Below are 55733 nucleotides of genomic sequence, written 5' to 3'. Positions count from 1 at the left end.
CCTCCCCGCGGCATGACCGCGGCCATCCTCCTCGCGGGCGGGCGGGCGTCCCGGCTCGGCGGCGTCGACAAGCCCCTGCTCGAGGTCGATGGGCGCTCCCTCCTCGCCCGCGCGCTCGACGCCGCTGCGAGCTGCGCGCCGGTCGTCGTCGTGGGCCCTCCGCGCCCGGGAGTCGAGGGCGTCCTCTGGGTGCGCGAGGAGCCGGAGTACGGCGGCCCCGTCGCCGCGGTGGCCGCCGCGCTGCCGCATGTCGACGCCGAGAGCGTGCTCGTGCTCGCCACCGACCTCCCTCGCGTCGAGGAGGCGGTCCGAGTGCTCGACGACGCGGCGGCGCTCCTGCCCCCGGGCGACGGCGTGTGCCTCGCCGACGAGAGCGGGCGTCCGCAGTGGCTCGTGGGCCGCTACCGCACGCGCGCGCTGCGCGAGCGCGCCGAGCGCATCCCCGTCGCCGGTGCGTCGTTCCGCGAGCTCATCGCCGAGCTCTCGATCTCGGTCGTCCGCGCGCATGAGGGAGTGGTCGCCGACGTCGACACCTGGCAGGATCTGGAGCGGGCACGCGGCGAAGGGCGGCACCATGACCGAGACCACTGACCGGACCCTCCCTCCGGAGGCACTCGACACCTGGGTCGACGCCGTGTGCGAGCGGCTCGACCTGCCGCGCGAGGAGGTCTCGATCGCGCTCGTCCTCGACCTCGCGCGCGATGTGGCCCACGACGTCGCGCGGCCGGCCGCGCCCGTGAGCGCCTTCCTCGCGGGCCTCGCGGCAGGACGGCGCGGCGGATCCGCCGACGAGGCGGAGGCTGCCGTGCGCCTCGTCGCGGCTCTCGCCGCGCAGTGGCGCGACGGCGCGGCTCGGTAGGGCCGCCTCGCGGCGCTACTCGCCCGCGCGGAGCTCGTCCGGCAGGAGGTCGGGGCGGACGCGGCGCGTCCGCTCGATGCTCTGCTCCCTGCGCCAGGCGTCGACCGCACCGTGGTTCCCGCTCAGCAGCACGGGCGGCACCTCGAGGCCGCGCCAGACGGCGGGCTTCGTGTAGATCGGGTACTCGAGCAGCCCGATCTCGTGCGACTCCTCCACGAGGCTCTCCGGGTTGCCGACGACCCCCGGCACGAGCCGCGCGACGGCCTCGATCATCGCCATCGCGGCGACCTCGCCCCCGTTGAGGACGTAGTCGCCGAGGCTCACGAGCCGCACGCGACCGCGCTCGGCGTAGTGGTCGATGACCCGCTGGTCGATCCCCTCGTAGCGCCCGCACGCGAAGACGAGCTGGCGCTCGTCGGCGAGCTCGCGCGCGACGGCCTGCGTGAACCGCTCCCCCGCGGGCGACGGGACGATGAGCACCGCGTCGTCGCCGAGCACGTCGTCGAGCATCTCGCCCCACGGCTCGGGCTTCATGACCATGCCGGCCCCGCCGCCGTACGGCGTGTCGTCGACCGTGCGGTGCCGGTCGTGCGTCGCATCGCGCAGATCGTGGACGCGCAGGTCGAGCAGCCCGCGATCGCGCGCCTTGCCGATGAGGGAGACGTCGAGCACATCGAAGAACGCCGGGAAGATCGTGACGATGTCGATGCGCATCCCCCCAGTCTAGGAGCGCCGGAGCCGTGTTTCCGGCATGTCACACGACGGTCATCGCGGCCGGGCGCGGCGCGTGACGGGACGGTGATGCGTCCGTCACCGCCTCCCCCGCACGCGGAAACATGCGCCCCCTAGCGTCGGAGGCGCATCCCTTTCCGCTGTCGGACCTCTCATCAGGAGACGCCATGGCCACGCCAACGAGCACCACCCCCGAGAGCACCACCCTCCCCTCATCCGCCTCGTCTCTCGTCGTCCGCCCCGGCCGCTGGGTCGACGGCTGGGACGCCGAGGATCCGGCGTTCTGGCAGAGCACCGGCCGGCGCATCGCGCGGCGCAACCTCGGATGGTCGATCTTCGCCGAGTTCCTCGGCTTCATCGTCTGGCAGCTCTGGAGCATCGTCGTCGTGATGCTGCCGAGCGCCGGGTTCGCGCTCGCGAGCGGCGAGCAGTTCTGGCTCATCTCCCTGCCGAGCCTCGTCGGCGCGACGCTGCGCTTCCCGTACACCTTCGCGGTCGCGCGCTTCGGCGGCCGCAACTGGACGATCGTGTCGGCGGGGCTCCTGCTCGTCCCGACGATCCTGCTCGGGATCGTCGTCCAGAACCCGGACACCCCGTTCGGCGTGCTGCTCCTCGTCGCCGCGCTCGCGGGCGTCGGCGGCGGCAACTTCGCGAGCTCGATGGCGAACATCACCTACTTCTTCCCCCAGCGGGAGAAGGGCTGGGCGCTCGGCCTGAACGCCGCGGGCGGAAACATCGGCACGTCGGTCGCGCAGCTGCTCGTCCCGATCGTCGTGACGCTCGGCGCGGCCGGCACGCTGAACATCCAGCTCGCCGGATGGATGTGGGTTCCGCTCATCCTTGTCGCGATGTGGGGCGCATGGCGCTTCATGGACAACCTCTCGACGGCGAAGGCCGACGTCGCGGGCGCGGCCGCCGCGCTCCGCGAGCCGCACCTGTGGCTCATGGCACTCCTCTACATCGGCACGTTCGGCTCGTTCATCGGCTTCGCGAGCGTGTTCCCCAAGCTCATCGCCGATCAGTTCCCCGCGTTCTCGACCTTCCAGGTCGGCTCGGCGTCGCTCACGCTCGCCTTCCTCGGAGCGCTCGTCGGATCGGTCGCCCGCCCGTACGGCGGCCGGCTCGCCGACCGCATCGGCGGCGCGCGGATGACCATCGCCGCGTTCGCGCTCATGATCGCCGCCACGCTCGCGCTCATCCTCACCCTCCCCCTCGGGAGCTTCTGGATCTTCCTCGCGTGCTTCCTCGTGCTGTTCCTCGCGACGGGCATCGGCAACGGCGCGACGTACCGGATGATCCCGAGCATCTTCGCCGCGCGCGGCGCGGCCACGGCCGGAGAGGCGCACTCGGTCGGCACCCAGCGCAAGGCCTCGGCGGCGCTCGGGCTCATCTCGGCGATCGGCGCCTACGGCGGCTTCGTCATCCCTCAGGTGCTCAACGCCTCGCAGGCCGCGACGGGCGGCTACACGCTCGCCTTCTGGGGCTTCATCGCCCTCTATGCCGTGTTGCTCGCGATCACGGCGCTCGTGTACGCCGTGCCGCGCGCGTCGCTCGCGCGTCACCGCATCTGAGTTCCGCGCGGATACGACGATGGCCCGGTCTCGAGACCGGGCCATCGTCGTATCCGCGCTCAGTAGACGTCGCGCACGTACCGGCGGTCCGCCGTCAGCTCCTTCTTGAACTGCAGGGCGTCGTCCTCGCCCAGGCCGCCGTGCACCCGCGCGATCTCCAGCAGCGCGTGGTCGACGTCCTTGGCCATCCGCTCGGCGTCGCCGCAGACGAAGACGCTCGCGCCCTCCTGGAGCCAGCGCCACAGCTCGGCGCCGTGCTCGCGCATGCGGTCCTGCACGTAGATCTTCTGACGCTGATCGCGCGAGAACGCGGTGTCGAGCCGGGTGAGGAAGCCGTCCTCGTGCATGCCGACGAGCTCGTCGCGGTAGTAGAAGTCCGTCGCCTCGTGCTGCTCGCCGAAGAACAGCCAGTTGCGCCCCGTGTGCCCGTCGGCGCGTCGATCGTGGAGGAAGCCCCGGAAGGGCGCGATGCCCGTGCCAGGGCCGATCATGATCATGGGAGCGGCGGGGTCGGCCGGGGGTCGGAAGTGGGCCGAGCGCTGCAGGTAGATCGGCACGGCGCCCTCCTGCGCCCGGTCGGCGAGGAAGGTCGAGCACACGCCGCCGCGCGCGCGGTCGTCGTCCGTGCGGAAGCGGACCACCGACACCGTCAGCTCGACGCGGCCGTGCCCCTCCTTCGGGCTCGACGAGATCGAGTACTGCCGCGGCGCGAGCCGCCCGAGCACCTCGACCCACTCCTCGGGAGCGGCCATCACGGGGAACTCCCGCAGCAGGTCGGCCGCGTGCATGCCCCACAGGTGCTGCTCGAGGCGGTGCCGGCTGTCGCGGCGCAGGAGCGCGGCGAGCGTCGTGTCGCGATTGCGCTCGGACACGAAGGCGAGGAGGTCCGGCCCGATCCGGGTGATGTCGAACCGCGTGCGGAGCACGTGCTCGAAGAGCTGGTCCTGCCCGTCGATGTGCACCACGGCCGCCGGGTCGAGCCCGGCGGCGTCGAGCCAGTCGGCGACGACCTCGGGGGCGTTGTCGCACACCACGCCGAGCGCGTCGCCGGCCTCGTACGAGACGCCCGCCTCGGCGAGGTCGAACCCGATGCGCCGGACCTCCTTCTGCGAGCCGTCTCCGCTCAGCAGGACGTTGAGCGCGAGGGGCGCGCCGAGCGGGTTGCGTCGCGTGAACGGCGCCGCGGGAGCGGGTGCGGGCGCAGCGGGTGCCGCCGCCGGCGGCGCCTCGGCTCCCGCGATCGCGGAGAGCGCCCGCTCGAGCCACTGCGCCGCGGGGAGATCGTCGAACGGCTCGCAGTCCACGCGCTCGACGAGCGCGACCGCGCCCAGCTCGCGCAGGCGCTGGTCGATGCTGCGCCCGTGCCCGCAGAAGTCGTCGTAGGTCGAGTCGCCCATCGCGAGCACGGCGTACGGCAGGCCGTCCAGCCGGGGCGCGTCCTCTCCGCGCAGCTCATCCCAGAAGGCGGAGCCGTTGTCCGGCGGCCCCCCGGTGCCGAAGGTCGAGGTCACGACGAGGAGGCGCTCGACATCGGCCAGGTCCGCGGCGCGGAACGCGTCCATCCCGACGAGCCGCCCGCGCATGCCGCGCTCGGCGACGGCCGCGACGCACGCGTGCGCGAACTCCTCGGCGTTGCCCGTCTGCGACGCCCACAGCACGGTCACCTCGGGTCCCGTCGGCTCGGCGCGCGCCGCCGGGACGCGCGAGTAGACGCCCGCGAGCACCCCGTCGAACCATGCGCGCACGTCGTCGGAGAGCGGAGCCGTCGCGGGCAGCACCGGCACGAGCCCGGCCGGCGGCGGGGTCGAGGCCAGCCCCGAGAGGAAGCCGGCGAGGTAGACCTGCTCGGCGGGCGCTGGCTCGGGCGCCGCGACCGCGAAGGCCGGCAGGCCCGGCGCCGCGGTCGCCTCCGGCGCAGCGGGAGCGGCGGACGCGGCCGGCGCGATCCGGCGCACCGACACCGCGGCGATCTTGAACTCGGGCTGGCGGGAGTCGGCGTCGACCGCGTCGCTCGTCACGGCGTTCACGGTGCGGTCTTCACCGTGCTCGTCGTTCCAGTGGAACGGCGCGAACAGGCCGCCGGGGCGCACGCGGTCGGTGACGACCGCGGGCGCGACGAAGCGCCCGCGCCGTGACGCGACCTCGAGCTCGTCGCCGTCGCCGATCCCGAGCTCCTCGGCATCCGCGGGGTGGATCTCCACGAACGGGCCCGGATTCAGCCGGTTCAGCTTCGCGATCCGCCCGGTCTTCGTCATCGTGTGCCACTGGTGCTGGAGGCGTCCGGTGTTGAGCACGAAGGGGAACGCGTCGTCGGGCATCTCGGCGGGCGCGACATGCGGCCGCGGCAGGAACTGCGCGCGCCGCGACGGCGTCGGGAAAGCCAGACGCGGCGTGGTGCCGTCGGACGCCGTGTGCGGGCGCTGGCTCACGCCGTCGTTCAGGTAGCGGATCGGGTGTCGGTCGGCGGCGTCCTCGGGAGGGCACGGCCACTGCACGGGCCCGCCGCGGAGTCGCGCGTAGTCGATGCCGCGCACATCCCACCCCGTCTGCGGGTTCCAGAACCGCCGGATCTCGTCGAAGACCTCTTCCGCCGACGCGAACGCGAACCCCCGCTCGTACCCCATCGCGCGTGCGACGTCGCAGATCGTCTGCCAGTCGGGCCGGGCATCGCCCGGCGCGTCCGCGACCGCCTGGACGAGCGTCAGCGTCCGGTCGGAGTTCACCGTCACGCCCTCCGACTCGACCCACAGCGTCGCAGGCAGGAGGATGTCGGCGTACGCGGCGGTCGCGGTCTGCGCGAACACGTCCTGCACGATCACGAGCTCGGCGGCCCCGAGTGCGCGGATGACCGTGTCGCGGTTCGCGACGGAGGCGACCGGATTCGTGCAGATGATCCACGCGGCCTTGATCCGGCCATCCGCCATGTCGCGGTACATGTCGATCGTGCCCGTGCCCGACTCCGCGCGGATCGCGCCCGCCTCGAGCCCCCAGATCCCCTCCGCGAACGCGCGGTCCTCTGCGCTGAAGACCGCACGCTGTCCGGGGAGACCCGGCCCCATGTAGCCCATCTCGCGCCCGCCCATGGCGTTCGGCTGGCCCGTGAGGGAGAACGGGCCGCTGCCGGGACGGCAGATCGCGCCCGTGGCGAGGTGGAGGTTGCAGATGGCGTTCGTGCTCCACGTGCCGTGCGTCGACTGGTTGAGCCCCATCGTCCAGAGCGTCATCCACTCGCCCGCCTCCGCGATCCAGCGGGCGGCCGTGCGGATGTCCTCCTCGGCGAGGCCCGTGATGCGCGCCACCGCGTCGGGCGGGTAGTCGGCCAGGAGGGGCGCCATCGCGTCCCACCCCTCGGTGTGCTCGGCGATGAACCGCTCGTCGATCGCGCCCTCCGCGACGAGCAGGTGCAGCAGGCCGTTGAGCAGGGCCAGGTCGGTCCCCGGCGCGATCTGGAGGAACAGGTCGGCCCGGTCGGCGGTGGCCGTGCGGCGCGGGTCGACGACGATGAGGCGCGCGCCCGCCTTCAGGCGGTCGGCCATCCGGAGGAAGAGGATCGGATGGCAGTCGGCCGTGTTCGATCCGATCACGAGGAAGAGGTCGGCGCGGTCGATGTCCTCGTACGAGCCGGGAGGCCCGTCCGCGCCGAGGGACTGCTTGTAGCCGGTCCCGGCAGAGGCCATGCACAGCCGCGAGTTCGACTCGATGTGGATCCCGCGGATCCACCCCTTGACGAGCTTGTTGGAGAGGTACTGCGCCTCCATCGACATCTGGCCCGAGACGTAGACCGCGACGGCGTCGGGGCCGTGCTCGTCGATGATCGCGCGCAGGCGTCGTCCCGCCTCCTCGATCGCGGTGTCCCGTGGCACGGGCACCGCGTCGGCGCCGCGCGAGGGCCGCAGCAGGGCCGTCGTCATGCGCCCGGGCGCCGCCATCAGCTCGGCGTGCGTGGCGCCCTTCGTGCAGAGGCGGCCGCGGTTCGTCGGGTGCGCGCGGTCGCCCGACGCGGTCGCGACCGCCGCGCGGCCCGACGCGTCGGGCCGCGTCTCGACGACGATGCCGCAGCCCACGCCGCAGTAGGAGCAGACGGTGCGTGAGGGCATGCACCGATGATGCGCGAGGGAGGTTCCGCTCCCTTTCCCGCGCCGTTTCCCCGTCGTGACGTTCGCCGCACGGGCGGCGCAGGCCGATTGTGAGGCGCCGCGCGCGGCGCGCCTCAGGTCACTCCGACGCGGGCGCGCTCTCCGTCGAGGCGTCGTCGTCGGCGAGGTCCTCGAAGAGCCCCGCGGGCGGCGTGATCGCGATGCGCCCCGCGGCGATGTCGACCTCGGGGACGATGGCCGAGACGAACGGGACCATCACCTCGCGCTCGCCGGACTTCACGATGAGGAGATCCTGTGCGGGGAGGTGGTCGACGCGCGCCACGCGGCCGACCGAGACGCCGTCGCGGACGACGTCGAGGCCCACGAGCTGGTGGTCGTACCACGCGTCCGGCTCGGGCTGCTCGGCGTCGTCGTCCTGGTCGATCCAGAGGATGGCGCGGACGAGGCTCTCCGCCTCGTCGCGGTCGTCGACGCCCTCGAAGAACACGACGGGGGCGGAGTTCATCCAGCGGAACTCGCGGACCGTGACGGAGCGGCCGTGCCACTTCGACTGCTCGGGCACCTGGAGGGCGAACGAGGCTCCCGGGACGAATCGTCCGTCGGGGTCGTCGGTGTACAGCTCGAGCTTGAGGGCGCCCTTGAGGCCGTGGGCCTTGAGGATGCGCCCGACGCGCAGCTGGTTCTTCGCGGAGCCGGACCGGTCGGCCATCAGTCGTCCGCCACGTCGACGCGCACGCGCCGTCCGTCGGCGAGCGCCGAGATCACGGTGCGAAGAGCCTTGGCCGTGCGGCCGCCGCGCCCGATGACGCGCCCCCGGTCATCCGCGTGGACGTGCACTTCGAGCACATCCCCCCGCGACGACGACGAGGCGACGATCCTCACGTCGTCCGGGTGATCCACGATCCCCTTGACGACGTGCTCGAGCGCGGCAGCCAGCACGACGACTACTCTGCCGACTCGGCGTCGGCCTCGGCGGCGGGAGCCTCGGCGGGCTCCTCCGCCTTCTTCGGCGCCTGCGGCTTGACGACCGACTTCTTCGACGAGTCGGGCGCGTACGCGGCCTTCTCCTCGGCGGTCTTCAGCGTGCTCTTGGCGTCCTTGTCGCCCTTGAACGTGCCCCAGTCGCCCGTGATCTTGAGGATGGCGCGGACCTGCTCGGTGGGCTGAGCGCCCACGGAGAGCCAGTACTGCGCACGCTCCGAGTCGACCTCGATGAACGAGGGCTCCTCGGTCGGGTGGTACTTGCCGATCTCCTCGATCACGCGACCATCGCGCTTGGTGCGCGAGTCGGCGACGACGATGCGGTAGTAGGGCGCACGGATCTTGCCCAGGCGCTTGAGACGGATCTTGACAGCCACGATTCTCCTGTGTGGTGAAGAGGGATCGAACGTCGCCCTGCGCGTGGGGTGCACGCCGGCGGAAGCTCTGAGGGTGGTCCGGCTGCTGGATAGAGGGTCGAGCAGCTGGTCCGACCCTCCATTCTGCCAGATGACGCACCGAGGCGCGAACCATCCGCCACGCGAGTCGTCTGTGCGAGGCTGAGCGCATGACGCTGCGCTTCGCCCGCTCCGCCCGCTCGTCCGTGGGCGTCGAGTGGGAGCTCATGCTCGCCGATCGCGACAGCGGCGAGCTCGTCGGGCGCGGGCCCGAGATCGTCGACGCGCTCGCCGCGGCGACCGAGCGCGAGCGCTTCACGGTCACCGGCGAGCTCCTGACCAACACGGTCGAGGTGACCAGCGGCGTGGGCACGACGGTCGCCGAGGCCCTCGACGACATCTCCGCCGCCGTCGACGTCGTCCGCGCCCACGCCGACCCGCTCGGCGTGGCGCTGCTGTCGGCGGGGAGCCATCCGTTCGCGCAGTGGTACGACCAGACCGTCACCGACAAGACGCGATATCACTCCCTCATCGAGCGCACGCAGTGGTGGGGGCGCAACATGATGATCTGGGGCGTGCACGTGCACGTCGGCGTGGAGGACGTCGCCAAGGTCATGCCGATCGTCGGCGCGCTCACGACGTTCCTCCCGCATTTCCAGGCCCTCTCCGCGTCGAGCCCGTTCTGGGCGGGCGAGCGCACGGGGTACGCCTCGAACCGCGCCCTCGTCTTCCAGCAGCTGCCGACCGCGGGGCTCCCCTGGCAGCTGGACGCGTGGTCGGACTTCGAGGGGTACGTCGACGACATGACGCGAGCGGGGGTCATGGCCGACGAGACCGAGGTCCGCTGGGACATCCGCCCGGCGCCGCGCTGGGGCACGGTCGAGGTGAGGGTGTGCGATGGGATGTCGACGGCCGCCGAGCTCGCCGCGGTCGCCGCCTTCACCCAGACGCTCGTGGAGGCCTTCTCGCGCGCACTCGACTCCGGGCGGACCCCTCTCGTCCTGCAGCCCTGGTACGTGCGCGAGAACAAGTGGCGGGCCGCGCGGTACGGACTCGACGCCGATGTCGTCGTGGATCGGTCGGGCGCGCAGCGGCCGGTGCGGGACCATCTCGCGGAGGCGCTCGATGATCTGCTCCCCATCGCGGAGCAGCTCGGATGCGCGGCCGAGCTCGCGGGCATCGGCGACATGCTCGAGGGCGGAGCGAGCTACGCACGGCAGGCCGCGGTCGCCGATGCGACGGGCGGAGACCTGCGCGCCGTCGTCGCGCACCTCATGGCGGAGTTCGCACAGGGGCGCGCGCTCCCTCCCACCCCGCGGGGGTGATGCACGGGCGGCGGGTGCATTAGGGTAGCCTAAGCTCAGTACCCGACGCCGAGGCTCCGGCCTCACGATGAAAGGCACCCCTGTGCGTTCCACACGTGCTGTCGCGCTCGCCGCGACCCTCACCGCCGCCGCCGCCCTGACGGCCTGCGCCTCCTCCTCCGCGACCACCGACCCCGACGCGGACGCGGGTTCGCCGGCCGAGGACTCCTTCCCGGTCGAGATCGAGCACGCGCTCGGCACGACGACGATCGAGAGCGCGCCCGAGCGCGTCGCCGCGATCGGATGGGGCAACCACGACGCGGCCCTCGCCCTCGGTGTGGCCCCTGTGGGCGCCGACGACCAGACCTGGTCGTTCGACCAGAGCGACGGGCTCGGCCTCTACGAGTGGTCGCTCGACGCGTACGAGGAGCTCGGCGCCGACGAGCCGGTGATCTTCGACACGTCCGCCGGCATCGACTTCGAGGCGATCGCCGACACCGCGCCCGACGTGATCCTGGCCGCTCACTCCGGGATCACCGAGGACGACTACGCGACGCTCAGCGAGATCGCGCCGGTCGTCGCGTACCCGGACGTGCCCTGGTACACGCCGTGGCGCGAGACGATCCGCCTCGACGGCGCGGCCCTCGGGCTCGCCGACGAGGCCGAGGCCCTCATCGCCGACATCGACGAGCAGATCGCCGAGGCGACCGCGGACGCGGGCTTCGCGGGCAAGACGGCCGCATTCCTGTCGCTCAGCGCGGCCGACCTCTCCACCGGCTCCGTGTACGCCGCGGGCGACACGCGCGCCGCGTTCCTCGGCGACCTCGGCTTCGACACGCCGACCATCGTCGAGGAGGCCGGAGCCGACGGGTCGTTCTACGCCGACTTCAGCGCCGAGAACGTCGACCGGCTCTCCGACGTCGACGTGATCGTCGCGTACGGCGGCGACGACCTCCTCCCGGCCCTCCAGGCCGACCCGCTGTGGAGCACGATCCCCGCGGTCCAGAACGGCGCGGTCGTCGCCGTCGGCATGGGCGACGCCCTCTCCAGCGCGGTCTCGCCGACCGCCCTGTCCATCCCGTGGATGCTCGACGAGTACGTCGGGCTGCTGAGCGACGCGGCGGCGAAGGCCGAGTGACGCTCGCGGAGCACCGCACCGCCTCCGTCTCGAAGCCGGAGGCGGTGCGGCGCGTCGCCCTCGTCATCGGCGGCGTCCTCGCGATCGCCGTCGCCGCCGTCCTCTCGCTCGCGTTCGGCTCGCGGACGGTCGCCCTTCCGGAGATCCTCGAGGGCCTCGCGGCCTGGACGCGGGGGGAGGTCGCGCAGCAGCTCGGCGCGATCGCCGTGCAGGAGCGCATCCCCCGGACCGTGCTCGCGCTCGCCGCGGGGGCCGCTCTCGCGCTCTCCGGCGCTCTCATGCAGGCGGTCACGCGCAATCCCATCGCGGATCCGGGCATCCTCGGCGTCAACACCGGTGCCTCGCTGTTCGTGGTGTGCGGCATCGCCTTCCTCGGCATCTCGTCGACCTGGGCGTACCTCGGCCTCGCCCTCGCGGGTGCGAGCCTGGCCGCGGCGTTCGTCTACGTGATCGGCTCGATCGGCCCCGGCGGCGCGACGCCAATCAAGCTCGCGCTCGCCGGCGCGGCGACGACCGCCGCGCTGTCCTCGCTCGTGAGCGCCGTGCTGCTGCCGCGCGCGCAGGCGATGAACGAGTTCCGCTTCTGGCAGGTCGGCGGCGTGGGCGGCGCGAGCTGGGACACGATGGCCGTGATCGTGCCGCTGCTGACCGCGGCCGCGCTCGTCGCTCTCCTCGCCTCGCCCGCACTCAACGCGCTCGCCCTCGGCGACGACGTGGCGGTCGGGCTCGGCGTCCGCGTCGGGCGCACCCGGGCCATCGCCGCCGCGGCCGGCGTCGTCCTGTGCGCGGGCGTCACGGCCATCGCAGGGCCCATCGCCTTCGTGGGCCTCATGGTGCCGCACGTCGTGCGTCTCCTGTCGGGCCCCGACCAGCGGTGGCTTCTCCCCCTCTCCGCCGTCGGCGGCGCCGTCCTCCTCACCCTCGCCGACACGATCGGCCGCGTGATCGGCTCGCCGGGCGAGGTCGAGGCCGGCATCGTCACCGCCTTCCTCGGCGCCCCCGTCCTCGTCCTCATCGCGCGGCGCACGCGCATGAAGGCCCTCTGACCGAAAGCCCGCCATGACCGTCCTCGCTCCCGCGCCCACGACGCCCGACGTCGTCGAGCCGCTGCGCGCCGGCCGCCGGCGCCGCTCACGGCGCCGCGCGATCGCCGTCGCCGTGCTCGCGGTGCTGCTCGTCGCCCTGTTCGGCGCGATGCTCATGCTCGGCCGCACGATCTACCCCGTGGGCGACGTCCTCGCCGTGATCCTCGGCGCGGATGTCCCCGGCGCGTCGTTCACGGTCGGCACGCTGCGCGTCCCGCGGGCCATCGCCGGGGCGCTCGCGGGGCTCGCGTTCGGCCTGGCCGGCTCGACCTTCCAGACCATGCTGCGCAATCCGCTCGCGAGCCCCGACGTGATCGGCATCACGTCGGGAGCGAGCGCCGCCGCGGTGGTCGCCCTCGTCGTCCTGCACTGGTCGGCCGGCGCGACGATGCTCCTCTCGCTCGTCGTGGGAGTCGGCACAGCCGCCGTCATCTACGCGACGGCCAGGGGCGGGGAGTCGACCGGCGGCCGGCTGATCCTCATCGGGATCGGCATCGGCGCGATGCTCGACTCGGTCGTGGCGTTCGTCATCTCGCGCGCGGCGGAGTGGGATGTCCCGGTCGCGATGCGCTGGCTCACCGGCAGTCTCAACGGCGTCAAGATGGACGACGTCGTGCCGCTCGCCGTCGCGGTCGCGATCCTCCTGCCCCTCGTGCTGCTCCTCTCGCGGGACCTGCGCGCGCTCGAGCTCGGCGACGCCTCGGCCACCGCGCTCGGCGTGCGCGTCGACCGCGCGCGCATCCTGCTCGTGCTCGCCGCCGTCGCGCTCGCGTGCTTCGCCACCGCCACCACGGGGCCCATCGCGTTCGTCGCGTTCCTGGCCGGGCCGATCGCCGCGCGCATCGTCGGCCCCGGCGCCTCGCTCGCCGTGCCGGCGGCCCTCGTGGGCGGCTGCCTCGTCCTCGGCGCCGACCTCCTCGGCCAGTTCGCGTTCGACACGAAGTTCCCCGTCGGCGTGATCACGGGCATCCTCGGCGCCCCCTATCTGCTCTTCCTCCTCGTCCGCACGAGCCGCCTCGGAGGTTCCTCATGACGGTGCAGCACACCCTCGAAGCACAGTCCCTCGTCGCCGGCTACGGCGGCCGCACGATCGTCGACGGCGTCGACCTCGTCGTCCCCGCCGGGCGCATCAGCGTCATCGTGGGCGCCAACGCGTGCGGCAAGTCGACGCTGCTCAAGACCATCTCCCGGCTGATCCCCGCGCGCAGCGGCGGCGTCGTCCTCGACGGGCGCCGCATCGACGAGGTCCCCACCAAGCAGCTCGCGCGCACGCTGGGGCTCCTGCCCCAGCAGCCGATCGCGCCCGAGGGCATCGCCGTCGCCGACCTCGTCGGACGCGGCCGCCATCCGCACCAGAAGCTCTTCCGCTCGTGGACCGCCGAGGACGAGCGCGCGGTCGCCGAGGCGCTCGAGGCGACCGGCATCGCCGATCTCGCCGACCGGTCGGTCGACGAGCTGTCGGGCGGCCAGCGCCAGCGCGTGTGGATCGCCATGGCCCTCGCACAGGAGACGGGCATCCTCCTCCTCGACGAGCCCACGACCTTCCTCGACGTCACGCACCAGATCGAGGTGCTCGATCTGCTCACCGACCTCAACCGGCGCCGCGGGACGACCATCGTCATGGTGCTCCACGACATCAACCTCGCGGCCCGGTACGCCGACCACCTCTTCGCGCTCCGCGCCGGACGGCTCATCGCCTCGGGCGCACCCGGCGACGTCGTCACGAGCGAGCTCATCTCCGACGTGTTCGACCTCGACGCGCTCGTCATCACCGACCCGGTCTCGGGCACGCCCCTCGTGCTCCCCCGCGGCCGCCACCACGTGCTCCCCGCCGCGCTCACGGCCGAGCACTCCACCCCGACAGGAGTCTGACGTGTCCGACATGGAGTTCTTCCGCGTGTCCGTCGCGCGCATCGCCGACCTCACCCCCAGCTTCCGGCGCTTCACGTTCACGGGCGAGCAGCTGCACCGCTACGGCGACCCCGGCTTCGACCAGCGCATCAAGGTCGTCTTCCCGAGCGCGACGGCGTCGATCGACGACATGCCGACGGGCGAGGACTGGTACACGACCTGGCGAGAGCTCCCGGTCGATCGCCGTCCTCCGTTCCGGACCTACACGACGCGCGCCGTGCGCGGCGACCTCCGCGAGGTCGACGTCGACATGGTCGCGCACGACGTCTCGGGCCCTGCCTCGGCGTGGATCCAGAGCGCGCAGGTGGGCGACGAGCTGCTCATCCTCGCGCCGACGGTCGAGCGCGAGGGCGTGAGCCTCGGCGTCGACTTCGTGCCGCCGGCCGAGGTCGAGCACGTCCTGCTCGCGGGAGACGAGACGGCCGCGCCCGCGATCGCGGTGATCCTCGAGCAGCTCCCCCGCACCGCGCGGGGCACGGTCGTCCTCGAGGTGCCGGACGACCGCGACGCCGCCTACCTGCCCGACCACCCCGGGTTCGCGGTGCACGTGACAGGGCGCGGCTCCCGACAGCGCAACGAGCACCTCGTGCAGACGGTGCGGGATGTCGCGCCCGCGCTGTGCGCGCGGGGCCGCGGCTCCGAGGTGGAGGAGATCGACGTCGACAGCGAGATCCTGTGGGACGTGCCGACGAGGAGGAAGGGCGCGACGGCGCTCCGGAGCGCTCCGCTCTACGCGTGGCTCGCGGGCGAGTCGGCCGGCATCAAGACGCTGCGGCGTCACCTCGTGAGCGAGCACGGCGTCGACCGCCGCGCCGTGGCGTTCATGGGCTACTGGCGTCTCGGCCGATCCGAGATCTGACCGAGGGCGCCCTCAGCTCGCGTCGAGGAGGCGGTTCGCGAGGGCCTCGTCGAGCACGACGTCGGTGGCCAGCCCCGCGCCGAGCGCCGCGCGCAGGCTCGCGAGCTTGTGCGCGCCGGCGACCACGCACACGCGACGCGGCACGCGGCGCAGGCGGTCGAGCGTCGGACCCGTCGCGCGCGCGTTGAGCCGCACGTCGCGCCAGCTGCCGTCCGCCCGGAAGAACACCGTCGCGACGTCGCCGATGACGCGGTCCTCCGAGAGGCTCCGGTAGTCGTCCCGGTCGAGGTAGCCCCCGACGTAGACCCGGCTGGGGACCTCGGCGGACGGCGAGCCCAGGCTGAAGAGCGCGAGATCCATGCGCGCCTGCAGGTCGAGCACCCGCCGGGTGCTCCGCTCGCGCCACATCGCCTCACGCGTGGCCGGGTCGTCGAAGAACGCGGGCACCGGGAACTGCTGCACCTTCGCGCCGAACGCATGCCCGAACCGCTGCAGGATCTCGCTCGAGTACTCGACGCCGGTCGTCTGCGTGTTGCCCGCGCCGTTGAGCTGGACGACGGTCGTGTTGTGGGTCTCCTTCTGGGGGAGGTTGCGGCTCACGGCGCTCAGCGTCGATCCCCATGCGACGCCCACGATCATGTTCGAGTCGACGAACTGCGCCGTCAGACGCGCGGCCGTCATCGCGACGCGCTCGAGGCGATCGACCTCGCTCACGTTCGCGGGCACGGGCACGACGTGCGCGGCCACCCGGAACCGCTCGCTCACCCGCTGCTCGAGCATGCCCCCGCGCTCGAGCGGCGAGTTGATCCGGATGTCCACGAGCCCGATGTCCCGCGCGTGGCTCAGCAGGCGCGAGACCGACGAGCGGGACGTGCCGAGCTCGCGCGCGATCGCCTCCATCGTGCGGTCCTGCATGTAGTAGAGCTGCGCGGCCTTGAGCGCCTGCACGAGCTTCGCATCCCGGGCTCCCGGCCTCTCCGCGTCCATTCCGCCACCTCTCCGCCGCGCCCCCGCTGCACATATGTGCAGTCGAGTTGTGCACTTGTGTCCTCGGGTCCGAGGCTATACCCGAACCGACACAGAAGAGAGGTCGACGATGATCGATTCCCGTCCTTCCGCCGAGCGCCCGTCCGTCGCGGCCGTCCGCGAGACCGGCCGCACGACGGTCCTCATCATCGGCGGCGGCATCAACGGCATCTCGACCTTCCGCGACCTCGCCCTGCAGGGCGTCGATGTCGTGCTCGTCGAGCGGGGCGACTTCGCCTCGGGAGCCTCCTCGGCGTCGAGCCACATGATCCACGGCGGCATCCGCTACCTCGAGAACGGCGAGTTCCGCCTCGTCCAGGAATCGGTCCAGGAGCGCAACGGACTCCTCAAGATCGCCCCGCACTACGTCAAGCCGCTCGAGACGACGATCCCGATCTACTCGACCTTCTCGGGCATCCTCTCGGCGCCCATGCGCTTCCTCACGCACCGATCGGGCAAGCCGCAGGAGCGCGGGGCCGCGCTCATCAAGATCGGCCTGACCATCTACGACACCTTCTCGCGCGACGGCGGCATGGTGCCGCGGCACCGCTTCCTCGGCCGCCGCAGGTCGCTCGAGGAGCTTCCCGCCCTCGACCCCAGGATCACGTACACGGCGACGTACTTCGACGCGTCGATGCACGACCCCGAGCGCCTCGCGCTCGACGTCCTGCTCGACGGCATCGCGGCGCACCCGGGGGCGCAGGCGCTCAACTACGTCGAGGCCGTCGGCCGCACCGACGACGGCGTGATCGTGCGCGACCGGGAGACCGGCGAGACGTTCCCCATCGCGGCGGACGTCGTCGTGAACGCGTCGGGCCCGTGGACCGACCTCACGAACGAGGCGCTCGGCACCGAGACGCGCTTCATGGGCGGCACGAAGGGCTCGCACATCGTCCTCGATCACCCCGAGCTGCTCGCGGCGACCAAGGGGCGCGAGATCTTCTTCGAGCACTCGGACGGGCGCATCGTGCTCATCTACCCGCTCAAGGGCCGCGTGCTCGTGGGGACGACCGACATCGACGCCGACCCGAGCACGCCGGCGGTGTGCACCGAGGAGGAGGTCGACTACTTCTTCGACCTCATCCACCACGTCTTCCCCCAAATCGCCGTCGACCGCGGCCAGATCGTCTACCGCTTCGCGGGCATCCGCCCGCTCCCCCGCCACGAGGACACCGCACCCGGCTTCGTCTCGCGCGACTACCGGGTCGAGATCGACCGCTCGGGGCGCGTCCCGCTCCTCAGCCTCGTGGGCGGCAAGTGGACGACCTTCCGCGCGCTCGGCGAGTCGCTGTCGAACACGGTCCTCGACCTCCTCGGCCGCACCCGCACCGTCAAGACGGCCGGTCGCCCGATCGGCGGCGGCCGCGACTTCCCGCGCACGCCGGCCGACCGCCGGGCGTGGACCTCCGCGCACCTCGCCGGAGCGGGCGAGCGCGCCGACGCCCTTCTCACGCGGTACGGCACACGCGCCGCGGCCGTCTGGGACTTCATCGCCCAGGGCGACGACGCGCCGCTCGCGCGCGGCGACCTCTCCACGCGCGAACTGGCGTGGATGGTGCAGGACGAGCACGTCGTCCACCTCGCCGACGTCGTGCTGCGCCGCACGAGCATCGCCTTCACGGGAGGCGCGGACGCGGACATCCTCGACGAGCTGGCCGACGCGCTCGCGCCGCTGCTCGGCTGGGACGCCGCTCGGCGCGATGATGAGGTCGAGCAGGCCCGCACGATCCTCAACGACTTCCACGGACTCACGATCCCCGACCGCACGCGTCACTGACGCAGGGTCGCAGGGGCCTCCCTCCTCGGGGCCCCGACCGGAGACATCTCCGCTCACTCCCGTGCGACGGCAGAGGGGCCGCCGCACTCACGAAAGGTCGAAGAAGACATGAACGAAGTGAACCTCGGGCTCTACTTCCTGTCCGAGATGGTCGGAACGGGGATGCTGATCCTGCTCGGATGCGGCGTCGTCGCGAACGTCGTGCTCGCGAAGAACAAGGGCTTCGGCGGCGGCTTCCTGATGGTGAACTGGGGATGGGGCCTCGCGGTCTTCGCGGGCGTGCTCGCCTCCGCGTACTCCGGCGCGATCCTCAACCCCGCCGTCGGCATCGGCCTGCTCCTCGCGGGCAAGATCACCTTCACGATGTTCCTCGTGGCCACGGCCGCCGAGCTCGTCGGCGCGATCATCGGCGCTGTCCTGTGCTGGGCGGCCTACCGCCAGCACTTCGACGTCGAGGAGGACCCCGCGAACAAGCTGGGCGTGTTCTCGACGGGCCCGGCCATCCGCTCCTACGGCCACAACCTCATCACCGAGATCATCGGCACGTTCGTGCTCGTGTTCATCATCTTCGCGTTCGCCGACTACGGCGACATCGAGGTGGGCGTGCCCGGCGGCCTCGGCCCGCTCACGGCCCTGCCGGTCGCGCTGCTCGTCGTCAGCATCGGCGCCTCGCTCGGCGGCCCCACGGGCTACGCGATCAACCCGGCCCGCGACCTCGGTCCGCGCATCGCGCACGCCATCCTGCCCATCAAGGGCAAGGGCTCGAGCGACTGGGGCTACTCGTGGGTCCCCGTCGTGGGCCCGCTCATCGGCGGCGCGATCGCCGCCCTCGCCGCACCCGCGCTCCTCGGCCTCGCCGCCTGAGCACCCGCCATCCGCATCCGCGTTCAAAGGAGAATCACCATGGCCGACTACATCATCGCGATCGACCAGGGCACGACGTCGAGCCGCGCGATCATCTTCGACAAGAAGGGCAGCATCGTCGCGACCGGTCAGAAGGAGCACGAGCAGATCCTGCCGAAGGCCGGCTGGGTCGAGCACGACCCGATCGAGATCTGGCGCAACGTGCAGGAGGTCATCGGCCTCGCGCTGAGCCGCGCAGACCTCACCCGCCACGACATCGCGGCGGTCGGCATCACGAACCAGCGCGAGACGGCCGTCGTGTGGGACCGCACGACGGGCAAGCCGGTCTACAACGCGATCGTCTGGCAGGACACGCGCACGCAGGACATCGTCGACCGCCTGGCGGCCGACGGGGGCGGCGACCGGTTCAAGCAGGTCGTCGGCCTCCCGCTCGCCACCTACTTCTCCGGCACGAAGATCACCTGGATCCTCGAGAACGTCGAGGGCGCGCGCGAGAAGGCCGAGGCGGGCGACCTCGCGTTCGGCACGACCGACTCGTGGGTGCTCTGGAACCTCACCGGCGGGACGGATGGCGGCGTCCACGTCACCGACGTGACGAACGCCTCGCGCACGATGTTCATGGACCTCGAGACGCTCGAGTGGCGCGACGACATCCTCGAGGCGTTCGGCGTGCCGCGCTCGATGATGCCCGAGATCCGCTCGTCCTCCGAGGTCTACGGCGCGGCCGAGAGCTCGTCGCTCCTGCGCGAGACCCCCATCGCCGGCATCCTGGGCGACCAGCAGGCCGCGACCTTCGGCCAGGCCGCCTTCCAGAAGGGCGAGAGCAAGAACACCTACGGCACGGGCTGCTTCCTCATCTTCAACACGGGCGAGGACATCGTCCACTCGAAGAACGGGCTCCTCACGACCGTCGGCTACAAGCTCGGCGACGGCCCGACGCACTACGCCCTGGAGGGCTCGATCGCGGTCACGGGCTCGCTCATCCAGTGGCTGCGGGATCAGCTCGGGATCATCCAGACGGCGCCCGAGGTCGAGGAGCTCGCGCGCCAGGTCGAGGACAACGGCGGCGTGTACATCGTCCCCGCGTTCTCGGGCCTGTTCGCTCCGTACTGGCGGCCGGATGCGCGCGGTGCGATCGTGGGCCTGACCCGCTACGCGAACCGGAACCACATCGCGCGCGCCGCCCTCGAGGCCGTGGCGTACCAGACGCGCGACGTGCTCGACGCCGTGAACGCCGACGCGGGCGTGGACCTCACCGAGCTCAAGGTCGACGGCGGCATGGTCGCCAACGACGCGCTCATGCAGTTCCAGGCCGATGTCCTCGGCGTGCCGGTCGTCCGCCCCGTCGTCGCCGAGACGACGGCGCTCGGCGCTGCCTACGCCGCGGGCCTCGCCGTGGGCTTCTGGAACGGCCTCGACGACCTGTCCGCGAACTGGCAGGAGGACAAGCGCTGGGAGCCGACGATGGAGGAGGGCGAGCGCGACCGCCTGCTGCGGCAGTGGCGCAAGGCCGTCACGAAGTCGATGGACTGGGTCGACGACGACGTCGCGTGACCTGTGCGCACGGCGGGCCCGGAGGAGCGATCCTCCGGGCCCGCCGTCGCGTCAGGGCAGCAGGCTCTCGCCCTGGGGCGACGGGTTGACGGCGACCTCCCATCGGAAGCCGTCGGGGTCGGCGAAGTAGCCGGAGTAGCCGCCCCACTCGCGCTGCTGCGCCGCGACGACGGCCGTCGCGCCGGCGGTCCGCGCCTGCGCGAGCACGGCGTCGACCTGCGCGGGCTCGGCGACGTTGTGCGCGAGCGTGACCGGCGGCGTGCCTCCGCGGGTGACCGCGCCGATCTCCTCCTCGGCGTGAGCGCGATCCCAGAGGGAGAGGAGGAGCCGCTCCCCCACGCGGATCATGAGCACCTCGCCGGGCGCCTCGAACTCCGCGCACCATCCGAGCCCGTCGATGTAGAACCGCCGCGCGGCCGCGACGTCGTCGACCACGAGCGTGATGAGGCTGATCCGCTGGTCCATGGCGCCAGTCTCACACGATGAGCGGCAGGAGCGCACGCGCCGCCGCGCGCGGGGCGCGGGCGTCCCACGCGACGTGCTCGGCGCGCACCGGACCGTCGCTCACGGGCACCGCCGCGATCGCCCGGTCGTCCATCGGGACGACCCCCGGCGGCAGGAGCGTGACCGCGAGGCCCGCGGCCGCGAGGCCGCGCAGATGATCGGCCGTGCCCGCCTCGAACGCGACGTCGCGCGCGATGCCGGCCGACGCGAACGCATGATCGGACTGCTCCCGCCCTGAGGTTCCGGAGGGGAAGTCGGCGAAGACCGCGTCCGCGAGGTCGGCGAGCGAGAGGATCTCGCGGGACGCGAGCGGATGGCCCCCCGGCAGCACCGCGACCAGGGCCTCCCGTGCGAGCACCCGCGAGGCGACACCCTCGGGCACGAGGCCGTCCCGCAGGCCGAGGAGGGCGACATCGAGCGCGCCCGCGCGCACGGCGGGCACCATCTCGTCGCTGTTGCCCATCCGCAGCTCGACGCGCACGTGCGGATGCGCCGCGCGGAAGCGCCCGAGCACCGCCGGGACGTCGACGGCCGTGACCGTCGGGATGACGCCCATGCGCAGCGTCCCGCGCACCTCTCCGGCGGCCGACGCGGCCTCCTCCCTGGCGCGGTCGGCTGCCAGGAGCGCCTCGCGCGCGTGCGCCGCGAACGCCTCGCCCGCCTCCGTCACGCGCACCGCCCTGCTCGTCCGCGCGAACAGGCGCGTCCCGATCTCGCGCTCGAGCGCAGCGATCTGGTGACTGAGGGCCGACTGCGTCACGTGGCAGCGCGCCGCGGCGCGCGTGAACCCGCCCTCCTCGATCACGGCGACGACGTAGCGCATCTGCTGGAGCTCCATGCATCCATGATCCCGCTTCATCATTCAGATGAGAAGGATGCGTTGGACTCATCCCCATAGCGGAGCGGAGGCTGGAGCCATGAGCGCTCCCGTCACCGTCCTCCTCACCGCCCTCGCGCCGATCGCGTGGGGCACGACCTACATCGTGACGAGCGAGCTCCTGCCGCCAGGGCATCCCCTCTTCGCGGCGCTCCTGCGCGCGCTGCCCGCGGGGCTCCTCGCGCTCGCGATCGGCCGCGCGCTGCCCCGCGGCGTCTGGTGGGCTCGCGCCGCGCTCCTGGGCGCGCTGAACATCGGCGCGTTCTTCCCGCTGCTCTTCCTCGCGGCCGAGCGCCTTCCCGGCGGCGTCGCCGCGGCCGTCGGCGGCGCGCAGCCGGTCATCGTCGTGCTCCTGTCGGCCGTGGTGCTGCGCACCCCGGTGCGCCCGCGGCCGCTCGCGATCGGCGCGGCCGGCGCGGTCGGCGTGGCGCTCGTCGTCCTCGGGCCGAGCGCCGCTCTCGATCCGATCGGCGTCGCCGCGGCGATCGGCGGGACCGCCTCGATGGCGCTCGGGCTCGTCCTCACGAAGCGCTGGGGGCGCCCCGAGGGGGTGGGCGCGATCTCCTACGCCGGCTGGCAGCTGACGGCGGGCGGTCTCGTCCTGCTGCCGGCCGTGCTCGCCGTCGAGGGCGTCCCCGCGCGCATCGACGACGCTGCGGTCGCCGGGTACGTCTGGCTCGCGACGGCGGGCGGCATCGTCGCGTACACCCTGTGGTTCCGCGGGATCCAGCGGCTGCCGGCATTCGCCGCGGGGCTGCTCGGCCTGCTCTCGCCCGTGGTCGCGACGCTCATCGGCGTCGCCGTGCTCGGCGAGACCTTCACGCCCATGCAGGCGGCGGGGATCGCGCTCGCTCTCGGCGCGCTCATCATCGGCCAGGTGCCCGCGCGGCGCGCCCAGGTCGTGGGCGGGGCCTGACTCAGCCCTTGCCGAAGAGCTTCTGGATCTCGGCGAGATCGGCCTCGCTCGGCGCCGGCGCGCCCGCGCCGAGACCGAAGCCCGAGCCGCTGGGCGCGGGCGCCGCCGGCAGAGCGGCGTTCTCGGCGGCGCGCTTGGCCGGGTTGCCCGAGCGCGACCCCTGACCCTTCTTGCCCTTCTTGCCGCGCTTGGCGGAGGCACCCGGCCGGCCCATGCCGGGCATCGCGCCCATGCCGGGGATGCTCGGGGTGCCGCCGCGGGCGACGGTCTTCATCATCTTCGCCGCCTGCTCGAAGCGGTTCACGAGCTGGTTGACGTCGGTGACCGTCACGCCGGAGCCCTTCGCGATGCGCAGGCGGCGGGAGCCGTTGAGGATCTTCGTGTTCGCGCGCTCCGCGGGCGTCATCGAGCGGATGATCGCCTCGGTGCGGTCGATCTCGCGCTCGTCGAAGTCCTCGAGCTGCTGCTTCATCTGGCCCATGCCCGGGAGCATCCCGAGCATCTTCTTCATCGACCCCATCTTCTTCAGCTGCTGCATCTGCTGCAGGAAGTCGTCGAGGGTGAACTGGTCGGTCGCGAACTTCTCGGCGACCTTCCGCGCCTCCTCCTCGTCGAACGCCTGCTGGGCCTGCTCGATGAGGGTGAGGATGTCGCCGAGGTCGAGGATGCGGCTCGCCATGCGGTCGGGGTGGAAGTCCTCGAGGTCGTCGAGGCCCTCGCCGGTCGACGCGAAGATGATCGGGCGCCCGGTCACGGACGCGACCGAGAGCGCCGCGCCGCCTCGCGCGTCGCCGTCGAGCTTCGACAGCACGACGCCGGTGAAGTCCACGCCGTCCTGGAAGGCCTTCGCCGTGTTGACCGCGTCCTGTCCGATCATCGCGTCGATGACGAAGAGCACCTCGTCGGGCTGCGTCGCGCGGCGGATGTCGGAGGCCTGCTTCATGAGCTCGGCGTCGACGCCGAGACGGCCGGCGGTGTCGATGATCACGACGTCGTGCTGCTGGCGGCGCGCGTGCTCGACGCCGTCGCGCGCGACCCGCACGGGGTCGCCGACGCCGTTGCCGGGCTCGGGCGCGTAGATCGCGGCCCCCGCGCGCTCGGCGACGACCTGGAGCTGGTTCACGGCGTTGGGGCGCTGCAGGTCGGCGGCGATGAGGAGCGGCGTGTGGCCGTCCTTCTCGAGACGCTTGGCGAGCTTGCCGGCGAAGGTCGTCTTGCCCGAGCCCTGAAGGCCCGCGAGCATGATGACCGTCGGCGGGTTCTTCGCGAACGCCAGACGGCGCTGCTCGCCGCCGAGGATGCCCACGAGCTCCTCGTTGACGATCTGCACGACCTGCTGCGCGGGGTTGAGCGCCCGGTTGACGTCGTCGCCCAGCGCGCGCTCGCGCACGCGGCCCGTGAACTCCTTGACCACCTGCAGCGCGACATCCGCATCGAGGAGTGCGCGGCGGATCTCGCGCACGGTCCCGTCGACGTCCGCGGGCGAGAGCTTGCCCTTCGTGCGGAGGTTGCGGAAGGTGTCGGTGAGGCGCTCGGAGAGCGTGCCGAAAGTAGCCATGATGGGTCGATTTTACCCGGCGCCGGACGTCGACGCGCGCGGCGGGTCGACGGGGACGGAGCCGAGCGCCTCGGCGACGACGTCGCCGAGCGAGCGCGCTCCGGGCCCGACGTGCGCCCAGTGACGCAGCGCGCTCATCACGGCGCCCGCGTACGCGGCTCCGAGCACGTCGGCCGGGATGGACGCCCGACCGGCGTGCCGCAGCGCGGCGGCGACGGTCGCGGCGATCCGCGCCATCCGCACCGCCGACTCGCGCTCGAGGTCCGCTGCGATGCCCATGGCGTCGGCGTTCGCGATCGCGAGGGCGAGCGCGTCGGGCCGCAGCCCGTCGGCGAAGGCGCGCAGCGCCTCGACGATCGCGGGCCCGTCGACGCCCGAAGCGTCCAGCGCGCGCTCGAGGGCCGCGGCGCGCTCGTCGAAGCCGGCCCACAGGAGCGCCGACTTCGACGACGCGTAGTTGAAGAAGCTGGAGCGGCTCACGCCCGCGCGGTTCGCGATGTCGGCGATCGACGTCGCATCGAAGCCCTGCTCGAGGAAGAGCTCGCACGCGGCCTCGGCGAGCATCTCGAGCGAGGACGCGCGCGGTCGCCCCGCTCCCCTCGTCCTGGCCATCCGTTCCAGGCTAGCCGCCGTCAGACCGCCTGGGCGAAGCCGAGGTCGGCCGACGCCGCGATGTGCGCGAGGTGCTCGGGGATCTCCCGCCCCTTCGAGATCATCGACTGCGCCCAGAGGCGCCCGGCACGGTACGACGACCGCACGAGCGGACCCGCGAGCACGCCGAGGAACCCGATGCGCTCCGCCTCCTCCTTGAACCCGATGAACTCCTCGGGCTTGACCCAGCGGTGCACGGGGAGGTGACGCGGCGACGGCCGCAGGTACTGCGTGATCGTGATGATGTCGCAGCCCGCGTCGTGGAGGTCCTGCAGCGCCTGGACCACCTCGTGCGGCTCCTCGCCCATGCCGAGGATGAGGTTCGACTTCGTGATGAGCCCGGCGGCGCGCGCCTGCGTGAGGACGTCGAGCGAGCGCTCGTAGCGGAACGCCGGCCGGATCCGCTTGAAGATGCGCGGCACCGTCTCGACGTTGTGCGCGAACACCTCGGGACGCGCGTCGAAGATCTGCCCCAGGAGCGCGGGATCCGCATTGTGCTCGTTCGCGAGGAGCTCGACGCCCGTGTTCGGGTTGAGCTCGTGGATCTTCCGCACGGTCTCGGCGTTGAGCCACGCGCCCGTGTCGGGCAGGTCGTCGCGGGCCACGCTCGTCACCGTCGCGTAGCGCAGGCCCATCCGCTGGACGCTCTCCGCGACGCGGCGCGGCTCGTCGGTGTCGTACTCGGCCGGCTTCCCCGTGTCGATCTGGCAGAAGTCGCATCGGCGGGTGCACTGCGAGCCGCCGATGAGGAAGGTCGCCTCGCGGTCCTCCCAGCACTCGAAGATGTTGGGGCATCCCGCCTCCTGGCACACCGTGTGCAGGTCCTCGCTCTTCACGAGTGAGTGGAGCGCCTGGTACTCGGGGCCCAGCTTGGCTGTCGTCTTGATCCAGGACGGCTTGCGCTCGATCGGCGTCTGCGCGTTGCGCACCTCGAGCCGCAGCAGGCGGCGTCCGTCGGGAGCGGCGCTCACGCGGTCACCTCCGCGTCCTCGGCCGCGAAGGCCGACACGACCGAGTCGACGACGTCGGCGGGCGAGATGATGCGGCCGGCGTGCGAGCTCATCGTCGTCACCCCCGCATCGGTGATGCCGCAGGGGATGATGCCGCCGAACCCCTCGAGCGTGTTGTCGCAGTTGATCGCGAAGCCGTGCATCGACACGCCCTGCGCGACGCGCACGCCGATCGCGGCGACCTTCTCCTCGCGGAGCACGCCCTGCACCCACACGCCGCTGCGGCCGTCGACCTGGAACCCCTCCACACCGTGCTCGGCGAGCACGCCGATGAGGATCCGCTCGAGCCGCCGCACGTGGTCGACGACGGCGAACCGCTCGGGCAGGCGGAGGATCGGGTAGCCGACCAACTGGCCGGGCCCGTGCCAGGTGATCTTGCCTCCGCGGTCGACGTCGACGACGGGGGTGCCATCCTGAGGGCGCTCGTGCGGCTCGGTGCGCTTGCCCGCCGTGTACACGGCCTCGTGCTCGAGCAGGATCAGCGTGTCGGAGCGCTCGCCGGCGACCACGTCGGCGTGGATGCGGCGCTGCAGGGACCAGCCCTCCAGATAGGGAACGTAGTCGGGCGCGAGCCCCGCCAGCAGGACGTCCATCACGGCGCCTCCTCCTCGGTTTTTCTGGATCCCGTCCAACAATACCCGCCGCCGCGCCCCGGGGCTGCCGGCGCCGGTAAAGTTGGACGCTGTCCACCTTTCCCGTCGAAAGCAGCCATGTCCTCACGCGCCCTGTCCGCCGCCGCCCTCGTCCTCCCCGTCGCGCTCCTCGCGGCCTGCGCTCCCGCGGCGCCCGGCGACGGCGCGGCGTCGCCATCCGCCGGCGGAACGCTCGTCTACGCGACCGGCGATGCGGAGCCCACCTGCCTCGACCCGCACGTGGGCGGCAACTACCCGCAGGCCCTGCTCAGCTCGCAGTACCTCGAGCCGCTCTTCGGCCGCGACGCCGACGGCACGATGCGACCCTGGCTCGCGACGGACTGGGAGACGTCGGAGGACGGACTGACCTGGGACCTCACGCTGCGCGACGACGTCTCGTTCACCGACGGAACGCCCTTCGACGCCGAGGCGGTCAAGGCCAACATCGAGCACCTGCAGGACCCGGACACGGCGTCCTCGACGGGCTACCTGGCCGTCGAGCAGATCGAGCAGATCGAGGTCGTCGACGACACGCACGTGCGCTTCCGCCTCTCGACGCCGAAGTCCGCCCTGCTCGAAGCGCTGAGCCAGCCCTGGACGGCCATGGAGTCGCCGGCGGGCCTCGCACGCGGGCAGGAGGAGAACTGCCTCGCCCCGATCGGGACCGGCCCCTTCGTCGTGCAGGAGTGGACCCCTCAGCAGAGCGTCACGCTCACGCGCAACGAGGACTACGTCGCGTCGAACCCGCACGCCGACCACGACGGGCCCGCGCACCTCGACGGCATCGAGTGGCGCTTCATCCCCGACGCCGCCACGCGCCAGGCCGCACTCGCCTCGGGCGAGGTCGACGTCATCGACAACCCGCTGCCCGCCGACATCGTCGCGGCCGAGCAGCAGGGCATCGAGCACATCGACGCGCCCCGCCCCGCCTCGTCCAACCGCATCGAGCTGAACACGGCCCAGCCCCCGTTCGACGACGTGCGCGTGCGCGAGGCCTTCATCCGCGCCGCCGACCCCACCCCCGGCATCGAGTCGCTGTTCCTCGGCACGGCCGAGCGGTCGTACTCGCCGCTGTCGAGCGTCGAGCCGCTCGCCTACTCCGACGAGGAGCTCTTCGCGACCGATCCCGACGCGGCAGCGGCGCTCCTCGACGAGGCGGGCTGGACCGATGCCGACGACGACGGGACGCGGATGAAGGACGGGGCGCGCCTCACCGTGCGGTTCCCCGTCTCGACCGACCAGTCGACCGCGGCAGAGCAGTCGCTCTTCGAGCAGATCCAGGCCAACGCCGCGGCGGTCGGATTCGACGTCGTGCTCGACCCGGTCGACCTCTCCACCTGGTACGGCGCGCTCGGCGCGCACGAGTACGAGGCCGTGAGCGCGCCCTACACGATCGTCGGACCGGACGTGCTGCGCATCCTCTACCACTCGTCCGGAACGGTCCCCGCGCCGTCGGGGTACTTCGCGAACCACGCGATGCTCCAGGTGCCCGAGCTCGATGCGGCTCTCGACGCCGCGGCGTCGACGCTCGACCCCGACGAGCGCGCCGAGCGCTACACCGAGGCGCAGCGCATCGTGCTCGAGAGCTTCGCGATCCTGCCCCTCTACGACCAGCAGAACCACTTCCTCGTGGGCGGCGCGACGGGCGTCACGACCCTCGGCACGGTGGCGACGCCCACGTTCGTGAACGCGCGCCTGGCCGACTGAGCCGGATGGCCGCCCTGCGCTGGATCGCCGCGCGCCTCGCGCGCGCGGCGCTCGTGGTCTGGATCGTCGCGACGGTCGTCTTCTTCGCGCTGCGCGCGACGGGCGACCCGCTCGAGGCGATCCTGGGCGGCCCCGGATCCCAGGCCGGGCCCGAGGCGGTCGCCGCCGCGGAGCGCGCGTACGGGCTCGACCAGCCGCTCGTCGTGCAGTACGCCGTGCAGCTCGCGCGGGTCGCGACGCTGCAGCTCGGCGACTCCTATGCGCGCCGCCAGAGCGTGGCCGAGCTCATCGGGCAGCAGCTGCCCTCGACGCTGCTCCTGGCCGTGCTCGCCCTCGGTCTCGCGTGGGTGCTGGCCGTCGCCGGCGCGATCGTCGCCACGTCGGCCCGCGGCCGTGCGGGCCGCGTCGTCGGCGCCGCGCTCCGCGGCGTCGAGGTGACCGCGACGGTCATGCCGCAGTTCTGGCTGGGCGCGGTGCTCATCCTCGTCTTCGCGTCGACGCTCGGCGCCCTCCCCGCCACGAGCGCCGGCAGCTCGCCCGCCGAGCTCGTGCTCCCGGTCGTGACGCTCGCGATCCCGATCGCCGGCTTCCTCGCCCAGGTCTCCCGCGATGCGCTGCTCGAGGCCGATCGCGCCCCGTTCGCGACCACGGCGCGGGCTCGGGGCGCCGGCGAGCCGCGCGTGCTCCTGCGCCACACCCTGCGGCACGCCGCGCTGCCCGCGATCGCGCTGTCGGGATGGGCCTTCGGCAACCTCCTGAGCGGAGCGGTCGTCGTCGAGGTGCTGTTCGCGCGCCCGGGTCTCGGCCGACTGCTCCAGGAGGCCGCGCTCGCGCGGGACGTGCCCGTCGTGATCGGCGCCGTCTCGATCGTCGCGCTCCTCTACGTCGCGGTCGTCCTCCTCTCCGACGCGGCCGAGCTGCTCGTCGACCCGCGCCTGCGCGGTCCGCGGCCGGGTGCCGTCCGCATGCCCGACGTGGCGGTGGGCTCGTGAGGTCGCGCCTCGGCTGGTCGGGAGCGGCCGCGCTCGCGTGCCTCGCCCTCCTCGGCGTGGCGATCATCGCGCCGTCCGTGCTCGCGCCGCAGGATCCGCTCGCGATCGACCCGGCATCCGCGTTCCGCCCGCCCTCCCCCGGCCATCCGCTCGGCACGGACGAGTCGGGGCGCGATGTGCTCGTCCGCATCGTCCACGGAGCGGCGGCGTCGGCGGGCATCGGCGTCTGGGCGACCGCGCTCGGCATCGGCCTCGGCGTCGCGATCGGGTTCGCCGCCGGCCTCGGTCCGCGCTGGCTCGAGGCGGCCCTCGGGCGCGTTGTCGAGGTGCTGTTCGCCCTGCCCACGCTCGTCATGGCGCTCCTCCTCGTCGCGGTGCTCGGCCCCGGCACCCAGAGCTCGGTCCTCGCGATCGGGCTCGCGACCGCTCCGGGCTATGCGCGGATCCTCCGCTCGCGGGTGCGCGGCGTCGCGCGCAGCGACTACGTCGCCTACGCGCGCCTCGAGGGGACCCCTCCCCTGCGCGCCTTCACGCGCCATATCGCACCCAACACGCTCTGGCCCCTCGTCGCGACGGCGACCCTCGGCATCGGGCAGGCCATCGTGTGGGTGTCGGCCCTCAGCTTCCTCGGGCTGGGCACGCCGCCGCCGTCGCCCGAATGGGGCGCCATGCTCGATGCGGGCCGTGTCTACATCTCGTACGCCCCGTGGCTGACGATCTTCCCCGGCCTCGCGATCGTCGCCACCGCCACGGCGCTCACGGTCGTCGGCCGCCGACTGGGAGGGGCCGGCCGATGAGCGTGCTCGACGTCGCCGATCTGCGCGTGCGCCTGCGCGGGGCGGGCGAGGTGCTGAAGGGGGTCGACCTGGCGCTCGACGCGGGCGAGTGCCTCGCCGTCGTCGGGGAGTCGGGCGCGGGCAAGTCCGTGCTCGCGCGGACGCTCCTCGGCCTCACCCAGACGACGCCCGGCGCCGCGGTCACGGCATCGCGTCTCGCGTTCGCGGGGCGGGACGTGCGGCGGCTCGGCGGGCGCGGATGGCGCCGGCTGCGGGGCGCGGACATCGCACTCGTCCTGCAGGACGCGCTGCAGTCGCTCGACCCCCTGCGCACGATCGAGGACGAGGTCGGCGAGGCGCTCGCGGTGCGCCGTGTGCCGCGGCCCGAGCGCCGGCGCCGCGTGATCGCCGCCCTCGAGAGCGCGGGGCTGCCCGATGCCGCCGGCCGGCTGCGGCAGCGTCCCGGTGAGCTCTCGGGCGGCATGCGCCAGCGCGCGCTCATCGCGTCCGCCATCGTGGGCGGCGCGCGCGTCATCGTCGCCGACGAGCCGACGACGGCGCTCGACGCGACCACCGCGGTCCGCGTGCTGGATCTGCTCGCGCGCCTGCGGGACGAGGGGGCGGCTCTCCTCCTCATCAGCCACGACCTCGGCGCGGTCGCGCGTGTCGCGGACCGCGTCGCGGTCCTCGACGCCGGACGCATCGTGGAGGCCGGCGCGGCCGAGACCGTCCTCGCCGCGCCGACCCACGCGGTCACGCGCGCGCTGCTCGCGGCGCGTCCTCGCGGGCCGCGGCCCGCGCCATCCGCCGCTGCCGGCCCCGTGCTGCTGCGGGGCGAGGGCCTCGTCCGGCGGTATCGCGGGCCATCCGGCGCGCCCACGGCGGTCGTGGACGGCGTGGACGTCGTCGTGCGCCGCGGCGAGACGCTCGGCATCGTCGGCGAGTCGGGCTCGGGCAAGTCGACGCTCGCGCGCCTCCTCATCGGAGCGGAGGCGCCCGATGCGGGTCGGCGGGTGCTCGCCGACCCCGCGCCGCGCGTTCGCCTCGTCCCGCAGGACCCGCTGGCCTCGTTCGACCCGCGCCATAACGTCGCGCGCATCCTGCGACACTCTCATCGGGATGGCGCACCCGCGCCCGCGCAGCTGCTCGCGCGCGTCGGCCTCGACGCGTCGATCCTCGCGCGGCGCCCGGCGGAGCTGTCCGGAGGGCAGCGCCAGCGCGTCGCCATCGCCCGGGCTCTCGCGGGCCGTCCCGACGTGCTCGTCTGCGACGAGCCGGTCTCGGCGCTCGACGTCACGACGCAGGCCGGCATCCTCCGGCTGCTCGACGGCCTCCAGCGCGACGAGGGCCTCGGCATCGTGTTCATCTCGCACGACCTCGCGGTCGTGCGCCTCGTCAGCGACCGCGTCGCCGTGATGCAGGACGGGCGGATCGTCGAGACGGGCGCCACCGAGGACGTCTACGCCTCGCCGGCGCACCCCTTCACGCGCGAGCTCATCGCGGCGTCGCGCTGAGGCGCGCTACTCGGCGCTCGTGACCGAGTGGATGCTGCCGTCGCTCGTGAGGTTCACGAGCAGCACGTCGTCGGTCGCGTCGGGGTCGAGCGCGTACTCGAGCACCGCGAACGGGTCGGATCCGCCGTGCTCGTCCGCGAGGATCGTCATGCTCATGAGATTGAGCGAGCGGATGATGTCGACCGCCGGATCGCCGGAGATGTCGACGAGGAAGTCCTCGAGGCCGTCGCCGAGCGTCTCCTGCTGCATGAGGATGTACTCGGTCACCTCGCTCGCGCGGTTGTCGACCTCGCCGAGCATGGCGATCCGGCTGCGGCGGTCGACCTCCTCGAGCGACGACACGATCGCCGCGGCGGCGTCCAGCGCCTCCTGCGACACGTCCTCCTGATCGGGCGCCGTCAGGTCGACGGACACGGTCTGGTCGCCGAGCTCGACGTTCTCCGACCAGAAGATCGAGCCGTCGGGACCGGACTCCAGCAGTCCGAAGAAGTCGTGTTCGATCGCCATGTCGCTTACTCAACCATCCGAGCCGTCAGTCGACAAGCGACGCGGCGAACACGTGCGGCGTGAAGCCCGTGAGGTCGCCGATCCCCTCGCCCTGACCGAGCAGCTTGACGGGGATGCCCGTGCGCTCCTGCACCGCGAGCACGAAGCCGCCCTTCGCCGATCCGTCGAGCTTGGTGAGGACGAGACCGGTGACCCCGGCGTGCTCGAGGAACGCCTGCGCCTGCATCACGCCGTTCTGCCCGGTCGTCGCGTCGAGCACGAGGAGCACCTCGCTGATGGGGGCCTGCTTCTCGATCACGCGGCGGATCTTCGTGAGCTCGTCCATCAGGCCGCCCTTGGTGTGCAGGCGGCCGGCGGTGTCGACGAGCACGATCTCCGTGCCCGTGCGCTTAGCGTGGTCGATCGTCTGGAAGGCGACGGACGCCGGATCCTGCCCCTCGCGCTCGGGACGGACGATCGCTGCCCCGCCGCGCTCCGCCCACGTCGCGAGCTGGTCGACGGCGGCGGCGCGGAACGTGTCGGCCGCGCCGACCACCACCGACCGGTTGTAGCGGCGCAGGAAGTGCGCGAACTTGCCGATCGTCGTGGTCTTGCCGACGCCGTTCACGCCGACGACGAGCACGACCGCGGGGCGCTCGGTGAGCTTGAGCGTGGTGTCGAATCGCGCGAAGTGCTCCTCGAGCGTCTCCTTCAGCATCCGCTGGAGGTCCTTGGGGTCGGTCGTGCGGTACCGATCGACCTTCTCGCGGAGCTCGTCGACGATGCGCTCGGTGATCTCGGGGCCGAAGTCCGCCGTGATGAGGGCCGTCTCGAGGTCCTCCCACGTGCCCTCGTCGATCGTGGGCTTGACGAACATCCCGCGCAGCGCGCGCCCGAGTGACCACTTCTCCGCCATGCTCCCAGCCTAGTTCGCGGCGCGCGGGCGGCCGACCGTCAGCGGCGGGTCGACGCGGTGACCGTGAAGCGCGTGCTGCGGCCGACCTGGCGCGTGGGGCCGACGATGCGCTCGAGCGCGGGCCGGTACGCGAGGTGCGAGTTCCACACGCACCAGAGCTCGCCGCCCGGCCGCAGCACGCGCGCGGCGTCGGCGAAGAGGCGCGGTGCGATCGCGTCGGTCACGGCGGCTCCGGAGTGGAACGGCGGGTTGAGGATGACGAGGTCGGCCGAGGCGTCTGCACGCGAGCCGAGGCCGTCGTCCTGCACGACCGCGATGCGGTCGGCGCCGTTCGCGGCCGCGGTCGCGCGGGCGGACGCGACCGCAGCCGCCGACTGGTCGCTCGCGACGACCGCGGCATCGGGATGCGCGAGCGCGTACGCGGTCGCGAGCACGCCCGTCCCGCAGCCGAGGTCGATCGCGTCGCGGACGGCGGGCATGTCGGGCAGGAAGCCGAGCAGGAACCGCGTGCCGATGTCCACGGAGGCCCCCGCGAAGGCCGCGCCGTGCGCGCACACCGTGATGCCGACGTCGTCGTGGCGGACGCAGCGCGGCCAGCCGCCCGATCGCCGCGGATCGGGGCCGGCCGCGTGCAGGACGCGGCTCTTGCTCGCCGCCCTGCTCGCCCTCACCTCGCGGAAGTGCCGCGCGAGCACGTCGTTCATGCCGAGCGTCATGTGCTTGATGCGCCCTCCCGCGACGACGCGCACGTCGGGCGCGGCGTGCGCCGCGATGAGCCCCGCGATCTCGTCGAGGGCGTCCAGGGCGCGCGGCAGCTGCACGAGGACGACCCGCGCGTCGCGCACGAGGTCGGCGTCGAGCGCGTGCATCGCGAGGGGTGCGAGGTCGATGTCGAGCGCCCGGGCGTTGCGCTCGAGCGCGCGGCGGCCCGTGATCGCGTCCTGGTGCAGGCGGATGGCCCTGGTCGGGTGCGCGCGGAGCAGCGGGAGCGACAGCCCGCCGTATCGGTCGCCGATGACGACGACGGGCGCGTCGCCCGCGTCGGCCTCGGACAGGACGAGGCGATCGCTCGCGTCTGCCGCGACGAGGTCGTGCGCCTCGATGTCGGGGGCGCGGCGCAGCCGCGGTGCGATCGCGTCGAACGCCTCGAGCGCGTTCACGAGGCCACGCGATCGCCGACGCGCTGGCCGACGACCGCCGAGACGCCGTCCTGGCGCATCGACACGCCGTAGAGCGCGTCGGCGATCTCCATGGTGCGCTTCTGGTGCGTGATGACGAGCAGCTGGCTCGAGGCGCGCAGCTGCTCGAAGACGCCGAGCAGCCGGCCCAGATTCGCGTCGTCGAGCGCGGCCTCGACCTCGTCGAGGATGTAGAACGGGCTGGGGCGCGCCTTGAAGATCGCGGTGAGGAGCGCGACGGCCGCGAGCGACCGCTCGCCGCCCGACAGCAGGGACAGCCGCTCGATCTTCTTCCCCACGGGCCGCACGGTGACCTCGATGCCGGTCGTGAGCATGTCGTCGGGGTTCGTGAGCGAGATGCTGCCGGTGCCGCCGGGGAAGAGAATCGGGAACACCTCCTGGAACGCCGCTCGGGTGTCCTCGAAGGCCGCGGCGAAGATCGTCTGCATGCGCTCGTCGAGATCGGCGATGATCGTCATGAGGTCTTTGCGGGTCTGGACGAGATCGTCGAGCTGCTCGGTGAGGAAGCGATGCCGCTGCTCGAGTGCGGCGAACTCCTCGAGCGCGAGCGGATTGACGCGCCCCAGCTGCGACAGCTTCCGCTCGGCCTCGCGGAGGCGGCGCTCCTGCATGCGCCGGTCGTAGGGGATGGTCGAGGGCTCGTCGGCGTCGTCGTCTCCCGTCGCGGCGCCGAGATCCCCGATGTCGCGCGGCACGGGCTGGTCGGGGCCGTACTCCGCGACGAGGATCTCCTCGGAGAGGCCGAGCTCGCTCGCGACGCGCTCGAGGAGGCTCGTGAGGTGGAGCTTCTTCTCGTGGATCTGGAGCTCGATGCCGTGCACGCTCTCGGTGAGTCCCGAGAGCCGCTCGCGCAGGCGCCCCTCCTGCTGGCGCAGGTCGCGCAGCTCGGCCGTGACGGCCGAGCGGGCGCTCTCGGCCTCGGCGAGGGCGAGGCGGGCCTCGGCCGCTGAGCGGTCCACGGAGTCGAGCACCCGCGGGAGCTCGGCGGTCACGCCCTCCGCGACCTCGCGCTGGGCGCGCCGGATGACCGCTCGGCGCGCGGCCTGCTCGGCGGCCGCCTGCTCGCGCTCGCGCTGCCGCTCGAGCTCGACGGCGCGCGCCTCCGCCGCGCGCACCCGCTCGCGGAGGGTCTCCACCTCGAGGCGAGCGGCCATCTCGCGCTCGCGCGCGGCCTCCACCGCGGCGAGCAGGCCGTCCCGCGCCGAGGCGTCGAGGATGGGGCGGGGCTCCTCGAGGGCGCGCTCGAGCTCCGCGGCAGCGGCTGCGGCCTTCGCCTCGGCGTCGGACACGGCCCCGGCCGCCTGCGCGAGACCCGCCTCGAGGCGCTCGCACTCCGCGATCGCGGCCTCGTGGCGGACGGTCACCCGGTTCACGTGCTCGGCGTGCTGAGCGAGCTGGGCGTCGTGCTCGCGGAGCTCCTGGAGCCGCTCGCGCGTCGCGCGCCGCGCCGCCTGGAGGCGCTCCGCCGCCTCCTCGCGTCGCGGTCCGAGGTCGTCGAGCGTGCGCTGCACCTCGGCGAGTCGTTCGGACGCGGCGTCGCGCTCGGCCTGGAGCTCGAGGCGCGAGCGGCGGCCGCCGGAGCCGGCGCGCAGGGTGCGCGCCGTGCACACCTCGCCGGCGCGTGTCACGACCGTGGTGCCGAGGTCATCCGAGCCTGCGGTCGCGAGCACCTCCCGCGCCGCGTCGAGGTCATCGACGATGACGACGCGGGCGAGCAGGCCGAGGACGCCGTCCGGCGCCGTCACGACCGCGTGCGCGGGCGTCGCGCCCCGCGGCGCGGCGACGGGGTCGCCGGCTCGGCCGCCCGCGATCACGATGTCCACGACGCCGACATCGACCGCGTCGCGCGCGGCCTGGAAGGCGGCGTCCTCGTCGTCGACGAGCATGCCCTCCGCGAGCGGTCCGAGCACAGCGGCGACGGCGGCCTCGTACCCGCCCGCGACGTGCACGCTCTCGCCGACGAGCCCGCGCACGCCGGCGCCGCCGCGGGCGATCAGCTCGGCGGCCCCGCCCTGCACGTCGAGCGCGCTGCCCAGCGCCGACACCTTCGCCGTGAGCGCGTCCGCCTCGCGCTCTGCCGCACGATGCGCCTCGCGGAGCTCCTCCACGGCGGCCTCCGCCTCGGCCGCCTCGCGCTGCGCGTCCTCGTAGCGCGCCTGCAGGTCGGCTGCGGTGCCCTCGGCGACGGCGATGTCCTCGAGCGCCTCGAACGCTTCCGCCGCCTCGCGCCGGCGCTGCTCCGCCGCGTCGAGCGCGTTCTGCTGCCGCAGCACGCCGCCGCGCACCGCCGCGAGGGTCTGCTGCGCCGCTTCGGCGGCTCCCCGCAGCGTCGTGATCCGCATGTCGTGCGCCGACACGAGCGCGCTCTGCTCGGCGATCTCGACGTCGAGCGCATCCAGCTCGGCCCGCGCGGCGGCGACCTGGCGGGTGGCCTCCTGCGCCGCGTCCTGTGCGGCGCCGACGCCGTCGGCGATCTCCACGATCTCGGCGCGGGCGTCGTCGATGTCGCCGCGGCTCACCGTGACCTTCGCGTCCGCGTCGTCGTCCCGCTCGCCCAGGAGCGCGAGACGCTGGTTCGCGAGGGTGTAGAGGCCGCGCAGACGCTCCTGCACCTGCTCGAGGCCGAAGAGGATGCGACGCGCCTCATCCACCGCCTCGGCGTTCTGCTCCCGCTCGAGCGCGGCGATCCGGGCCTTCGCGGCGTCGGCCTGCTCCTGCAGCGCGAGGCGCTCGGTGTGGCGCTCGTGCTCATCCCTGGCGTGATCGGCGAGCGCGTGCCGCAGCTGCACGACGTCGTCGGCGTACAGGCGCGCCTTCGCGTCGCGCACGACGGCCGCGATCGTCTGCGCCTCCCGGGCGATCTCGGCCTGGCGGCCGAGAGGCTTGAGCTGTCGGCGGATCTCCCCCGCGAGATCGCTCAGACGCGTGAGGTTCTGCTCCATGGCCTCGAGCTTGCGGACCGTCTTCTCCTTGCGGCGACGGTGCTTGAGGATGCCGGCCGCCTCCTCGACGAAGCCGCGGCGCTCCTCCGGCGAGGCCTGGAGCACGGTGTCGAGGCGTCCCTGTCCCACGATCACGTGCATCTCGCGGCCGAGTCCGGAGTCGCTCAGGAGCTCCTGGACGTCGAGGAGCCGACAGGACTCGCCGTTGATCGCGTACTCGCTCTGGCCGCTGCGGAACAGCGTGCGGCTGATCGTGACCTCGCTGTACTCGATCGGGAGCGCCCCGTCCGAGTTGTCGATCGTGAGCTGCACCTCGGCGCGGCCGAGAGGGCCGCGGGTCGCGGTGCCGGCGAAGATGACGTCCTCCATCTTGCCGCCGCGGAGGGTCTTGGCGCCCTGCTCGCCCATCACCCACGCGAGCGCGTCGACGACGTTCGACTTCCCGGAGCCGTTGGGCCCGACGATCGCCGTGACCCCCGGCTCAAGCGCGAACGTCGTGGGCTGAGCGAACGACTTGAAGCCCTTGAGCGTGAGGCTCTTCAAGTGCATCCGCGCGGCTCCCTTCCCTGTCGTCGCCCTGGAAAATCAGGTCTCACGGTACCGGACGGCCCCTGTGCGGGACGCGATGCGCTGCGGCTCGGCGCGACGAATCCTGGGAATCCGCTTGACGCGGCCCGCGCCGTCTGCGTAACGTGTGTGATCGCACGATCACCTCTGGGCGCTCCGCCCAGCGAACCGGCACGAGAGGAGGAAGCCGACATGGATATCACCACGAACCCAGGTGCAGCGCGCATCGCGCTCTCGGCTTCCGTCCCCGTCGGCTTCGCTCGACGTCAGGTCGCAGGGATCGTCGCAGGCGGACTCCGCCGCGCAGGCCGACTCTCCTAGCGAGAGGTCTGCCCTGAGCCCGCACGCGCGGCTCATCCGCCCCTGAGACCAGGCGACAGCCGTCTCTCCGCGCCGCCTCCGGCGTCCGCCTCCGAGCGCCACCCGGGCCGCTTCCCGCCCCGCGCTCCGCACCCGTCCCCGGCATCGCCCGGGGTCGTCTCCCCGTTCCCATCCGGAACATCTCTCTCCCACGAAGGAATCACCGTGAACACGATTCACCTGTCCCCGTCCGCCCATCCCCCGCAACCGAGCGGCATGCCGCGCGCGCTCTCGGCCATCCCCGAGCGCACGCCGCGCACCTCGGCAGCCGACCGGATCGCGATGCGCATCGGCCTGTGGCTGCTCCTGTGGAGCACCCGCCCGTCCGAGACGCCCGAGCAGACACGCGCGCGGTACGAGCGTCAGCGCCTGGCGGCCGCCGCGCGCGCCGAGCACGAGGCGCAGATCCAGCGGATCACCCTCGTGTACGGCCTGGGCGGCATGCGATGAGCGCCCGCACGACCGCTGCGCACCCGGCGCCCCGCGGAGCCTCTCACTCCGCGGGGCGCCGGCCCGCGGCCCGCTCGGCGGGTCGCTCCGCGATCGCGTTCGCGCCGATGCACCTTCCCGGATCGGTCGAGTCGCCCGACGCGGGCGAGTTCCTGGCGTTCACGAGCGCCGCGAACGCGATGTGGCGCAGCGACTCGGGCACCGATCTGTTCCGCGAGGACCCGGCGGAGTGGCTCGTCGGCCTCCGCGAGACGACCTACGTCGACAAGTCCGGCATCGTCGCGCGACGCGGCGAGGAGATCGTCGGCTTCGCGGGGCTCGCGTGCCCGCGCGCTGCGAAGCGCACGGCGCACGTCGACATCGTGATCCACCCCGATCGCAGAGACGACGACGAGGCCGACGCCCTGCTCGCCGAGATCGAGCGCCGCGCGCGCGAGCGCGGGCGCACGTCGCTGCGGGCCTTCGCGTTCGCCTCCGCCGACGCGGGCGGAGACCGGCTCCCCTCTCCCACCGGATCCGGATCCCTCCCGCGCGATGCCTGGCAGACGCGCTTCCTCGTGCGCAACGGCTACGCGCTCGGCCAGGTCGAGCGGGCGAGCGTCTTCGACCTGCAGGGCTCGTTCGAGGCCGTCGACCGGCTTCTCGAGGCCGCGGTCGCGAAGGCGGGCCCCGACTACCGGGTCGCGTGGTGGCAGACGCCGACGCCCGAGGAGCACATCGAGGGCTACGCGGCCGCCATCTCGCGGCTGGACGAGGACGCCCCGAGCGGAGAGCTGCCCGTCGAGGCCGACCCCTGGGACGCGCAGCGCATCCGCGATCGGGAGGACCTCAAGCGCCGCGCCGGGCAGACGATGGCCGTGACGGTCGTCATCCACGAGCCGACGGGGCAGGTCGCGGCGTACAACGAGCTCGTGATCGGCGCCGATCGGACCGCCCCCACCGAGAACTACGGGACGCTCGTCATGCCCGAGCACCGCGGTCGCCGCCTCGGCACGATCGTCAAGTGCGTCGGCCTGCGCCGCTGGCGCGAGCTCGTCCCGACCTCCCCCGTCGTCCGGACGTTCAACGCCGAGGAGAACCGCTACATGCTCGACGTGAACGAGGCCGTGGGCTTCCGCCCCGCCGCGTACACGGGCGAGTGGACCAAGGAGCTGACATGACGCTGCGCATCGACCGCCTGACGGCCCCCGAGAGCCTCGACGCGCCCGACGCGACCGACTTCCTCGAGTTCGTCCGCCTCGGCAACGCCGCGTGGCGGCGCGACTCGGGCACCGACCTCCACGACGACGACCCGGCCGACGTGCTGAGCCGCTGGCAGGAGCAGACCTACCACGTGATCACGCCGCTCGTCGCGCGCGAGGGCGACCGCATCGTCGCAGCGGGCGCGCTCGACGCCGAGCGCTCGAAGCAGCGCACCGCCGAGATCGACGTCGAGGTCGCCGACGGGCACGACGCGGCAGGGGACGCGCTCCTCTCGGCGCTCGAGGAGATCGCGGCGGCGCAGGGGCGCTCCGTCCTCCAGGGGTGGACCATCCACCGCGCCGGCGTCGACGGGGAGCAGCTCGTCCCGCCGACGGGTGCCGGCGCCATCCCCGCCGAGGACGCGTCCGCGCAGCGCATGCTGCGCGCGGGATTCGCGCTCAGCCAGGTCGAGCGCAACAGCGTCTTCGATCTGCAGGGGCCCTACGATGCGGTCGATCGCCTGCTCGAGGCGGCGCTCGAGAAGGCCGGGCCGGAGTACCGGGTGGTGTGGTGGACCGGCGCGACCCCCGACGAGCACGCCGAGGGCTACGCCCGCGCCATCGCGCGGATGAGCACCGACGTGCCCGCGGGCGAGATGGTCACCGAGGAGTCGGCATGGGACGCCGAGCGGGTCCGCGCGCGTGACGCGCGCCTCGCCGCGGCCGGGCAGCTTCTGGGCGTCACGCTCGTCGTGCATGCGCCCACGGGCGAGGTCGCGGCGTTCAACGAGCTGCAGATCGGCGCCGACCGCACCCGGCCGACGTCCCAGTGGGGAACACTCGTCATGCCCGAGCACCGCGGGCGTCGCCTCGGCGCCATCGTGAAGTGCGTGGGGCTGCGGCGCTGGCACGAGGCCGTTCCGGAGTCGCCGTGCGTGTCGACGTTCAACGCGGAGGAGAACCGGTTCATGCTCGACGTCAACGAGGCGGTCGGGTTCCGTCCAGCGTCCTACGCGGCGGCCTGGGAGAAGACCCTCTCGTGACGCGGATGGCCCGGGTGCGCGCCCGGGCCATCCGCTCGCGGGTAGCGTGGTCAGGTGCGCTACACGGTCATCGGAGGCGGCGTCGGGTGCGCCCGCTTCGTGAAGGGTCTCCGCGAGCACGTCCGGCGGACGGGCGGCGACGACCGGATCGACGTCGTCGTCAACACGGCCGACGACTGGTGGGTGTCGGGGCTACGGATCTCCCCCGATCACGACAGCCTGCTCTACGCGCTCGCCGGCGTGAACGACGCCGAGCGCGGCTGGGGCCGCGCCGGCGAGACCGAGCGCGTGGCCGCGGAGCTCGCCGCGTGGGGTGCCGCTCCCGAGTGGTTCACGCTGGGCGATCTCGACCTCGGCACCCACATCGCGCGGACGGCCTGGCTGCGCGAGGGCGCGAGCGTGTCCGAGGTCTTCCAGCGGCTCGCGCAGCGCTGGGATCTCGGCGTGCGGCTTCATCCCGCGACCGACAGCGAGATCGACACGCACGTGCGCACGGCGGATGGCCGCCGGATGCACTTCCAGGAGTGGTGGGTCCGGCACCGCGCCGGCCTCCCGGCGGTCGGATTCGAGCAGGCCGGGATCGCCGCGGCGGTGCCGACCGCGGGAGCGCTCGAGGCGATCGCGGAGGCGGATGCCATCCTCCTCGCGCCGTCGAACCCGGTCGTGTCGATCGGCCCCGTGCTCGCGGTCCCCGGGATGCGCGACGCGGTGCGCGCGGCGCGTGCTCCCGTCGTCGGGGTGTCCGGGATCATCGCGGGCGCCGTCGTGCGCGGCATGGCCGATGCCTGCCTCGCGGCGATCGGGGTCGACACGTCGGCCGGGGCGGTCGCTCGTCACTACGGCCCGCGCACCGACGGAGGCCTGCTCGACGGCTGGCTCGTCGACACATCCGACGCCGCTGAGGTCGCGCCGCTCGAGCGTGCGGGGATCGCCGCGCGAGCCGTGCCCCTGTGGCTGCGCGACGCCGACTCGTCGGCGCAGGTCGCCGCGGACGCCCTCGCGCTCGCGGCGGCGGTCGGACGCTGAGTCAGTAGACGCGCCGCGGTCGCACGCCGAGCTCGAGGGCCTCCGTGCCGAGGCGGAGAGCCTGCGCCGACGGCTTGTTGAGCAGCTGCGAGATCGCCGACGGCGACACCCCCTCGATGCGGGCGATCTCCTTCTGCGGGTACCCGCACCACTGCAGGAAGACGGCACGGCGTCCGCGCGGGGAGATGTCGGCGATGAGGCTGTCGCGCGCGACGAGGTAGGCGTTGATCGGCCCCTCCATCGCGCGATCATGCGCAGACGAGTCGGGGTCGACGAGGAACCACGAGCGCACCGCGGACAGCTGCGACCGCTCGATCTCGTGCGCCCGGTTGACGGCGTCGCGTGCCGCCCACCATCCGGGGCCGTCCTGGATGCGGTCGGCGAGCTTCGACTCGACGGTGACGATGCCCCCGAGCCCGATGCCGAACCGGCAGCCGACGTTGTCGGGCAGCGCGAGCTGCAGGTAGAGCGTCGACAGCAGGGCGTCGTCGATCGTGCGGAAGGCGGCCTGGAACTCGTCTCCCACGGTCGGGTACCACTTCTGCAGCGCCCAGGGGTATGTTCGATCCACCTCGACGGCCGCATTCTCGATCTCGCGCTGCACGGCGTCTCTCGACGTCGATGCGCGCGAGGAGATGATGTCCGCGATCACTGCCACCGCCATCCGTGAAGCATATCACTGAACAAGAGCCAAAATTAAGCGGATTTGCTTAATTCGGCGAGGTGTTCAGCGATATGCTTCACCGGTCAGCGTTTCCGCTGGCACCTCGGGCAGTAATGGCTCGAGCGGTTCATGAACGCCTCACGGCGGATCGCTCCACCGCAGCGCGGGCAGGCGGACCTGGCGCAGTGCCTGATGGCATGGAGTCCCGACTCCCCGAGGTCCGGACTCAGACGCACGTCGAGATCTTGGCCCGCCGGAGAACCCCGTCAGCAAACGTCTCCCTCACCGGAGACCACGGGCCCGGCGGCTGAGGTCGACCCTACTTTGTCCTGGGTCCTGGATAGCATGGCAACAGACTTGAGGAAATGAATACAGATAGCTCTACTCAGGAGAGCCCTAGTCAGGAGAAAATCAATGCCCAAGTGGCTCTTCGTTACGTTGCTGATCGCCTTACCGCTGCTTCTGGGAGCGATTCACCCGATCCTCTTCGTTCTCGCCCTAGCCGGGGTACTGATCGCGAACCCAATAATCTGGAAGTATCGGAAGAACAAGTACTTCAACAGTGAAGAATTCCAGGGTCTCCGCGCTCAGATCGCTTCGGTTGTCGCCGAGCACAACGAGGTCGTGAACTACGTCGCGGAAATTCGCGGCCAGGGCGCGTTCGAGCTGGGCGCGTCATCCACCGGTCAGTACGCACACCTCGCGAACTTCGAGAACACGTCTAACTGGAACTATCAACGCGACCGCAACGTGGCCGAGTACGCCCCGCACGTCCACAATGCATCTCTGCAGGTTGTGCGCAACGCGAGCATGGATCCGATCAAGTACCTGATGAAGTACTTCGCCATCAAGGCGAATCCGGAGACGTTGGCCGACGTGCAGCGGGTAGCCGAGGACATCTCGCGACTGGAAGAGGCCGTCGCGAACGTGCAACGTCGTGAGGCGGCGATTGTCGCGATGATTAACCCGCCCGCGTTCATCCTTCAGCGATACGCGGACGAGTTCTGGAGCCTCGTCGGTGTGCACCTCTCGCCGATCACTGTGCCCTACCCGAAATACAAGTTCCAGTACGTCTCCGCCGGCGGCAACAGCGGTCAGACTGTGACCATCGATCTGAACACCCCGACCCTCGACGCGCTTTCGGAGACGCTCGTTCAGAAGATCCGCTGGGCAAAGTCGGCTGCCGGTCAACGCGCGCTCATGACGGCCCGCCTGCGCGCATGGATCAAGGATCGCGACCGCCACACCTGCCAGAATCCCGCGTGTGGTGTCTCGGTCGCTGTCGAGCCGAACCTGCTCCTTGAGGTCGATCACATCGTGCCGGTGTCGAAGGGTGGCCTCAGCGAGCCCGACAACCTCCAGACGCTGTGCTGGCGTTGCAACCGCACCAAGGGCGCCAAGATGCCGGCGTGACATCGCATCCCGTGTCCGAGCACCTCCTGGCCAAGAGACCTCGCCCGTCAGGTGCTCGGCGTCAGCGGCCTCCGCGGACCCGGGACAAGCGTGACCTACGGGCGTTATTGCGTCCTTCTGGGTCGCGCGCCTGGGAACTGACCAACCGGTCACCCAAGCCATCAGATATTCACGCACACTGAGGGAGCGCAACCGTCCTTCGCGACGAAGCGGGTAAGACGTGAACTGGCGACCCCGCCGCTAGAAGGTCGCGCCGTTCACGGATCGCGCCACCTCGAGCAGTTCGAACAGGTCGACGTGGGTCCCGACGATCCGCTCGTCATGCAGGTGCGAGTTGTCCGGCAGGACGGCGACTCCGCTCGCAAGGAGGTGGATCTGCTCTGCCGGATCCGGCAGGTGGCGCAGCCCAGACACGATGAGGCGGGTGACGTTCGCCCGGTCTCGGCCCTCGTAGGAGTATCCCCAGGCACGCGTCCCGATGACCTCGGACGGATCGGGTCGCACGGCGAACGTGCGCTCGTACAGCTCGATGTGCGGGTACTTGTTCGGACCGTCTACAAGATGGATATGCCCGACCGCCCATCGGCCGCGCAGCCTGATTGCAAGGAGGTCTCCGCCGCGGGTGAACGTGATGGTCTCCCGCGTGGTCGGCTTCCGAGTGAGCGGGACCGGCGAGGAACGCAGCAGCGCGATCATGTCGTCCGTCCGGTGCAGGAAGTCATCCCCCAGCCACACGGCGTCGTTCAGCGCGTGGATCCCGTCGATCGCCAGCTCGGTGAGCTCGTGATCGACCAGCCCCACTTCGTGCAATGAGGTGGCGATGGCGACCGCGGCCTTGTAGGCGTTCATCCGATCGCTCTCAGGTGCGCACGACTGGCGGGCCGCGTCGAGTGCGAAGTGCCAGCGCTCCTTGATGGCCGGCACGACGTCGGCGTGCTGAGCACCTTCCAGCCCCTGGTGCCTCGCAGCGAAGAAGCTCTTCTGCGCCAGGATCCGAACCTCGTCCCGCGCCGTCGGGGCGACCGCGCCCGCCGCGAGCCTGTCGAGGATCTGCTGATGACGCACGAGGCCAGCATAGGCCCGCCGTTCTGAGGCCGCCGGGATCGTCGATCGCCCGCACAAGACAGCTAGCGTTTCCGCTGGCACCTCGGGCAGTAATGGCTCGAGCGGTTCATGAACGCCTCGCGGCGGATCGCTCCGCCGCAGCGCGGGCAGGGCTGGCCATGCCGCCCGTAGGCGTTGAGGCTGTGCGCAAAATAACCGGCCTGCCCGTTGACGTTCACGTACTGCGCGTCGAAGCTCGTGCCGCCCTCCGCGAGGGCCTTCTGCAGCACCGCGCGGATCTCGGCGAGCAGCGTGCGGACGGCCCGCGTCGAGAGCGCGGACGCGGGCGTCTCCGGATGGATGCGCGCGGCCCAGAGCGCCTCGTCCGCGTAGATGTTGCCGATGCCGCTCACGACCGTCTGATCGAGCAGCACGCGCTTGATCGCCGACGCGCGGCGGCCGAGCCCTCGCGCGAACGCGGCGTCGTCGAACGCGGGGTCCAGCGGGTCGCGCGCGATGTGCGCGGCCTGCGATGCCACGAGGGGCGCATCGCTCCCCCATCCGCCCGGCGCGCCGTCCGCCGTCGGCACGAGCGCGTCGACGGCGAGTGATCCGAACGTCCGCTGATCCGCGAACACGACGGCGAGCTCGCCGTGAGCCGGATGGTCGATCGCGAGCCGCACGCGCTCGTGGCGCTCGCGCGGGGCGCCGGGTGCGCGCAGGAGCAGCTGCCCGCTCATGCCGAGGTGCCCGATGAGCGCCTCCGCCGGCTCGATCGCCGCCGACTCGAGCAGCAGCCAGAGGAACTTGCCGCGACGCACGGCGGCCGTCACGGCGCGTCCGCTCAGGCGCGCGGTGAAGTCGTCGTGGGAGCCCACGTGGCGGGTGAGCGCACGGCCGTCGAGCACCTCGACTCCCGCGATGGTCGATCCCACGACGGCGGGCTCGAGGCCCGCTCGCACGACCTCGACCTCGGGGAGCTCAGGCACCGACGGTCCGCGCGCTGAGCGCGTGCCAGGCCGTGAGAGCCGCGGCCATCTCGGCCTGCTTCTTGCTCGTGCCCTCGCCGGTCGAGGCGTGATCGCCGACCTCGACCGTGGCGGTGAAGCGACGGTCGTGGTCGGGGCCGCGGGATGCGACCGAGTACGACGGCGCTCCCAGGCCGAGGCGCGCGGCGAGCTCCTGAAGGCTCGTCTTCGGGTCGATCGCCGCGCCGTAGCGCTCGGGGTTCTCCAGGAGCGGCTCGATGAGGCGCAGCACGAGGGCCGACGCCTCCTCGGGCCCCGCCGACAGGTACGCGGCGCCGAACACGGCTTCGGTCGCATCGGCGAGGATCGAGTCCTTGTCGCGGCCGCCCGTCTGCTCCTCGCCGCGGCCGAGACGGAGGTGCTCGCCGAGGCCGATGCCGCGCGCGACCTCTGCGAGGGCGACGGTCGAGACGACGCTGGCGCGGCGCTTCGCGAGCGCGCCCTCGTCGAGGTCGGGGAACCGGCGATACAGCATGGTGGTGACGGCCAGCCCGAGCACCGAGTCGCCGAGGAACTCGAGTCGCTCGTTATGCGGGATGCCGCCGTGCTCGTACGCGTACGAGCGGTGTGTCATGGCCAAAGCGAGAAGCTCGGCGTCGATCTCGACGCCGAGCTTCTCGGAGAGTGGCCGCATGCGCGCCACGGAGTCGTATCCGCCGCTCAGGCGTCGGCGACCTTGCGGCCCTTGTACTCGAGGAACAGCTCGGTGCCCTGCGAGTCGGTGACGACCTTGGCCTGGTGCGGGCGGCTGTAGACGACCTTGCCGTTCTCCACCGTCTTGACGAGGGCCGGAGCCTCCGCCTTCCACTGCGCGCGACGCGAGCGGGTGTTCGAACGGGAGACCTTCCGCTTCGGGGGGTTACCTGCCATGACTAGCTCTCTTCTGTGCTCGGGGCGGCGGAGTCCGCCGATCCATTCTGGTCTGTGAGTTCTCGGAGCGCGGCCCACCGAGGATCGACAGGCGCCTGCTGCGCGGTGCCGGGGCTCTGCGTCAGCCGCTCGCCCGTGACCGGGTCGAGGCCGGGGCAATCCGGCTGACACACCGGCTGAAACGGAAGCGACAAGACGACCGCATCCCTGACCAGAGTTTCAAGATCCACGTGGTCGTCTTGAACCTCGAAGTCAGCAGTTTCCTCACCAGGATACTCGAAAAGCTCCTGGAACTCGACTTCGAGCGGTTCGGCGATGTCGCGAAGGCATCGACCGCACACCCCCTCGAACTCCGTGTCGAGCTCCCCCGACACGAGGATGCCCTCGTGCACGGATTCGAGACGGACGTCGAGCTCGAGCTCCTTCCCCTCCGGGATCGAGACGATCCCCTCGCCCCACTGCTCGGGTGCGGGGATGGTCAGCGTGTGCTCGCGCATCTCGCCCGGCTTGCGGACGATGTCGCGGACGGGCAGCACGAAGGGCCCGGTTTTACGCGTTCTCACGGGGATCAATCGTAGTCGCGCCCGGGACGACGAGGGCCGTGGCGCGCGCAGGGACGCGAGGTCAGAAGTCCTTCGAGGTCGCGCTGCGGAGGTAGCGGGCGACCGCCGCCGGCACGTAGGGCGAGACGTCCCCGCCCAGGCCGGCCACCTGGCGCACGAGCGAGCTCGACACGACCGAGTGGGCGGGATCGGCGAGGAGGAACACCGTCTCGACGCCGGCGAGGTGGTTGTTGACGACCGCCATGGGCGTCTCGTACGCGACGTCGCCCTGCGAGCGGATGCCCTTCACGAGCACGCCGGCGCCCACCTCCTGCGCGTAGTCGACGAGCAGGCCCACGCTCCACGATCCGACGATGACCTTGCCGGGTATCTGCGCCTCCTCGACCGACTGCTCGAGGAGCTGCAGCCGCAGCGCGATCGGCAGCATCCCCTCCTTGTCGGGGTTGTGCACGACCAGCACGTGGAGCTCGTCGTAGAGCGAGGCGGCACGCCGGATGACGTCCAGGTGACCGAGGGTGGGCGGGTCGAAGGACCCCGGGACGACGGCGATCCGGTTGCTCATGCGATCCAGCCTAGCCAGGAGCCCCATCCGCGCCCGGGCAGCGCCGCGCCCGCGACACGCCGCGCGGGGCGCATGCTCAGCTCTTGCTCAGGGCCGCGCGCTCCTCCTGCGTGACCCGGCGGGCCAGGGCGTCGGCGAGTCCGGGATGCCGGGCGAGGTCGGGGTCCGCCGCGAGGACGCGGTCGGCCTCCTCCCGCGCCAGGGCGATGAGCGCCTGGTCCTTGACCACGCGGAGCAGCCGAAGCGATGAGCGCACGCCCGACTGCGCCTCTCCGAGCACGTCGCCTTCGCCGCGCAGCTCGAGATCGACCTCCGCGAGCGCGAACCCGTCGAGCGTCGCCGCGACCGCCTCGACGCGCTCGCGCGCCGGCGTTCCCTCTGTCGCCTCCGTCACGAGCAGGCAGAGTCCGGGCACTCCCCCGCGTCCGACGCGTCCGCGCAGCTGGTGGAGCTGGGAGACGCCGAAGCGGTCGGCATCGAGGATGACCATGGTCGACGCGTTCGGGACGTCGACGCCGACCTCGATCACGGTCGTCGCGATGAGCACGTCGACGCGGGCGGCCGCGAACTCCTGCATGATGCGGTCCTTCTCCTCGCCCGGCATGCGGCCGTGCAGCGTCGCGAGCCTGAGCCGCCCGACCACGGGGTGCCGCCCGAGCATCTCGGCGACCTGCGCGACGCCCCAGCGCGGGCCGGAGCCGCCCTCCTCCGCGGCGGCCTCCGGGGCGTCGTCCTCGGCGGCGGCCTTGCCCTTCGCCGCGACGTCGATCGCGGGGCACACGACGAAGACCTGGTGCCCCTTCTCGACCTCCTCGGCGACGCGCTCCCAGACCCGGTCGAACCAGCGCGGGCGCTCGGCGACCGGGGCGACGAAGGTCTCGATGCCGGCGCGGCCCGCGGGCATCGTGCGGATGGTCGACACGTCGAGGTCGCCGAAGACCGTCATCGCGACGGTGCGCGGGATGGGCGTGGCGGTGAGGACGAGGGCGTGCGGACTCGTTCCCTTCGCGCGCAGGGTCTCCCGCTGCTCCACGCCGAACCGGTGCTGCTCGTCGACGACGACGAGCCCGAGGTCGGCGAACGTCGTGCCCTCGCTGAGCAGGGCGTGCGTGCCGACGACGATGCGCGACTGACCCGACGCCACGCGGAGCGCGGCCTTCCGTCGCGCCGCCGCCGGCATCTGGCCGGTGAGGAGCGTGGGCATGACCTCGGGAGCCAGCTGCGGCCCGAGCATGCGCGTGATGGAGCGCAGATGCTGGCCGGCGAGCACCTCGGTCGGCGCGATCAGCGCCGCCTGGCCGCCGGACTCGGCCACCTGCAGCATGGCGCGCAGCGCGACGAGCGTCTTGCCCGACCCCACCTCGCCCTGCACGAGCCGGTTCATCGGCCATCCGGCGACGAGGTCGGCCGCGATCCGCTCGCCGGTCTCGCGCTGGTCGTCGGTCAGCGCGAACGGCAGCGCCGCGTCGAAGCGCTCGAGCAGGCCGCCCGGCTTCGCCTCGCGGCGCGTGGCTGCGAGAGCCCTGACGTCACGGCGCTGCTGAGCGAGTGCCGTCTGGAGCACGAGCGCCTCGTGCCACCGCAGCGCCTTGCGCGCGCTGTAGGCGTGCCCCTCGTTCGCGGGCCGGTGCACGCCGTCGAGCGCGTCGCGCGCGCCCATGAGCCCCTCCCGCTCCCGCAGGTCGTCGGGGAGCGGCTCGGGCACGTCGCCGAGGCGGGTCAGACACTGCTCGACGAGCTTCTGGATGGCCCAGCTCGTGAGCGCGGAGGTCGCGGGATACACGGGGATGAGCCGGCCGGCGAACTCCTGCGCGCGCGCATCGGCATCGCCCTCGTCGTCGAAGAGCTCGTACGCGGGATGCGAGAACTGACGCTCGCGACGGTACTCCCCGACCTTGCCCGAGAAGACGCCGCGCCGACCTGGCCGGAGCTCGCGCTCGCGCCAGTCCTGGTTGAAGAACGTGAGCGACATCTCGCCCTGGCCGTCGCCGATGATCACCTCGAGGAGGCGCCCGCCGCGGCTGCGCATGGGACGCGACTGCACGCGCCGCACCTCGGCGACGATCGTGACCGTCTCACCGAGCGGGAGGTCGCGGATGGGCGTGAGCTCGCCCCTGCTCATGTAGCGGCGCGGGTAGTGCGCGAGCAGGTCGCCCACGGTCGCCATCCCGAACGCCCGCGAGAGCAGGCCGGCGGACTTCGCGCCGACGGCCTCCGTGAGCGAGGAGTCGAGCGAGAGCGGCATGCGTCGAGTCTAGAAGGGGCCCCGGACGCGGACGCCGCGCCCGCCGAGGATATCGTGGCAGGGTGACGAGGATCATCGCGGGCCGCGCGGGCGGCGCCCGGCTCGACGTGCCGCGCTCGGGCACCCGCCCCACGAGCGACCGCGTGCGCGAGTCGCTGTTCGGCGCGCTCGAGGACACCGGCCTCATCGAGGGCGCCGCGGTCGTCGATCTGTACGCGGGATCGGGCGCACTCGGTCTCGAGTGCGCGAGCCGCGGCGCCGCGTCGGTCGACCTCGTCGAGCGGTCCCGGCCGGCGGCCGAGATCGTGAAGCGGAACGTCGAGGTCGTGCGGCGCGCGATGGGCTCGAGCGCGCCCCGCGTGCGCGTCCACCCCATCGCGGTGCGCGCCTTCCTCCGCGGCACGGCGCCCGGCATCGACATCGCGTTCCTCGACCCGCCCTACGACCTGCCGCCGCGCGACCTCGACGACGACCTCGCGCTGCTCGCGCCGCTGCTCGCGCCGGGCGCGCTCGTGATCGTCGAGCGCGCAACGCGCTCCGGTTCCCCCGACTGGGCCGCCGCCGGCCTCTCCGCGTGGCGCGAGAAGGCGTACGGCGACACGACCCTGTGGTGGGGCGAGCCGCTCAGCGCCTGAGCGTCGTCAGCCCGCGGCCGCATCCCAATCGCGGTACGGATCCCAGCCGCCCGCGCCGAGGTACGGCACGCCGTCCACGTGGACCGATGCCTCGTCGCGCGGGATGACGCGTCCGATCGGGCGGAATCCGGGGGGCAGGGCGCCGGCCGGGAAGGTCGCCAGCAGCGCGTGGTCCTCCCCGCCCTCGAGCGCGATCCGCGGATCGTCCCCCAGGTCGGCGCTGTCGATCGCGATCGTGACCGCCGAGGCGTCGGCCATCCGCCGCGCGTCGAGCGCGAGGCCATCCGAGACGTCCATCATGGCGGTCGCGCCGGCGCGCGCGGCGAACGGCCCGAGGCCGATCGGCGGAGCGGGCCGCAGCTGCGCCTCGAGGACGCCCGTGTCGCCGTCCCGCAGCAGGGCGGGGTCGACGGGCAGGGGTGCGCCATCGGCGTCGCGGAAGCGCGCGAAGAGCACCTGCAGGCCCCGCGCGGCTCGGCCGAGCTCCCCCGCGATCGCGACGACGTCGCCCGCGCGGGCGCCCGAGCGCAGCACGGGGGCGCGTCCCTCGAGGTCTCCGAGGGCGGTCACGGCGATCGTGAGCACGTCGCTCGCGGTGAGGTCGCCGCCCACGACGGCGCAGCCGGGCGCGAGGGCGTCGCACGCGTCGCGGAGGCCCTCGGCGAGAGCCTCCACGAACGACGCGCGGGTGTCGTTGGGCATCGCGAGCGCGACGAGGAGCGCCGTCGGCCGCGCCCCCATCGCCGCGACATCGGCGAGATTGACGGCGGCCGACTTCCAGCCGAGGTCGTAGCCGCTCGACCACGCCAGCCGGAAGTCCGGTCCGTGGATGAGCGTGTCGGTCGTCGCCACGACCGACCCGGACGGCGCGGCGACGACCGCGGCGTCGTCGCCGGGCCCGACGAGGCCCGCGCCCGCGCGGCCCGTGCGCGCCAGGATCCGTCGGAGGATCTCGCCCTCGCTCAGCTCGCCGACCGTGGGATCCTCATGCATCCCTCCAGCGTAGGCGAACGCCCAGGACGCCCGAACGTAGGCTGGTGGGGTGAACCGCCGCCTCGCCGCCGTCTCGTGCCTCGCCGCCGTCATCGCGCTCACGGGGTGCGCGCCGACCGTTCACCTCGAGGCGGCTCCGCGCGCGAACGACCCGCTGTGCGCCGAGGTCTCCGTGCGCATGCCCGACTCGGTCTCGGGCCTCGAGCGCCGCTGGACCGACGCTCAGGCGACCGCGGCGTGGGGCGAGCCGACCGCGGTCATCCTCTCGTGCGGATACGACGCTCCCGCCCCCACCACCCAGCAGTGCGTGACGATCGACGGCGTCGACTGGATCGTCGACGAGAGCGAGCGGCCGAATCTGCGCATGACGACGTACGGCCGCGAGCCGGCCGTGCAGGTCTACGTCGACACGACCGTCGTGTCGGCCGACGCGGTGCTCGCGGGCAGCGCGCTCGGCAGCGCGGTCTCCACGCTGCCGCGCGCGGCCCAGTGCACCGACCCCGACGCCGCGCCGGAGGGCGAGGACGCCCCGACGACCGGCACGCAGCCGGAGGACTGACCCGGCTCAGGCCGCGCGGGCGCGGCCCAGCTCGACGAGCTCCGTGATGAGCTCGGAGTACGTCATCCCGGACGCGATCCAGCACTTCGGGAACATCGAGATCGGCGTGAAGCCCGGCATCGTGTTGAGCTCGTTGACGACGATCTCGCCCTCGGGCGTGAGGAACACGTCGACGCGAGCGAGCCCGCGTCCGTCGACGGCCTCGAAGGCCCGGATGCCGACCGCGCGGATCGCCTCGATCTCGTCCTCCGACAGATCGGCAGGGCACACGACGTCGACGCCCTCGCCGCCGAGGTACTTCCCCTCGAAGTCGTAGAAGTCGCGCGTCGTGAGCACGATCTCGCCGGGGAGCGACGCGCGCGCCTCTCCCCCGTCGCGGCCCTCGAGCATCGCGACCTCGATCTCGCGCCCCCCGATGCCCTTCTCGACGAGCACCTTGTCGTCCTCCGCGAAGGCGATGCGCATGGCCTCGTCGAGCTCCGACGCGTCGTGCGCCTTCGAGACGCCCACGCTCGAGCCCGCGCGCGCGGGCTTCACGAACAGCGGGTACCCGAGCGCGTCGGCCTCGGCGCGGACGGCGTCGGGCGCCGTGCTCCAGCGCGACCGCCGGACGGTCGTCCACGGCGCGACGGGCACGCCCGCCGCCTGCAGCGCGATCTTCATGAAGTGCTTGTCCATGCACAGGGCGGAGTCGAGCACGCCGCCGCCCGCATACGGGAGCTCGAGGATGTCGAGGAAGCCCTGGATGGTGCCGTCCTCGCCGTGCAGGCCGTGCAGGATGGGCAGCACCGCGTCGACCGCGCCGAGCTCGCGCTCGAGGCCATCCGCGTCGCGCACGCGCAGCACGCGGTCGCCGCCGCCTGCGGGCCAGATCACCCGCGTGCCGTTGTCGACGACCTCCGGCAGCCTCTCGGCGTCGAGCCGGAACTTGCCGGGGTCGTCGTCCTCGAGCACGAAGACGCCGTCGCGGGTGATGCCGATCGGGATCACCCGGTAGCGGTCACGGTCGATCGCTCCCAGCACCCCGCCCGCCGTCGCGGAGGAGATGGAGTGCTCGCTGGAGCGCCCGCCGAAGAGCACCGCCACTGTCGCCGTCGTCATTCGTCGTCCTCTCGCCCTGGGGGGTGTCGTCGTCTGTGGTGAGGTGCGGCGCGATGTCGCGCGGATCGAGCGTGCCGTCGAGCACCATCCGCACCTGCTCGACGATGGGCATCTCGACGCCCTTCGCCTTCGCGAGCTTGAGGATGGGGGCGACCGAGCCGAGGCCCTCGGCGGTCTGCTCCATCTGCTTCACGACGTCCTGCAGCGTGTAGCCCTGCCCGAGCAGGCGTCCCGCCGTGTTGTTCCGGCTGAGGGGCGACTGGCACGTCGCGATGAGGTCGCCGAGCCCCGCGAGGCCCTGCATCGTCTCGGCCTGCGCGCCGTACGCCACCGCGAAGTCGGTCATCTCGACGAGGCCGCGCGTGATGATCGACGCCTTCGTGTTCTCGCCGTATCCGACGCCGTCGACGATGCCGATCGCGACGGCGATGAGGTTCTTCAGCACGCCGCCGAACTCGGTGCCGATGACGTCGGTGTTGACGAAGCTGCGGAAGTACCGGTTGCGCGCCGTGCGCGCGATCCGGTCGGCGGTCTCCTGGCTCGACGACGAGATGACCGCCGCGGTCGGCTGCTCGCGCGCGATCTCGAGCGCGAGGTTCGGGCCGCTCGCGACGGCGATGCGCGCGGGGTCGCAGCCGAGCGCCTGCTCGATGACCTGGCTCATCCGCAGACCCGACTTCTTCTCGACGCCCTTCATGAGGCTCACGACCGGCACGTCGGACGAGCCGATGAGCGGGCGCAGCTGCTTGAGGGTGTCGCGGGCCGACTTGCTCGGCACCGAGAGGTAGATCTGCTCTGCGCCCTCGACGGCCTTCTGGAGGACGTGGGTGGCACGGATGGACCGGGGCAGGTTGATCCCGGACAGGTACTGCGAGTTGCGCTTGGCCTGGTCGATCTCGTGCGCGAGCTCAGCGCGACGGGCCCACATCGTGACCTGGGCGCCGCCGTCGGCGAGGATCTTGCCGAACGTCGTGCCCCAGCTGCCCGCGCCGAGGACGACGACGCGCTCGGGGATCACAGCTTGCCCGTCTCGGCCTGGCCGTGCTGCGTCGGGTCCCACCGTTCGGGCGGGGCCTTCTCGCCGCGCAGCTCCTCGAGCAGTGCGGTGATCGCGGCCATGAGGCGCTCCGTGCCCTCCTGGATGGCGGCCTGGTCGGTCCGCCCGCGCAGGTCGGACACGTCGAGGGGCTCGCCGATGAGGACGGTGATCGGCTTGCGCAGCGGGAGCAGCGACAGCTTGCCGTAGCGCGGCATGACCGCCTGCGTGCCCCACTGCGCGAGCGGGATGAGCGGGATGTCGCCGGCGAGGGCGAGGCGGATCGCGCCCGACTTGCCGCGCATCGGCCACAGCCCGGGGTCGCGCGTGAGGGTGCCCTCGGGGTAGACGATCACGCCGCGCTCGCTCGAGGCGAGCTCCTTCGCCTGCGCGAGCGCCTGCGCGGCCGCGCCGCGGGATCGCGCGACCGGGACCATCCCGGAGGCCTTCAGCACCCATCCGACGACGGGGATGCGGAACAGGCTCTCCTTCGCGAGGAACCGGGGCGCGCGCCCGGCCCGCCACGTCGCGATCGCGACGATGAGCGGGTCGATCTCGCTGTGGTGGTTCGGCGCGAGGACGAACGCACCGCGACGGGGCAGGTTCTCGGAGCCGCGGAGCTCGATCCGCGCGAGCAGCCCGACGAGCGGGATGACGATCGCCGCGAGCGGCCAGAAGATGCTCGGGCGGCTCTTCTCAGGTGAGGCGGGAGCGCCCACCGTCACCCCACGACGTCGAAGTCAGCGCCGAGAGCGGTCAGCTTCTCGAAGAACTTCTCGTATCCGCGGCGGATGATGCCGACGCCCGACACGCGCGACGTGCCCTCCGCCGTGAGAGCGGCAATGACGTGGCTGTATCCGCCCCGGAGGTCGGGGACGACGATGTCGGCGCCGCGCAGCGGCGTCGGCCCTGTGATGACCGCGGCCTGCTCGAGCGCGCGACGCGGCACGCGACGGTAGGGGCCGTCGAGCCCGCGCGGGTGCACGACGATGTCCGCGCCCATCTGGTTGAGCGCCTCGATGAACCCGAAGCGGTTCTCGTAGACGGTCTCGTGCACGACGGACGTGCCGTGCGCCTGGGTGAGCGCGACGATGAGCGGCTGCTGCCAGTCGGTCATGAAGCCGGGGTGCACGTCGGTCTCGACGATGACCGGCTTGAGCGGGGCCTCGCCGCGGCGGAAGCGGATGCCCTCGTCGGTGATGTCGAAGTCGCCGCCGACCTTGCGGTAGACGTTGAGGAACGTGAGCATCTCGTACTGGCGCGCGCCCTTGACGAAGATGTCGCCGTCGGTGGCCAGCGCCGCCGAGGCCCACGACGCGGCCTCGTTGCGGTCGAACAGCGAGCGGTGGTCGTAGCCGCGGAGCTCCTGCACGCCCTCGATGAAGATGACGCGGTTGGGCTCGTAGGAGATGATCGCGCCCATCTTCTGGAGGACGCCGATCAGGTCCATGATCTCGGGCTCGATCGCCGCGTTGCGCAGCTCGGTGACGCCGTTCGCGCGCACGGCCGTGAGGAGCACCTGCTCCGTCGCGCCCACGCTCGGGTACGGCAGCTCGATGT

General features: G+C 72.5%; 54 protein-coding genes and 1 pseudogene (2 of these 55 running past the window's edge). 25 read left to right on the top strand and 30 right to left on the bottom strand.

All coding sequences use genetic code 11. The annotated features are described in order from the left end of the window. The 3 genes in view from M1D46_RS10115 to M1D46_RS10105 are tightly spaced (each overlapping or abutting the next) and all read left to right on the top strand, a layout consistent with a single transcriptional unit that may run on beyond the window. Positions 1–16: the end of a sirohydrochlorin chelatase gene (locus tag M1D46_RS10115; protein ID WP_282977632.1), read on the top strand. Its footprint begins 689 nt before the window's first position; the window shows 16 of its 705 coding nt (coding positions 690–705); its start codon lies beyond the left edge, outside the window; the stop codon is at positions 14–16. After that, on the top strand, positions 13–591 hold the full coding sequence (gene mobA, locus M1D46_RS10110; protein ID WP_456285471.1) for a molybdenum cofactor guanylyltransferase: 579 nt from the start codon (positions 13–15) through the stop codon (positions 589–591). Before M1D46_RS10115 ends, mobA begins: the two co-directional genes overlap by 4 nt. Beyond that, on the top strand, positions 575–859 hold the full coding sequence (locus tag M1D46_RS10105) for a DUF6457 domain-containing protein (protein ID WP_271171724.1): 285 nt from the start codon (positions 575–577) through the stop codon (positions 857–859). The genes mobA and M1D46_RS10105 overlap by 17 nt, the downstream gene beginning before the upstream one ends. Before the next feature lie 15 nt (positions 860–874). Here the strand turns inward: M1D46_RS10105 and trmD are convergent, their stop codons facing one another. Next, positions 875–1573, bottom strand: a complete 699-nt coding sequence (gene trmD, locus M1D46_RS10100; protein ID WP_271171723.1) for a tRNA (guanosine(37)-N1)-methyltransferase TrmD — start codon at positions 1571–1573, stop codon at positions 875–877. Between the two features lie 185 nt (positions 1574–1758). Between trmD and M1D46_RS10095 the strand changes: the two genes are divergently transcribed. Beyond that, complete coding sequence (locus tag M1D46_RS10095; RefSeq protein ID WP_456285470.1) at positions 1759–3162, top strand: MFS transporter; 1404 nt, start codon at positions 1759–1761, stop codon at positions 3160–3162. A gap of 59 nt (positions 3163–3221) precedes the next feature. On the opposite strand, the gene M1D46_RS10090 is transcribed toward M1D46_RS10095, so the two are convergent. From M1D46_RS10090 to rpsP, 4 genes are all read right to left on the bottom strand, one after another. Further along, positions 3222–7259, bottom strand: a complete 4038-nt coding sequence (locus tag M1D46_RS10090; protein WP_456285469.1) for a molybdopterin-dependent oxidoreductase — start codon at positions 7257–7259, stop codon at positions 3222–3224. A 118-nt stretch (positions 7260–7377) separates the two neighbouring features. Continuing rightward, positions 7378–7968, bottom strand: coding sequence for a ribosome maturation factor RimM (rimM, locus tag M1D46_RS10085; protein WP_282977621.1), 591 nt, complete (start codon positions 7966–7968; stop codon positions 7378–7380). Beyond that, entirely contained in the window at positions 7968–8198 is a 231-nt protein-coding gene (locus M1D46_RS10080; protein WP_421075664.1) for an RNA-binding protein, read from the bottom strand. The genes rimM and M1D46_RS10080 overlap by 1 nt, the downstream gene beginning before the upstream one ends. Positions 8199–8203: 5 nt before the next feature. Next, positions 8204–8617: a 30S ribosomal protein S16 gene (rpsP, locus tag M1D46_RS10075; RefSeq protein WP_271171718.1), complete on the bottom strand. Its 414-nt coding sequence runs from the start codon at positions 8615–8617 to the stop codon at positions 8204–8206. Between the two features lie 188 nt (positions 8618–8805). Between rpsP and M1D46_RS10070 the strand changes: the two genes are divergently transcribed. The 6 genes from M1D46_RS10070 (at position 8806) to M1D46_RS10045 (ending at position 14932) form a co-directional block, all read left to right on the top strand. Next, a complete protein-coding gene (locus tag M1D46_RS10070; RefSeq protein WP_421075665.1) occupies positions 8806–9960 on the top strand; it encodes a glutamate--cysteine ligase in 1155 nt (384 codons plus the stop codon). Between the two features lie 82 nt (positions 9961–10042). Further along, complete coding sequence (locus M1D46_RS10065; RefSeq protein ID WP_421075666.1) at positions 10043–11077, top strand: iron-siderophore ABC transporter substrate-binding protein; 1035 nt, start codon at positions 10043–10045, stop codon at positions 11075–11077. After that, the gene (locus tag M1D46_RS10060; protein WP_456285120.1) at positions 11074–12123 is read left to right on the top strand and encodes a FecCD family ABC transporter permease; all 1050 of its coding nucleotides are present in this window, start codon (positions 11074–11076) and stop codon (positions 12121–12123) included. Before M1D46_RS10065 ends, M1D46_RS10060 begins: the two co-directional genes overlap by 4 nt. Before the next feature lie 13 nt (positions 12124–12136). Further along, on the top strand, positions 12137–13195 hold the full coding sequence (locus tag M1D46_RS10055) for a FecCD family ABC transporter permease (RefSeq protein ID WP_282977614.1): 1059 nt from the start codon (positions 12137–12139) through the stop codon (positions 13193–13195). Next, a complete protein-coding gene (locus M1D46_RS10050; RefSeq protein WP_324011434.1) occupies positions 13192–14034 on the top strand; it encodes an ABC transporter ATP-binding protein in 843 nt (280 codons plus the stop codon). Before M1D46_RS10055 ends, M1D46_RS10050 begins: the two co-directional genes overlap by 4 nt. 10 nt (positions 14035–14044) lie before the next feature. Beyond that, on the top strand, positions 14045–14932 hold the full coding sequence (locus M1D46_RS10045; RefSeq protein ID WP_456287158.1) for a siderophore-interacting protein: 888 nt from the start codon (positions 14045–14047) through the stop codon (positions 14930–14932). A gap of 12 nt (positions 14933–14944) precedes the next feature. Here M1D46_RS10045 and M1D46_RS10040 read toward each other — a convergent pair whose 3' ends face one another. After that, positions 14945–15919, bottom strand: coding sequence for a sugar-binding transcriptional regulator (locus tag M1D46_RS10040; RefSeq protein WP_271171712.1), 975 nt, complete (start codon positions 15917–15919; stop codon positions 14945–14947). Between the two features lie 109 nt (positions 15920–16028). Between M1D46_RS10040 and M1D46_RS10035 the strand changes: the two genes are divergently transcribed. The 3 genes from M1D46_RS10035 (at position 16029) to glpK (ending at position 20153) form a co-directional block, all read left to right on the top strand. Further along, positions 16029–17735, top strand: a complete 1707-nt coding sequence (locus M1D46_RS10035) for a glycerol-3-phosphate dehydrogenase/oxidase (protein WP_456285468.1) — start codon at positions 16029–16031, stop codon at positions 17733–17735. A gap of 108 nt (positions 17736–17843) precedes the next feature. Then, entirely contained in the window at positions 17844–18599 is a 756-nt protein-coding gene (locus tag M1D46_RS10030) for an MIP/aquaporin family protein (protein WP_324011437.1), read from the top strand. Positions 18600–18638: 39 nt separating this feature from the next. Next, positions 18639–20153, top strand: a complete 1515-nt coding sequence (gene glpK, locus M1D46_RS10025) for a glycerol kinase GlpK (protein ID WP_271171709.1) — start codon at positions 18639–18641, stop codon at positions 20151–20153. Positions 20154–20204: 51 nt separating this feature from the next. Here glpK and M1D46_RS10020 read toward each other — a convergent pair whose 3' ends face one another. Continuing rightward, positions 20205–20618, bottom strand: a complete 414-nt coding sequence (locus tag M1D46_RS10020; protein WP_456285467.1) for a VOC family protein — start codon at positions 20616–20618, stop codon at positions 20205–20207. Between the two features lie 10 nt (positions 20619–20628). Next, positions 20629–21495, bottom strand: coding sequence for a LysR family transcriptional regulator (locus tag M1D46_RS10015; protein WP_324011443.1), 867 nt, complete (start codon positions 21493–21495; stop codon positions 20629–20631). Positions 21496–21574: 79 nt separating this feature from the next. Here M1D46_RS10015 and M1D46_RS10010 point away from each other — a divergent pair, with 79 nt between their 5' ends. Then, complete coding sequence (locus M1D46_RS10010; protein WP_456285466.1) at positions 21575–22450, top strand: EamA family transporter; 876 nt, start codon at positions 21575–21577, stop codon at positions 22448–22450. Between the two features lies 1 nt (position 22451). On the opposite strand, the gene ffh is transcribed toward M1D46_RS10010, so the two are convergent. The 4 genes from ffh to lipB are packed head-to-tail and all read right to left on the bottom strand — an operon-like array spanning position 22452 to position 26265. Beyond that, positions 22452–24008, bottom strand: coding sequence for a signal recognition particle protein (gene ffh, locus M1D46_RS10005; RefSeq protein ID WP_456285115.1), 1557 nt, complete (start codon positions 24006–24008; stop codon positions 22452–22454). Between the two features lie 12 nt (positions 24009–24020). Then, positions 24021–24620, bottom strand: coding sequence for a TetR/AcrR family transcriptional regulator (locus M1D46_RS10000; protein ID WP_456285465.1), 600 nt, complete (start codon positions 24618–24620; stop codon positions 24021–24023). Between the two features lie 20 nt (positions 24621–24640). Then, positions 24641–25630 carry a lipoyl synthase gene (gene lipA, locus M1D46_RS09995; RefSeq protein ID WP_271171703.1) on the bottom strand — a complete coding sequence of 330 codons (990 nt, stop codon included), beginning with the start codon at positions 25628–25630 and terminating at the stop codon, positions 24641–24643. Next, complete coding sequence (lipB, locus tag M1D46_RS09990) at positions 25627–26265, bottom strand: lipoyl(octanoyl) transferase LipB (RefSeq protein WP_271171702.1); 639 nt, start codon at positions 26263–26265, stop codon at positions 25627–25629. Before lipB ends, lipA begins: the two co-directional genes overlap by 4 nt. Before the next feature lie 114 nt (positions 26266–26379). On the opposite strand from lipB, the gene M1D46_RS09985 reads away from it, so the two are divergent. From M1D46_RS09985 to M1D46_RS09970, 4 genes are read left to right on the top strand one after another with little or no spacing between them, the layout of a single operon-like run. After that, the gene (locus tag M1D46_RS09985; protein WP_456285464.1) at positions 26380–28008 is read left to right on the top strand and encodes an ABC transporter substrate-binding protein; all 1629 of its coding nucleotides are present in this window, start codon (positions 26380–26382) and stop codon (positions 28006–28008) included. A gap of 5 nt (positions 28009–28013) precedes the next feature. Further along, positions 28014–29000 (top strand): ABC transporter permease, encoded by a 987-nt coding sequence (locus M1D46_RS09980; RefSeq protein WP_282977596.1) that lies wholly within the window; start codon positions 28014–28016, stop codon positions 28998–29000. After that, entirely contained in the window at positions 28997–29797 is an 801-nt protein-coding gene (locus M1D46_RS09975) for an ABC transporter permease (protein WP_271171699.1), read from the top strand. Before M1D46_RS09980 ends, M1D46_RS09975 begins: the two co-directional genes overlap by 4 nt. Further along, entirely contained in the window at positions 29794–31290 is a 1497-nt protein-coding gene (locus tag M1D46_RS09970) for an ATP-binding cassette domain-containing protein (RefSeq protein WP_456285463.1), read from the top strand. The genes M1D46_RS09975 and M1D46_RS09970 overlap by 4 nt, the downstream gene beginning before the upstream one ends. Before the next feature lie 6 nt (positions 31291–31296). Here the strand turns inward: M1D46_RS09970 and M1D46_RS09965 are convergent, their stop codons facing one another. The 4 genes from M1D46_RS09965 to smc are packed head-to-tail and all read right to left on the bottom strand — an operon-like array spanning position 31297 to position 37382. Further along, positions 31297–31797 carry a DUF2004 domain-containing protein gene (locus tag M1D46_RS09965; protein WP_271171697.1) on the bottom strand — a complete coding sequence of 167 codons (501 nt, stop codon included), beginning with the start codon at positions 31795–31797 and terminating at the stop codon, positions 31297–31299. A 25-nt stretch (positions 31798–31822) separates the two neighbouring features. Continuing rightward, a complete protein-coding gene (gene ftsY / locus M1D46_RS09960) occupies positions 31823–32692 on the bottom strand; it encodes a signal recognition particle-docking protein FtsY (RefSeq protein ID WP_271171696.1) in 870 nt (289 codons plus the stop codon). Positions 32693–32730: 38 nt separating this feature from the next. After that, positions 32731–33852: a class I SAM-dependent methyltransferase gene (locus M1D46_RS09955; RefSeq protein WP_456285462.1), complete on the bottom strand. Its 1122-nt coding sequence runs from the start codon at positions 33850–33852 to the stop codon at positions 32731–32733. Further along, positions 33849–37382 carry a chromosome segregation protein SMC gene (smc, locus tag M1D46_RS09950; protein ID WP_456285461.1) on the bottom strand — a complete coding sequence of 1178 codons (3534 nt, stop codon included), beginning with the start codon at positions 37380–37382 and terminating at the stop codon, positions 33849–33851. Before smc ends, M1D46_RS09955 begins: the two co-directional genes overlap by 4 nt. Before the next feature lie 543 nt (positions 37383–37925). Here smc and M1D46_RS09945 point away from each other — a divergent pair. The 4 genes from M1D46_RS09945 to cofD all read left to right on the top strand — a co-directional run bounded on the left by M1D46_RS09945 (position 37926) and on the right by cofD (position 41460). Next, a complete protein-coding gene (locus M1D46_RS09945; protein ID WP_282977586.1) occupies positions 37926–38210 on the top strand; it encodes a hypothetical protein in 285 nt (94 codons plus the stop codon). A gap of 107 nt (positions 38211–38317) precedes the next feature. Next, entirely contained in the window at positions 38318–39370 is a 1053-nt protein-coding gene (locus M1D46_RS09940; protein WP_456285460.1) for a GNAT family N-acetyltransferase, read from the top strand. After that, positions 39367–40434, top strand: coding sequence for a GNAT family N-acetyltransferase (locus M1D46_RS09935; protein ID WP_456285459.1), 1068 nt, complete (start codon positions 39367–39369; stop codon positions 40432–40434). Before M1D46_RS09940 ends, M1D46_RS09935 begins: the two co-directional genes overlap by 4 nt. Positions 40435–40488: 54 nt before the next feature. Further along, positions 40489–41460 (top strand): 2-phospho-L-lactate transferase, encoded by a 972-nt coding sequence (gene cofD / locus M1D46_RS09930; RefSeq protein WP_456285458.1) that lies wholly within the window; start codon positions 40489–40491, stop codon positions 41458–41460. Position 41461: 1 nt separating this feature from the next. Here cofD and M1D46_RS09925 read toward each other — a convergent pair whose 3' ends face one another. Both M1D46_RS09925 and M1D46_RS09920 read right to left on the bottom strand, forming a co-directional pair. Continuing rightward, a complete protein-coding gene (locus M1D46_RS09925; RefSeq protein WP_456285105.1) occupies positions 41462–42124 on the bottom strand; it encodes a SatD family protein in 663 nt (220 codons plus the stop codon). A gap of 83 nt (positions 42125–42207) precedes the next feature. Continuing rightward, positions 42208–42294: pseudogene (locus M1D46_RS09920) on the bottom strand (zinc finger domain-containing protein); the annotation flags it as partial. A gap of 244 nt (positions 42295–42538) precedes the next feature. Between M1D46_RS09920 and M1D46_RS09915 the strand changes: the two are divergent. Then, entirely contained in the window at positions 42539–43537 is a 999-nt protein-coding gene (locus tag M1D46_RS09915) for an HNH endonuclease (RefSeq protein ID WP_456285457.1), read from the top strand. Between the two features lie 240 nt (positions 43538–43777). Here M1D46_RS09915 and M1D46_RS09910 read toward each other — a convergent pair whose 3' ends face one another. The 7 genes from M1D46_RS09910 to M1D46_RS09880 form a co-directional block, all read right to left on the bottom strand. Then, a complete protein-coding gene (locus M1D46_RS09910) occupies positions 43778–44683 on the bottom strand; it encodes a hypothetical protein (RefSeq protein WP_456285456.1) in 906 nt (301 codons plus the stop codon). Then, on the bottom strand, positions 44665–45570 hold the full coding sequence (gene mutM, locus M1D46_RS09905; RefSeq protein ID WP_456285455.1) for a bifunctional DNA-formamidopyrimidine glycosylase/DNA-(apurinic or apyrimidinic site) lyase: 906 nt from the start codon (positions 45568–45570) through the stop codon (positions 44665–44667). The genes M1D46_RS09910 and mutM overlap by 19 nt, the downstream gene beginning before the upstream one ends. After that, complete coding sequence (gene rnc, locus M1D46_RS09900; RefSeq protein WP_282977575.1) at positions 45563–46243, bottom strand: ribonuclease III; 681 nt, start codon at positions 46241–46243, stop codon at positions 45563–45565. The genes mutM and rnc overlap by 8 nt, the downstream gene beginning before the upstream one ends. Positions 46244–46269: 26 nt before the next feature. Continuing rightward, positions 46270–46479 carry a 50S ribosomal protein L32 gene (rpmF, locus tag M1D46_RS09895; RefSeq protein WP_172989695.1) on the bottom strand — a complete coding sequence of 70 codons (210 nt, stop codon included), beginning with the start codon at positions 46477–46479 and terminating at the stop codon, positions 46270–46272. Between the two features lie 2 nt (positions 46480–46481). Further along, on the bottom strand, positions 46482–46976 hold the full coding sequence (locus M1D46_RS09890; RefSeq protein ID WP_271172174.1) for a YceD family protein: 495 nt from the start codon (positions 46974–46976) through the stop codon (positions 46482–46484). Positions 46977–47103: 127 nt separating this feature from the next. Continuing rightward, a complete protein-coding gene (gene coaD / locus M1D46_RS09885) occupies positions 47104–47604 on the bottom strand; it encodes a pantetheine-phosphate adenylyltransferase (RefSeq protein WP_271171685.1) in 501 nt (166 codons plus the stop codon). Between the two features lie 76 nt (positions 47605–47680). Beyond that, complete coding sequence (locus M1D46_RS09880; RefSeq protein ID WP_456285454.1) at positions 47681–49849, bottom strand: ATP-dependent DNA helicase RecG; 2169 nt, start codon at positions 49847–49849, stop codon at positions 47681–47683. 62 nt (positions 49850–49911) lie between these two features. On the opposite strand from M1D46_RS09880, the gene M1D46_RS09875 reads away from it, so the two are divergent. Next, positions 49912–50484: an RsmD family RNA methyltransferase gene (locus tag M1D46_RS09875; RefSeq protein ID WP_421075687.1), complete on the top strand. Its 573-nt coding sequence runs from the start codon at positions 49912–49914 to the stop codon at positions 50482–50484. 6 nt (positions 50485–50490) lie between these two features. Here the strand turns inward: M1D46_RS09875 and thiL are convergent, their stop codons facing one another. Next, complete coding sequence (gene thiL / locus M1D46_RS09870; RefSeq protein WP_456285453.1) at positions 50491–51477, bottom strand: thiamine-phosphate kinase; 987 nt, start codon at positions 51475–51477, stop codon at positions 50491–50493. A 49-nt stretch (positions 51478–51526) separates the two neighbouring features. On the opposite strand from thiL, the gene M1D46_RS09865 reads away from it, so the two are divergent. Next, complete coding sequence (locus M1D46_RS09865) at positions 51527–52036, top strand: DUF3515 family protein (protein ID WP_456285452.1); 510 nt, start codon at positions 51527–51529, stop codon at positions 52034–52036. A 6-nt stretch (positions 52037–52042) separates the two neighbouring features. Here M1D46_RS09865 and M1D46_RS09860 read toward each other — a convergent pair whose 3' ends face one another. The 4 genes in view from M1D46_RS09860 to murA are tightly spaced (each overlapping or abutting the next) and all read right to left on the bottom strand, a layout consistent with a single transcriptional unit that may run on beyond the window. Next, positions 52043–53137, bottom strand: coding sequence for a D-alanine--D-alanine ligase family protein (locus M1D46_RS09860; protein WP_324011475.1), 1095 nt, complete (start codon positions 53135–53137; stop codon positions 52043–52045). Next, positions 53037–54152 (bottom strand): NAD(P)H-dependent glycerol-3-phosphate dehydrogenase, encoded by a 1116-nt coding sequence (locus M1D46_RS09855; RefSeq protein ID WP_374727769.1) that lies wholly within the window; start codon positions 54150–54152, stop codon positions 53037–53039. The genes M1D46_RS09860 and M1D46_RS09855 overlap by 101 nt, the downstream gene beginning before the upstream one ends. Beyond that, entirely contained in the window at positions 54152–54898 is a 747-nt protein-coding gene (locus M1D46_RS09850; protein WP_271171678.1) for a lysophospholipid acyltransferase family protein, read from the bottom strand. Before M1D46_RS09850 ends, M1D46_RS09855 begins: the two co-directional genes overlap by 1 nt. Further along, positions 54895–55733: the 3' portion of a UDP-N-acetylglucosamine 1-carboxyvinyltransferase gene (murA, locus tag M1D46_RS09845; RefSeq protein ID WP_282977567.1), read on the bottom strand. Its footprint extends 529 nt past the window's final position; the window shows 839 of its 1368 coding nt (coding positions 530–1368); its start codon lies off the right edge, out of view; it ends in the stop codon at positions 54895–54897. Before murA ends, M1D46_RS09850 begins: the two co-directional genes overlap by 4 nt.

This window comes from Microbacterium sp. JZ70, assembly GCF_053903225.1.
Note: the sequence above shows the minus strand (reverse complement) of the source record. Positions and strands in the feature narration are given on the sequence as shown.

Coding starts and splice junctions, on each gene's coding strand:
- rimM (WP_282977621.1), bottom strand. CDS start 7,968: ATGGCCGACCGGTCCGGCTCCGCGAAGAACCAGCTGCGCGTCGGGCGC.
- ffh (WP_456285115.1), bottom strand. CDS start 24,008: ATGGCTACTTTCGGCACGCTCTCCGAGCGCCTCACCGACACCTTCCGC.
- M1D46_RS10015 (WP_324011443.1), bottom strand. CDS start 21,495: ATGGAGCTCCAGCAGATGCGCTACGTCGTCGCCGTGATCGAGGAGGGC.
- ftsY (WP_271171696.1), bottom strand. CDS start 32,692: ATGGCGGAGAAGTGGTCACTCGGGCGCGCGCTGCGCGGGATGTTCGTC.
- M1D46_RS09925 (WP_456285105.1), bottom strand. CDS start 42,124: ATGGCGGTGGCAGTGATCGCGGACATCATCTCCTCGCGCGCATCGACG.
- M1D46_RS10035 (WP_456285468.1), top strand. CDS start 16,029: ATGATCGATTCCCGTCCTTCCGCCGAGCGCCCGTCCGTCGCGGCCGTC.
- M1D46_RS09980 (WP_282977596.1), top strand. CDS start 28,014: ATGGCCGCCCTGCGCTGGATCGCCGCGCGCCTCGCGCGCGCGGCGCTC.
- M1D46_RS10070 (WP_421075665.1), top strand. CDS start 8,806: ATGACGCTGCGCTTCGCCCGCTCCGCCCGCTCGTCCGTGGGCGTCGAG.
- mobA (WP_456285471.1), top strand. CDS start 13: ATGACCGCGGCCATCCTCCTCGCGGGCGGGCGGGCGTCCCGGCTCGGC.
- trmD (WP_271171723.1), bottom strand. CDS start 1,573: ATGCGCATCGACATCGTCACGATCTTCCCGGCGTTCTTCGATGTGCTC.
- M1D46_RS09890 (WP_271172174.1), bottom strand. CDS start 46,976: ATGCGCGAGCACACGCTGACCATCCCCGCACCCGAGCAGTGGGGCGAG.
- M1D46_RS10010 (WP_456285466.1), top strand. CDS start 21,575: ATGAGCGCTCCCGTCACCGTCCTCCTCACCGCCCTCGCGCCGATCGCG.
- M1D46_RS09860 (WP_324011475.1), bottom strand. CDS start 53,137: ATGACGACGGCGACAGTGGCGGTGCTCTTCGGCGGGCGCTCCAGCGAG.
- M1D46_RS09970 (WP_456285463.1), top strand. CDS start 29,794: ATGAGCGTGCTCGACGTCGCCGATCTGCGCGTGCGCCTGCGCGGGGCG.
- M1D46_RS09965 (WP_271171697.1), bottom strand. CDS start 31,797: ATGGCGATCGAACACGACTTCTTCGGACTGCTGGAGTCCGGTCCCGAC.
- M1D46_RS10020 (WP_456285467.1), bottom strand. CDS start 20,618: ATGGACCAGCGGATCAGCCTCATCACGCTCGTGGTCGACGACGTCGCG.
- M1D46_RS09940 (WP_456285460.1), top strand. CDS start 38,318: ATGCACCTTCCCGGATCGGTCGAGTCGCCCGACGCGGGCGAGTTCCTG.
- M1D46_RS10030 (WP_324011437.1), top strand. CDS start 17,844: ATGAACGAAGTGAACCTCGGGCTCTACTTCCTGTCCGAGATGGTCGGA.
- coaD (WP_271171685.1), bottom strand. CDS start 47,604: ATGAGCAACCGGATCGCCGTCGTCCCGGGGTCCTTCGACCCGCCCACC.
- M1D46_RS10055 (WP_282977614.1), top strand. CDS start 12,137: ATGACCGTCCTCGCTCCCGCGCCCACGACGCCCGACGTCGTCGAGCCG.
- thiL (WP_456285453.1), bottom strand. CDS start 51,477: ATGCATGAGGATCCCACGGTCGGCGAGCTGAGCGAGGGCGAGATCCTC.
- M1D46_RS10050 (WP_324011434.1), top strand. CDS start 13,192: ATGACGGTGCAGCACACCCTCGAAGCACAGTCCCTCGTCGCCGGCTAC.
- M1D46_RS10045 (WP_456287158.1), top strand. CDS start 14,045: ATGGAGTTCTTCCGCGTGTCCGTCGCGCGCATCGCCGACCTCACCCCC.
- rnc (WP_282977575.1), bottom strand. CDS start 46,243: ATGCGGCCACTCTCCGAGAAGCTCGGCGTCGAGATCGACGCCGAGCTT.
- M1D46_RS09985 (WP_456285464.1), top strand. CDS start 26,380: ATGTCCTCACGCGCCCTGTCCGCCGCCGCCCTCGTCCTCCCCGTCGCG.
- rpmF (WP_172989695.1), bottom strand. CDS start 46,479: ATGGCAGGTAACCCCCCGAAGCGGAAGGTCTCCCGTTCGAACACCCGC.
- M1D46_RS09915 (WP_456285457.1), top strand. CDS start 42,539: ATGCCCAAGTGGCTCTTCGTTACGTTGCTGATCGCCTTACCGCTGCTT.
- M1D46_RS10040 (WP_271171712.1), bottom strand. CDS start 15,919: ATGGACGCGGAGAGGCCGGGAGCCCGGGATGCGAAGCTCGTGCAGGCG.
- M1D46_RS09935 (WP_456285459.1), top strand. CDS start 39,367: ATGACGCTGCGCATCGACCGCCTGACGGCCCCCGAGAGCCTCGACGCG.
- smc (WP_456285461.1), bottom strand. CDS start 37,382: ATGCACTTGAAGAGCCTCACGCTCAAGGGCTTCAAGTCGTTCGCTCAG.
- M1D46_RS10090 (WP_456285469.1), bottom strand. CDS start 7,259: ATGCCCTCACGCACCGTCTGCTCCTACTGCGGCGTGGGCTGCGGCATC.
- M1D46_RS10000 (WP_456285465.1), bottom strand. CDS start 24,620: ATGGCCAGGACGAGGGGAGCGGGGCGACCGCGCGCGTCCTCGCTCGAG.
- M1D46_RS10095 (WP_456285470.1), top strand. CDS start 1,759: ATGGCCACGCCAACGAGCACCACCCCCGAGAGCACCACCCTCCCCTCA.
- M1D46_RS09880 (WP_456285454.1), bottom strand. CDS start 49,849: ATGCCGCTCTCGCTCGACTCCTCGCTCACGGAGGCCGTCGGCGCGAAG.
- glpK (WP_271171709.1), top strand. CDS start 18,639: ATGGCCGACTACATCATCGCGATCGACCAGGGCACGACGTCGAGCCGC.
- M1D46_RS10105 (WP_271171724.1), top strand. CDS start 575: ATGACCGAGACCACTGACCGGACCCTCCCTCCGGAGGCACTCGACACC.